Raw genomic sequence first — 55,033 nt, 5'->3', positions numbered from 1 at the left:
CTCCTCCAGCTTGGGCAGACAGATGGCCATCGTCGCGGCCAGATACTTCCCGGACGGACGCCCGGCAAGGTTCCACACCTGAACCAACAGCTTCAGCGTGTCATACCCGTACGAACGGGACCGCGGTCTGCGCTTGACCGCTTTCGCCGGGCCCTTCCGCTTCAGCGCCGTCCGCAACGCCCGTCTCGTGTTGGCCCTGGACCAGCCCGTCGTCGCGACCAGCTGATCCAGCATCATCCCCTTGGCCTTCTTCGACGCGCGACCATACTCGGCCGCATGCTTCTTCGTGATCTCCCGACGCGCACCCATCGACAACTGACCCATCCGCCAAGCACACCGCAGCACCCGGGCGGCCACCGGCATTTCGCGAGCATTTATCAGATGAGGCACGCACCCCATTTCGCGAGCACTATACGTGAGTCTCGTCGTCCTCTGGTGGCACGGGCCACCTGGGCTGTAAACTCTTAGTGGCTGTGCAGTGGGCAGGCAGGTGCGCGACGCCTATTCGTCGTTGACCACAGAGAGACCTCCAACATTATGAGCGAAGACATCACGCCGGCCCGGACAGCTGGCCCCAAGGATCCCCATGACAAGTCCAGAACCGGATTTGTTGATCCCGGCGGGTCTGAGGCCACCCGGGAACTCCGCGGAACGGCGCGCCGCCGCCGCGAAGCAGAAGAGAAGCTCCAGCTCCACCTTCAGGAAGCGAAGGAGCATGCGGCGGAGCAGAAGCATTCGGAGGGAAGCGGCGATTCGCCGGGCCGGAAAGTACCTTCGGAGCCCGAAATAGAACCCAGCAGGCAACAGGCTTCCTAGGCGAACGGCATACCCGGAAGCGGCACCTGGGGAGGCAGCGGCCGGTTTGGCCGTTCCGCGCGGATGGCATCCTCAACCAGGGCCACCGGCCGGCGCCAGGCATCGGATCCCGGCTCCATGGTGTCAACCACACCGATCAGCATGGCCAGAAGCCGGATCATGTCAGTCATCGAAATGTCGCTACGGAGCGTGCCCTGTCCCTGCCCGCGCCCCAGCAGCACGCCCACGGATTCGATCAGGCTTCCCGTGATCCCGGTGAGAAGTTCACGGCGGCCTGCCACCGCGCCCAGCAGGTTGGCGTTTTCGCTGGCTGCGGCCATCACGGAGTCGATCACCCGGAGCAGGCCTGAGGCGGCATCGGGACCGGCAAGGGCTTCATCGATAACCGGATCCACGGTGATCCGCAGCTGGCGGTTCAACGCCGCCAGGACCAGTTCTTCCTTGTCCGCAAAATTCCGGAAAAGTGTGGCGGGGCCTACACCGGCGGTCGCGGCGATGGTCTGCAGCGGCACATCGGGGCCAAGCTCCCGGAAGCATTGGCGGGCCGCGGTAATAATTTTGTCGACGTTGCGCGCAGCATCAGCACGAAGGGGCTTGCGGTCTACTGCGAGGTTCATCATTCAAGGTTAGCAACGCTGTGGCTGAGCACCCGCGTTACTGGTTGGTAGCAGGTTATATGACGTATTCGCGAGACCGAGACCTGCGTTCCGGCCGTGGCAGACTGGCTTTATGTTGCTTGCATTCTCAGTCGCCCCCTCCGGAATTCCCGCCAGCCAGCCCGCAGATGCGGACGGCGCAACCCGCCCACAATCGCCGGACGCCTCCGTCCACGACGCCGTTGCCGCCGCCGTCAAGATCGTCCGTGAGTCCGGCCTGCCCAACCAGACCGACTCCATGTTCACCACCATCGAGGGCGAATGGGACGAGGTGTTCGCTGTAGTCAAGCGCGCCACGGAGGCCGTCGGCCAGTTCGGCAGCCGCGTCTCCCTTGTCATCAAAGCGGACATCCGCCCCGGCTACTCCGGTGAACTCACGGCCAAGGTGGAACGCCTCGAAAACGCCATCGCCGTAAACCCCTAGCTGGCTGGACCCGGAACTGCGAGACTGGGGCCATGTTTGAGCACCCTACGTTTCAACACAAGGCCCAACCCGCCTGGGTGGCGGTGGAAGAATTCCTGTCAGCCGCCGTCGTGCATCCTGACGACGCGCTCAAGCGCGCGGTGCAGTCCGCCGTCGACGCCGGCATGCCGCCCATCGAGGTGGCACCCAATGCGGGCAAGCTGCTGAAGCTGCTGGTCCAGATTTCCGGCGCTCGGCAGGTGCTGGAGATCGGAACCCTGGCCGGCTTCAGCACCATCTGGATGGCCCAGGCGCTTCCCGACGACGGCCGTCTCGTCACGTGCGAATATCTCACCAAGCATGCCCAGGTGGCCCGGGCCAATGTTGATGCGGCGGGGGTTGGACAAAAGGTTGAGATCCGGGTGGGTGCCGCCCTCGAGTCCCTTGCCGCCCTGGAGTCTGAAGCGCGTGGAAAGTTCGACTTCGTGTTTATTGATGCCGACAAGGAAAACAACCCGCACTACCTGGAGTGGGCCATACGCCTCGGCAGGCCCGGAACCACCATTGTGATGGACAACGTGGTGTGGGAGGGGGCGCTGCTGGATCCGTCCATGGATGAGGTCAACGCGCCGGGAATTCTGAGTGCGCTGCACCTGATGGGGCAGGACCCGCGGCTGGATGCAACGGTCATCCAGACGGTCGGTTCCAAGGGCTGGGACGGTTTTGCCCTGGCTGTTGTGCGCTGACTTCGTTGCGTGCAAACCCGTCCTTGTACGGTGCTTGCGGGGTCTACGGACGGGGTGAGCGGTCCCGGGTGAGGGGATCGTCGGGCATCGGATCGTCGGCCAGCTCACCGGCCATTGGATCATCCGCCATGTGGGTGCTGGACCGTGGATTCTCGATCAGCTGCTTGCTGTCCAATGGGTTGGGTGGTTGGGACGGGGCATCCGCGGCGCCCGATCCGGGGGCGTGCCCGGCGGTGTTCCGCGCCTTATCCGCTGCAGCTTCGGTGTGGCTACCGTCCCGCGGCCGTTGGTTCTGTGTCATCTTCGCTCTCTTTCCAAGAAGGCGGGCTGCAGATCGCATCCAATATTGCTGGCACTTGAAATGTAAGCATGATTACTATTAGAACGTAAGTGCCTGACCGATGTTCCTTTCAACCGGTAATCTGCCTGTGGTGGCATCGTTGCCCCATCCCGCAGCCACCGGATCATGCCGAATATGAGAAGAGGTGGATCCCGCCGTGGATACAGCTTCATGGGTTTGGATCATTGTTGGAATCGTTGTCATTGTGCTGATTGTCGTGGTTGCCATGGTGGCCCGCAGTCGGCGAGCAGGAGTGCAGCAGAGGCATGATGAAGAGCACCGCCAGGAGGCGGCCGCGATTCGGCGCAAAGCCGGGGACGTTGAACTGGATGCCCGTGAAAACGAAGCCAGGGCATCACGTGCCCAGGCGGACGCCGAGCAGGCACAGGTTGACGCCGGGCGGCTCAAGCAGGAAGCCGAGCAAAGGCAGGTCGACGCGGAGCGTCTCCGCAGCGAGTCAGCCGAGCGGATCGAGAAAGCCGATACCGTGGATCCCGACGTCGATGAAAACGGCCGCCGTCGGGTCGACGTTCCTGACGGGCGCGCTAGTGCAGACTCAGCAGACGGTCACCGCGTTGAGGACCCGGGCTCGCCCGATCAGCGCGGCACAGATCAGGCGGGCGTGGACGGACGCCCTGCGGATGGACGCCGCCCTGACCGGAACGATGAAAATGCCAGGTCCGACGATCGCCGGCCGGAGATCTAAGGGGCTTAGATAGACCCGTCCGGCCCTCCCGCCGCGGCGTCCGCTGCCCGGCGGGACACCGGCCGGGAGCCCGTGCCCGGGAGGGCCGCCGGGGCCGTAGGGTTGAAGCATGACTGAAGCGGTGGACAACTAGTGGCGCGGCGCGGAAAGTCAGGCGGCAGAAATGCTGAAGGCTCGACGGCGGGAGTTGTGGAGGTGCCCAAGGGCACCCGCCCGGATGGCCCTGTTGAGGGCATCTATTACATCGACACCGGCGACTGCGAGCTGATCGCGGACCAGGACAATTCCAATGGTTGGCTCCTTCGGATCAATGGTGTGATGAGCTCGCACATTGACCTGGTCGATCCGCTGCTCCTGGAATTTGAGTACATGCGCTGGATGTCGGCGCTGATCGAATCGCGCTGGCCCCCGGGGTCGAAACCGAAACTCCGCGGCCTGCACCTCGGCGGGGGAGCCTGCTCACTGGCGCGCTACTTCCACGCCGCCTACCCGGAGGCGCGGCAGGTGGTGGTGGAGCTGGACGGCAAGCTGGCGGAGTACGTCCGCGGCTGGTTCGATCTCCCCAAAGCGCCGCTGATGCGCCTTCGGGTGGGCGAGGCCCGCGAAGTCACCGAGTCCCTCACCCCGCAGACCCGCGACTTCATTGTCCGCGATGTTTTTGCGGGTGCCCTGACTCCGCGGCCGCTCACCACCAGGGAATTCAACGAGCGCGCCAAGCAAGTGCTGGCGCCGGGTGGAATCTACGTGGTGAACTCCGGCGACGCCCCGGACCTGAAGAATGCGCGCGAGGACGCCGCCACCATCGCGGCCACTTTTGCGCACACCATCATCATCGCGGACCCGGCCATGCTCAAGGGCCGGCGCTACGGCAACATGGTGATGGCAGGGAGCGAACTGCCGTTCGACGACGATCCCCAGCTCGCGCGCCGACTTCTGGGCGGCGGCGTCCCGGCGCATATCTGGAACGACGCCCAGGTGCGGTCCTTCGCCGCAGGGTCACCGTTGAGACGCGATCGCTCTGCTGCGGGCTGACGAGGCGGTTTCTAACCGTTGCCCTATCACCTCTGGTTCCTATCCGGACGCTTTGGCGACCAAGAGTGATAGAGCAACGGCGGGTTCGGCGTCACCCGCGCCCCAGCAACGCCTCCGTGTGCCCCACGGTCTGTTGGCGGAGTGCCTGAACCACGGCAGCAACGGCGGGCCGGCGCATGGAGTCCGGCCGCAGCACCATCCAGTACGGAAGCAGCTCGGCGAAGTCGCGGGGCAGGAGACGCACCAGATCCTGGTGCAAGTCGCCCATAAAGCACGGCAGGAACCCGATCCCCGCACCGGCCCTGGTGGCCTCCACATGGACAAAAACGTTGGTGGAACTCAGGCCGTCGCGCATGGCGGGCACCAGGCGGCGCGGGGCATCAAGATCGTCCACCTGGAGCATCGAGTCCACAAAGTACACCAGCGGGTGTTCGGTGAGTTCCTGCACTGTCCCCGGTGTCCCGTTCTCGGCCAGGTAAGCGCGCGAGGCGTACATCCCCAGCATGTATTCTCCCAGCCGGAACGCCTCGGCCCTGTGAATCTGGGGCTCGCCCACCACCACCTCGATATCCAGACCGGACCGCTGCTGCAGCGCACGCCGGGTCACCGTGACGATCTCCACGCTCAGCCCGGGATGCTCCCGGCGCAGCCGTGCCACCGCCGGGGCCGCAATATAGGCGCTGAAGCCGTCGGTTGCGGTCATGCGTACGACGCCGGTAATCGGGTCAGGCGCGCGGCCGCCAGGTACCAGCCCACGCACCGCAGCCTCCACCTGCTCGGCCACCAGCACCGCTGCGGCGCCGAGCTCGGTGAGCTCCCAGCCGCCGGCCGCCCGTGAGAGGACGCGGCCGCCCAGAGCCTTCTCCAAGGCCGCTATCCTGCGGGAAACGGTGGTGTGGTTCAGGCCCAAGGCCTGTGCCGCCGTCGTAAATCTGGCTGAGCGGGAAACCGCGAGCAGTACCAGAAGATCGTCCGGGTTGGTGTTCATATCTGCAATTTTGCACATAAGCGGTGCCATTTTGGCTATTGAATCGCCAACTTTGTGCAGCAATACTCAGTAGGAGCCATAAAGTGCTGTGGATCACAGCGCGTGTCAACGTGGACACTAAGGAGAAACAAATGAGCGTAGAGCAACGCTCGGCAAACTCTGCCGGAGCCGCCCCCAAGGGATCTGGCCTCAAGAAGATCGTGGCCGCCTCAATGGTGGGCACCGTGGTGGAATGGTATGAATTCTTCCTCTACGCCACCGCCGCAACCCTGGTGTTTGGCAAGTATTTCTTTCCCGCCACCGGCAATGAGCTGGACGGCATCATCCAGGCCTTCTTGACCTACGCCGTGGGGTTCGTGGCCCGTCCGCTTGGCGGAATCGTGTTCGGCCAGATCGGCGACAAACTGGGCCGCAAGCCCACCCTCCAGCTGACCATTGTCATTGTCGGTGTGGCCACGTTCCTGATGGGCTGCCTCCCCGGTTTTGCCACAGTAGGCTACTGGGCGCCGGCCATGCTGGTTGCCCTCCGCTTCATCCAGGGCTTCGCGCTCGGCGGCGAATGGGGCGGCGCGGTTCTGCTCGTTGCAGAGCACAGCCCCAACAAGTCCCGCGGATTCTGGTCCAGCTGGCCACAGGCAGCCGTTCCGGTGGGCAACCTGATCGCCACCCTGGTGCTGTTCGTCATGTCCACCACTCTGAGCAGCGCGGACTTCCTGAGCTGGGGCTGGCGCGTGGCGTTCTGGCTCTCCGCAGTGATCGTGTTTGTTGGCTACTACATCCGCACCCACGTCACCGAGGCTCCGATTTTCCTCGAAGCCAAGGCGCTGCTGGAGAAGGAACAGGCCGTCAGCTTCGGCGTCCGCGAAGTCATCCGCAAGTACCCCAAGGGCATCCTGCAGGCCATGGGCCTCCGGTTAGCGGAAAACATCATGTACTACCTCGTGGTGAGCTTCGCGATTGTCTACCTCAAGAGCGTGCACAAGTACGACACCTCCTCGCTGCTCCTGGCCTTGCTGATCGCCCACGTGATCCACTTCCTGGTCATCCCGCAGGTGGGCAGGCTCGTTGACAGCTGGGGCCGCAAGCCCGTGTATCTCGTGGGTGCCATCACCGGTGCAAGCTGGCCGTTCTTCGCCTTCCCCATGTTCGATACCCGCAACCCCGTGATGATCGTCCTCGCCGTGACAATCGGACTCTGCCTGCACGCCTTTATGTACGCGGGCCAGCCCGCCATCATGTCCGAGCTCTTCCCCACCCGGATGCGCTACTCAGGGGTTTCGCTGGGTTCGCAGGTCACGTCCATCTTCGCCGGTTCGCTGGCGCCGCTCCTGGCCACCCAGTGGCTCAAGGACACCGGATCGTGGCTGCCCACGGCCGTCTACCTGCTGGTGGCCTGCGCCATCACCACGGTGGCGGTGCTGAGCCTGAAGGAAACCATGGGCATCGCGCTGGAAGACGTGGACAAGGCCGACGCCGAACGCGAAGGACTCGTCCCCGCGGGCTCGCGCTGAGCTGCTGAAGCAGGCACCGCGGCCGTCAGCAGCAGAGCTGCCGGCAGCCGCGGCCGGAGTATGGAACTAGCGGGGCGCAGGGTATGGGAATCGGGATTGCTATGGAAAACAGTTTGATCGGACGTAAGGCCGTGGTGACAGGCGGCGCCAGCGGGATCGGCGCGGCCTGTGTCCGGGGACTCGCGGCCCGCGGCGCAAAGGTGGTGGTTGCCGACGTCGATGAGGCCGGCGCCTCCGCCCTAGCCGACGAAGTGGGCGGCACGGCCTGGGCCGTGGACCTGCTGGACGTCGACGCCCTGGGCGCCCTGAGCCTGGACTGCGACATCCTGGTGAACAACGCCGGGATCCAGCGCATCAGCCCCATCGAGGACTTCGATCCGGCGGACTTCCGCCGGATCATCGCCCTAATGCTGGAGGCCCCGTTCCTGCTGATCCGTGCGGCCCTTCCCCATATGTACGCCAATGGGTTCGGCAGGATCATCAACGTCTCATCCGTACACGGGATCCGCGCCTCACCTTTCAAAAGCGCGTACGTATCCGCCAAGCACGGACTGGAAGGGCTGAGCAAGGTGACGGCGCTGGAAGGCGGGGAGCACGGAGTCACCTCCAACTGCATCAACCCCGGCTACGTCCGGACACCGCTCGTGGAGAAGCAGATCGCCGATCAGGCACTGGTTCACGGCATCCCCGAGTCCGAGGTGCTGGCCAAGGTGATGCTCACGGAGTCTGCCGTGAAGCGGCTTGTGGAGCCTGAGGAAGTTGCGTCGCTCGTGGACTGGCTGGCCTCCGATCAAGCCGGAATGGTCACAGGCGCCAGCTACACGATGGACGGCGGCTGGTCCGCCCGGTAGTTCGTCCGTCGCGCTATCACCTTTGGTTCCTATTTACCTGTTTTGGCAGCCAAAAGTGATAGCGCAACTGCCGCCATCTGCCCGCCGCCCCTACTTTGCCGGCGTTGGCAGTGGGACGCTTTCCGGGGCGTAGAGGTCGCTGATCAGTGACTTGGCGATCGTCGCCGCTGGGTCGCGGCCGTCTGCCGAGGGCGCGAGGTTCGTCCAGACCACCAGCGTTATTTTGTTCAGTGGGTCCCTGCCCATGAACGAGTTGTAGCCGGGCAGCTCACCGGTGTGACCGTACAGATTGCCGAATTTGGCCAGCGCCATGCCATACAGCGCCGCGTCCGGGTTGTCCGGATCGACAGGCTTTAGGCTGTCCATCCGAAGCTTTTGCAGCTCGGCATTGAGCAGTTTGCCATCAGTGAGGGCCTCGGCCAAGGTGGCCAGGTCACCGGCGGTGGAGATGCCTTGGCCGGCCGCCCACGTCCAGGACGGGTTCGCGTTGGTGTAATCATTGGGTTTCAGGGATCCGTCCTGGGCCTTGGCGATCAGGTCTGCCGGGAGCTTCGTCGTCGCAAGCGTGAGCAGGTTGTCCATATACATGTAGCCCCGTGAATACGGCGCCGGAAGATCGGACGAGTCCGATCTCGGGAACGATGACTGACTCAGTCCGAGCGGCCCGAGTATCCGGTCCTCGATAATCCGACCCAGCGGCTTGCCGTCCAGCTTCTCCGCAATTAGCCCGAGAAGCACGGTGTTCGTGTTCGAGTAGTGGAACCCCTCGCCCGGGGGAAAATACACAGGCAGGGGCAGTGCGATTCCGAGAAGTTCCTCCTGCGTCCACACCCGTTTCGGCGTGGTGTCCAAGGCGCGGCTGAGTTCGTACGACTCCGAGTAGTTGTAAATTCCGCTCCGCATGGTGAGCAGCTGCTCGATGGTGATTTTGTCGCCGTTGGGGACGTCCCGACGGTACTTCGACACGGGGTCGTCCAGTTTGATCTTGCCTTCCTGCGCGAGCTGCAGGATGACTGTCCCCGTCCACGTTTTCGTGATGGAACCGATCCTGATGTGGTCGTCCAGCGATACCGGGGTGGTTCCGCCTGCGCTCGTCACGCCGTAGGTGAAGGTGACGTCGCCCTGCGGGGTCCGCAGCAGCATCACGGCGCCCGGGACGAGCAGATCCTTGGCCGTGCTCTGGAAGGTTTCCTGCAATTTGGCTTTGTCGGGGTGTACCAGGACGGATGCGGCAGCCGTGCCGGTGGCCGACGACGTGGGAGCGGGCGGGTCTACTGCCGTGCACGCTGTTGCGGCGAACAGGGTCGCCGCAACAATCCCGAGGGCGGCGAGGGACTGGCCCGTGGAGTGCCTCAAGCCCTTGGGGTTCGCTGCCATCGTATACTCCCGCCGGACACCGAATAGTAGGGCCCAATTTATCCCACAGGGCGTCCCGGCAGAAGGGCTGCCGGCTACGTTTTGTTGCCCGTGAGGGTCAGCGTGCCCGTCTCGACCACCGGCAGCGGTGAGGTTTCGTCCACCAGTTCCGCCCGGCGTCGTCCGTTCCCTTTGACCCAAAGACTGTAGGCGAGCAGCAGCAGGCCTAGCCAGACGGCGCCCACATAAAGCGCGATGCGGGTGTCCTCGAAGACGCCCAGGATCACAATGACCATCGCCATGAAACCGATGGTCAGCACCGAGGCGGCGGGCCACCACGGGGACGGGAATTCCGACGCCGGCAGGTCCTTGCGGGCAATCTCCCGTTTCATCGCCACGTGGGACGCCAGGATCATCACCCAGACCCACACCGTGGCGAAGGTGGCGATCGAGGCGATCAATACGAACACGTCTTCCGGAATCAGTGCGTTCAGCACCACACCCACCAGCAGGATGCCGCCCATCATCACCACGGTCATCCACGGGACGCCGTGCCGGGAGACCTTGCCGAAGCTGGCCGGCGCATGCCCCTGTTTGGCCAGACCGAACAGGATCCGGCCTGCGCCGAAGATGTCGCTGTTGATGGCTGAGAGCGCGGCCGTGATCACCACGGCGTTGAGGATATGCGGGGCGGCCGGGATGCCCAGGCCGCTGAAGATCTGCACGAACGGGCTGCCGTTGCTGCCGATCTCGTTCCATGGGAAGAGGCTCATGAGTACGCCGAGGGTCAGTACGTAGAACAGCAGCACGCGCACAGGCACTGTATTGACTGCTTGCGGGATCACTTTTTTGGGATCCGCGGCCTCGCCGGCGGTGATGCCGATGGTTTCGATCCCGCCAAAGGCAAACATCACGACGGCGAACGCGGCCAGGAGCCCCTCGAACCCGTTGGGGAACATCCCGCCGTGCTCCACGAGGTTGCCGAGGCCCGGTGCCACGGTGGAGCCGCCGGCCTGGAAGCCGAACACGATGATGGCTGCGCCGCCCACGATCATGGCGATGATGGCCACCACTTTGATCAGCGAGAACCAGAACTCCAGCTCGCCGAAGACCTTCACGCTGAGCAGGTTCAGGGCGGCCAGGAAGAAGATGATGGCGAGCACCCAGATCCAGCGATCGACGTCGGGGAACCAGAAGCCCATGTAGATGCTGAATGCGGTGACGTCCGCGATGGCCACAATCGCCATCTCGAAGACGTAGGTCCAGCCCGTCACAAAACCAGCGAACGGGCCAAGGTAACGGCTCGCGTACTGGCCGAACGAGCCGGACACGGGGTGCCGGACGGCCATTTCGCCCAGCGCCCGCATCACCATGAACACAGCCGCGCCGCCGATCATGTAGGCGAACAGCACCGAAGGGCCGGCCTTCTGGATTGCCGAAGCGGAACCGTAGAACAGGCCGGTTCCGATCGCCGAGCCCAGTGCCATAAACCGGATGTGACGGACGTTGAGCCCGCGGCTGAGGACGCTTCCGACGGCGGCGCTGACCGCGCTGGTGGATGCGGGGCCCGTCTGTGCCTTCGGGGCCGGTGGTGCTTGCTGCATACGAATACCTTCTCGTCACTGGGAGGGGGATCGCCAACCAGCACATCACTTTTGGGCCGCCTATGATGGGACTCACGGGGGATTGGTGTCTTTCATTTCAGACTGCCCAGGGCGTGCAGAAGTCGAAATCTCTTGACATCATGTCAGTTATACTTTACTTTTGGGATGTCAGCTTTGTTTTACATGGGGGTGGAAAAATGTCATCCGAAGAGAAGAGCGCGTGGATCATGGGGGTGCTCGCCGTTGGTTCGTACGCCGCCTATCTGATCATCGTTCTTGGGCAGGCCGGCAACATGCCGCTGGCCGAGGTTCCGTATGCGGCGCCGCTGCTGTGGACCGTCGGTGCCTCGATTGCGGCATCCATTGTGCTCCACATCGTGACCGGGATCGCCTCGCCCAAGGACGCCGGCAAGAAGGATCAGCGCGACAAGGAGATCTACCGGTTCGGCGAATATATCGGCCAGTCATTCGTGGTGATCGGGGGCGTGTCGGCCCTGGTGATGGCGATGGTTGAACTCGACTATTTCTGGATCGCCAACGTGATTTACCTGGCCTTCGTCTTGTCCGCGATTCTCGGATCTGTGGCAAAGATCGTCGCCTACCGTCGAGGTTTCCAGCCATGGTGAAGCCGACCAAAGTCACGAATGCGATCCGACGGCTCCGATTCGCGCGGGGCGAGATGACGCAGGCGGACCTCGCTGAGCGAATCGGCGTCACCCGGCAGACAATCATCGCCATCGAGCAGGGGCGCTACTCGCCTTCCCTTGAGATGGCATTCCAAATCGCCCGCGTGCTCAGCGTGCCCCTCGACGACGTATTCCAGTACCCGGACAGCTAGACAGCCAAGGAGAACCATCATGAAAGCGATCGTCCAGGACGTTTACGGCTCTGAAGATGTGTTGGAGCTCCGTGACATCGAGAAGCCAGCGGTAGGCGACAACGACGTGCTCATCAGCGTCTGCGCGGCGGGCGTCGATCAGGGTGTCTGGCATCTGATGGCGGGTCTGCCCTACCTCACGCGCCTTGTCGGCTTCGGGCTGAAGAAGCCCAAAAGCCGCATCCGTGGCAGGGACGTGGCCGGGCGTGTGGAGTCGGTCGGCGGGAACGTGACGCAGTTTCGGGCGGGCGACGAGGTGTTTGGAACCTGCGAAGGTTCCTTCGCCGAGTACGTCTGCGCCCGGGAGGACAAGCTGGTGCCGAAGCCGGCGAACCTCACCTTCGAGCAGGCCGCGGCGGTGCCCATCTCCGCCGTCACCGCACTTCAGGGACTTCGCGACTGCGGGGCTGTTCAACCCGGGCAGAAGGTTCTGGTCATCGGCGCGGCGGGAGGAGTGGGCGCTTTCGCCGTGCAGCTGGCGAAGGCTTTCGGTGCAGAGGTGACCGGCGTGTGCAGCACTAGCAAGGTGGAGCTTGTCAGTTCGATCGGCGCGGACTCCGTCATTGACTACACACGGGATGACTTCGCGGAGAAGGGGGTGCGCTATGACCTCATCTTGGACACAGCGGGGAACCGTTCACTGACACGGCTCCGGCACGCGCTGACGCCTAAGGGGACGCTGGTCATCGTCGGCGGCGAGGTGGGCGGGCGGTGGTTCGGCGGGATTGAGCGACTGCTGCGCGCCGCGATGCTGTCGCTTTTCGTGGGCCAGAAACTGTGCGGGCTGATTTCGGTGGAGCGCAGGGAGGACCTTGCATACCTGACGCAGCTCATCGAAGCCGGCACGGTCAGGCCGGTTATCGATAAGACCTACTCCCTGGGTGACGCCGCCGCGGCCATCCAGTACGTGCACGAAGGCCGGGCGCACGGCAAGGTCGTAGTCAGCGTGTGAGGCCATGGGCCGGTTGCGGCCGGTCCTGCTGCGATGCCGCCTCGCGCGCAGCCGCCTCAATTCGGGCACGGTGCATGGCCCATTCCTCAGGGCTCCGAGGGGACAGATTGGGGTCACCGGGGCCCTGCCCGGCCCTTCCGTCAATGAGTTCGCGGAGAATGTCTGCATGCCCCAGGTGCTGGGCCGTTTCGACGCACAAGTGAACCAGGATCTGGTGGAGGGTCACGTGACGGCGTTCCTCCGGCCACCACGGCACTTCCCCGGGGGCGTCGAGCGGAAGTGCCTCGACGGTTGCATCGCTGTGGGCGCCCGAGAAGCGGTGCAGTTCAACGATGTCCTGGCGGGTTTCTTCAGGTGCCGCCCACATGTCCGCATCCGGCTCCGCGTCATCCGCCATCCAAGGCAGGTCCCGGCCGCTTGGCCGGCCGAAAACTTCGCCGAAGTACCCCAACTCCACGCTCGCCACGTGCTTGACGAGGCCCAGGAGGTTGGTTCCGGTGGGCGTCAGCGGCCTGCGGGCGTCGTACTCGCCCAGCCCCTCGAGTTTACCCAGAAGGCTTTCCCGCCGGGTGCGGAGGTACCGGAGCAGAATCGCTTTGTCATCCATAGCGCGCACTATACCGGAGCACTGTGCTGGCTGTCCGGTAGCGGAGGTGGACCACTCCGTTGCCGAAACGGCGCTCGTCCAGCAGCTCAAGGTCCCAATGGACATCGTCGGGTAGAAAGCGATTGCCGCCGCCCACAACCACAGGCGAGACGAACAGGTGGCACTCGTCGACCAGCCCGGCCTTAAATGCCTGGGCGGCCAAATGAGGGCCGCCCACAGTGATGTCGCGTCCCGCCGTCTCTTTAAGCTGCCGGACCGCTTCGGCATCGAAGTCCCGCTCGATCCGCGTTCTGGCGCTGGATACCTTCTCCAAACTCCGGGAGTAGACGATCTTTTCAGCTGCGCGCCAGAGCTCCGCGAAGTCCCGGACAAAGGGAGGCAGTTCCGTGACGTCGAGTCTTTCCCAGGCCCGCATCACTTCGTACATCCGGCGCCCGTAGAGGTAGGTGCCCACCGGCCGCTCCAGCTCGTTGACGAAGGTGTGCACCTCCTCGTCCGGTTCGCTCCAGTCGAACTTGCCGTCCCGGTCCGCCACGTAGCCGTCGAGCGACGTGATGCCTGCGTAAATCAGCTTCGCCATGGCCAGCCTGCCTTCTCTCTCTGAGTCTGTTCTTCCCGGTCAGGCCGACCATAGATTCGACAGATCGCCCATTGCAAGAGCAAAACCCCGGACACCAACTATCCATTGTCTGGTATTCCGGACAGTCGTGTGCTCTGATGGCTTTTCGGGCCAGGCAGTCCGGGCGCATGATTAAGTACGGTATCCCGGACACCGGCAACGTGGCGGGATCAAACCGACGGAGGACAGATGGCAGGCAACATCGCAGCCCCGGCCGTGGCCACAGCGCCAGCGACCACAACAGCTGGCACGGCAGTGCCGAAGGAGACGGCGGCGTCAAAGGTGACGTCAAAGGTTCCGGCGGCCGAAAACACCTTGCGTATCCTGAAACTGCTGGCCTCCAAGCGCGGGCCCATGGCGGCGTCGAACATTGCCACCGCACTGGGGCTGCCGCGTTCCAGCGTTTACCACCTGCTGGGAGTGATGGAAGCGAACGGCTTTGTGATGCACCTGCACGAGGAGCAGCGCTACGGGCTGGGGATCAGCGCATTCGAGCTCAGTTCCGCGTACTCGCGCCAGGAGCCGCTGTCCCGGCTGGGCCGGCCCATGCTCGCGTCGCTGGTGGACGTGCTGGGGGAGAGCGCGCATCTGGCGGTGCTCCACGGCCGCGATGTGCTCTACATTGTGGAAGAGCGCGCCAAGCACCGGCCGTCCCTCGTGACCGACGTCGGCGTCCGGCTGCCCAGCCACCTCACCGCCAGCGGCCGCGCCATTCTCGCCGCGCTGCCGAAGTCGCAGGTCCGCGCGCTGTACCCGAACGCGGCCGCCTTCAGCGCCCGGCACGAGGTGGAGGGCGCCATCATGAAGTACTCCTCGCTGTCCTCGCACCTGGACCAGGTCCGGCAGCGCGGCTACGCCACGGAACACGGTGAGGTGACGCCCGGCTTCGGCTCGATCGCCGCCGCCGTTACGGATCACGTGGGATGGCCGACGGCGGCAGTCGCCGTGACCTTCCTGGAGGACAAACTGCCGGCGGACCAATGGCCGGCGCTCGCCGCCCGCGTCCAGAAGGTCGCGGACGAACTCTCGGTCCGCATCCACGGCCGCCCTGCGCTCTAACCACCCGCGCGCTACCCCCTCGTTGCTCTATCACTTATGGTTCCCATCGGCAGGTTTTAGGGACCACAAGTGATAGAGCAACGGCGGGGGAGGGGGGCACTGCTTGGTCTGGAATACCGGACAGTACCCGTTCCAAACCCCTGTCGGCCCCGCGCTGGACAGGCTTTAGTTGATAAAGACGCACTTCTCCCGAAACCCACCCTGAGACACAAAGGAGCCACCATGGCACCCGCCGATTTCACCACCGGTGCCCGCCCGGTCAAAGCAGCCCGCGGTACCGAGTTGACTGCCAAGAGCTGGCAGACGGAAGCCCCGCTGCGCATGCTCATGAACAACCTGGACCCCGAGGTCGCCGAGCGCCCGGACGACCTGGTGGTCTACGGCGGCACCGGCCGCGCCGTCCGCAGCTGGGCGGCGTTCGATGCGATCACCCGCACGCTGGAAACCATGGAGAAGGACGAGACCCTCCTGGTCCAGTCCGGCAAGCCGGTCGGCGTGTTCCGCACCAACGAGTGGGCGCCGCGCGTGCTGCTGGCCAACTCCAACCTCGTCGGGGACTGGGCCAACTGGCCCGAGTTCCGCCGGCTCGAGGCCGAGGGCCTCATGATGTACGGCCAGATGACGGCCGGGTCCTGGATCTACATCGGCACCCAGGGCATCCTGCAGGGCACCTTCGAAACGTTCGCGGCGATCGCCCGAAAGCTCACCGGGGACGAGGACGGCACGCTAGCCGGGACCCTGACCCTCACCGGCGGCTGCGGCGGGATGGGCGGGGCCCAGCCGCTCGCCGTCACGCTCAACGACGGTGCGTGCCTGATTGTCGACGTCGACGAAAGTCACCTGCGCCGCCGCGCCGGCAAGCGCTACCTCGACGAGGTGGAGACGGACCTCGACACCGCCATCGCCAAGGTCCTCAAAGCCAAGGAAGAGCGCCGCGGCTGGTCGGTGGGCTACGTCGGCAACGCCGCAGAGGTGTTCCCGGAGATCCTGCGCCGCCACAACGCCGGCGAGTTCACCGTGGACATCGTCACGGACCAGACCAGCGCCCACGATCCGCTGAGCTACCTCCCCGAAGGCATCTCCGTGGCGGAATGGCACCGCGAGGCCACGGCTGACCCGGAAGGCTTCACCAAGAAGGCCCAGGCCTCCATGGCCCGGCACGTGCAGGCGATGGTGGAATTCCAGGACGCCGGCGCCGAGGTCTTCGATTACGGGAACTCCATCCGCGACGAGGCCCGCAAAGGCGGCTACAACCGCGCCTTCGAATTCCCCGGCTTCGTCCCGGCCTACATCCGCCCGCTGTTCTGCGAGGGCCTCGGCCCGTTCCGCTGGGTGGCGCTCTCCGGCGACCCGGAGGACATCGCCGTCACGGACAGGGCCATCAAGGAACTCTTCCCCGAGAACAAGCACCTGCACCGCTGGATCGACGCGGCGCAGGAACGGGTTGAGTTCGAGGGCCTGCCGGCCCGCATCTGCTGGCTGGGCTACGGCGACCGCGCCAAGGCCGGGCTGCTCTTCAATGAGCTGGTCAGGGACGGCAAGGTCAAGGCCCCGATCGTGATCGGCCGCGACCACCTGGACTCCGGTTCCGTGGCCTCCCCGTACCGGGAGACCGAGGCGATGGCCGACGGCTCCGACGCGATCGCCGACTGGCCGCTGCTCAACGCCCTGCTCAACACTGCCTCCGGCGCCACCTGGGTCTCCATCCACCACGGCGGCGGCGTCGGGATCGGCCGCTCCATCCACGCCGGCCAGGTCTCCGTGGCCGACGGCACCGACCTCGCAGCCCAGAAGCTTGAACGGCTCCTGACCAACGATCCCGGCATGGGCGTCATCCGCCACGCCGACGCCGGCTACGACCGCGCCGTCGAGGTCGCCAAGGAACGCGGCGTCCGCATCCCCATGACGGAAACGGCCCCCGCCGAATCCGCCGAAGCAAAGAACTAGGAACTCCCCATGACAACCACAGCAACACAGGCCGCGCTGACCGTCACCCTCGGTTCCAGCGGCGTCACCCCCGAGGACGTTGTCGCCGTCGCGCGCCACGACGCCAAGGTGACCATTTCCCAGCAAGCACTGGACACCGTCGCCAAGGTCCGCGCCCACATCGACGATCTCGCGCACAGCGAGGTTCCCGCCTACGGCATCTCCACGGGCTTCGGCGCCCTCGCCAACCGGCACATCCCCAACGAGCTCCGCACCCAGCTGCAGAAATCGCTGATCCGCAGCCACGCCGCCGGCATGGGCCCGGCAGTGGAACGCGAGGTGGTCCGCTGCATCATGTTCCTGCGCGCCAAGACCCTCGCGTCCGGCCGCACGGGCGTCCGTCCGGTTGTGCTGCAGACCATGGTGGATGTGCTCAACGCCGGCATCACGCCCGTGGTCCGCGAGTTCGGCTCGCTGGGCTGCTCCGGCGACCTCGCACCGCTGTCGCACTGCGCCCTGGTACTGATGGGTGAAGGCGAAGCCGCCGGCCCTGACGGCGTGCTCTACGGAACCAAGGACGGCCGCCCCGTCGCGGAGCTCCTTGCCGAGCACGGGATCGAGCCCGTCACCCTCGCCGAGAAGGAAGGCCTCGCGCTGGTCAACGGCACCGAGGGCATGCTGGGCATGCTGCTGATGGCCATCGCCGACATCCGGCAATTACTTACGACGGCGGATATCACCGCCGCGCTGAGCGTTGAGGCGCTGCTCGGCACGGATCAGGTGTTCCTGCCGGAGCTGCACGCGGCACTCCGTCCGCACCCGGGCCAGGCCGCCAGCGCGGACAACATGCTGCGCGTTCTGTCAGATTCGCCGATTGTGGCCTCGCACCGCATCAACGACACCAAGGTCCAGGATGCGTACTCGCTGCGCTGCGCGCCCCAGGTTGCCGGCGCAGTCCGGGACACCGTGGACCACGCCGCCCTGGTGGCTTCCCGCGAGCTGGCCGCTGCCATCGACAACCCGGTGGTGCTCCCGGACGGCCGCGTTTCCTCCAACGGAAACTTCCATGGCGCCCCGGTGGCTTACGTGCTGGACTTCCTGGCCATCGTTGTGGCGGACCTGAGCTCCATCGCCGAGCGCCGCACGGACCGCATGCTGGACCCTGCGCGTTCGCATGGGCTGCCGGCATTCCTTGCAGCTGATCCGGGCGTGGATTCCGGCTTGATGATCGCCCAGTACACGCAGGCCGGTCTGGTCTCGGACAACAAGCGGCTGGCTGTTCCCGCGTCAGTGGACTCCATCCCGAGCTCCGCCATGCAGGAGGACCACGTGTCCATGGGGTGGCATGCTGCGCGCAAGCTGCGCCGCTCAGTGGAGAACCTGCGCCGCGTCCTGGCCGTGGAGCTGGTGACGTCGGCGCGGGCCATCGATATGCGCACCCAGATGTCCGGCGGGGACCTCACGCCGGGCCCCGCAGGTGCTGCCGTGATCGCGGCGCTCCGCAGCGTGGTGGACGGTCCCGGTGCGGACAGGTTCCTGTCGCCGGAACTGGAAGCGGCTGACCGTCTGGTTGCCTCAGGTGAGATCCGCGCGGCCGCCGAATCCGCCGTCGGGATTCTTGCCTGAGGGTGAACAAAGTGCAGTAGGAATGAACATTTCACGGCGCCCCCGAAATATGTGGCAACACGTCCGTCGGGGGCGCGGAAGTGTAGTAGAAATGAAGGTGTATTGAAAGTCACATCAACGAAGCTGTGACACAACGAACGTCCACAAAGGGGTAGAAGTTCAATGAAAGCACGCGGGGCAGTTCTGTCCAGGCGCATGGCGCACGCCGGCACGGTTTCCGACTGGGGATCGCTGAAAGCCGGCGAGCGGGTCGAAATTCTCAAGCACGCGCATGTGGTGGCTGCGGGCGAGGTGGAGGAAGTTTCACGGAGCGGCAACGTTTTGTGGCTCGTGCCCACTGGCCCGTCTGAAGCCCAGCTCTTCATGAAGTCCGACGGCGTGCAGGTCCGCCGGGCCTAGGCGCAGGCTGGTCGGGCCTGGACCGCTGGTCGAGCCTGTCGAGACCTGAAAACCGGGGCTTGTTCGCGATTCCCAACCATCAAGGTGCGGAATGGCGAACGAGCCCCGGTTTTTTGGTTTGCGGAGTTAGCTTTGCCGCCGGAGATTCAGGCTGCGATGTCTTCGTAGATCTTGCCGAAGGGGACTGACTGGTCCAGGGCTACCGAGTACTGGCCGGGCTCGTGGCGTGTCACCAGGATGCCGCAGCTTGCTTCCAAAGCAGCAGTCTCGATGAGGGCGGCAACTGCGTTGTCCAGGCCGTCGTGAATCTCAAGCGCGCTGGAAAACTGCAGGTGGATGGCCCGGGAATCTGCGGGCTCGAAAGAGGACGACGAGGCGGTGAAGCGCTCGAGTGTAGCGGTGCTCATATGCTGTACTTCCTGTGGTTCGTGCCTGATGGGCGGAGACTATTCTAAACTCTGGAGCCATAAATGTCAGATGACTGGTGTCTAGAGCATCAGGAAGCCCGCCCGGCACTACCCCAGCAGCGTGTTCACCAGCCGCGCGGCCACCCTGGCGGTGCGGCCGTCGATGTCGAACTCCGGGTTCAGCTCGGCCACGTCCAGGTGCAGCAGTTTCCCGCTTGCAGCCACCTGCCGGCACACCGCGCTGATCACCGGAAACGGCACGCCATATGCGGCCGGGGCACTTACTCCGGGAGCCACTGACGCCGGCAGCACGTCCAGATCGATGGTCAGGTACAGCACCTCAATGTCAGCCAGGAACTCGGCAACAAACGCCTGCGCGGAATCAGCCGTGCAGTCCTCGTCCAGCAGGTACTTCACGCCCAACCGGTCAGCGGTGTTGAACAGGGCCTTTGTGTTGTTCGGTTCTGAAATCCCGACGACGGCGTACTTCAGTTCACGCCCGGCGGCGGCTTCCGCGCGGGCCATCTGGAGGAACGGCGTGCCGGAGCTCGGAACGGGTTCGTCGCGCAGATCAAAGTGGGCATCGAGGTTGAGTACACCCAGCCGCCGGCCGGCCCGGACAGTCGCGGATCCGGCCACCCCCAGGTAGCTGGCGAACGCGGTCTCGTGCCCGCCGCCCAGAACAACGGTGAGGTTCCCGGCGTCGAGCATTGCCGAAACCGCCAGCCCCGCGCGGGCCTGGCCGGCCTCAAGTGCGCCGTCCGCCACCGCCACATCGCCGGCGTCGGACACGTGCCGGTCCAGGTGGAAGGCGAGCGGTCCCAGCGCAGCCCGGATGGCAGCCGGTGCAGCAGCAGCGCCCACGCGGCCCTTGTTCCGGCGCACGCCCTCGTCGCTCGCAAAGCCCAGAATCATCGCCGGGCGGGAAACCGCGGAAGCCGCGGAGGCCGCAGAAGCCCGGGAAGCCCCGGAGGCAGAAGGCGCGGCCTGCGCGGGCGGGTACGGGGCGACCGCCTGCCACCAGCGGCGGTGCTCAGCGCCACCGCCGTCGAAACGGCCTGTCCAGGGCTGCGGCGGGACATCGACGGTGAGCGCAGTAATAGCCATGCTCCAAGCTCACCGCAGCGGCAGCGCGAAAGCCAGCAGCGTCGCCGTCGGACTGTCTGGCATCCCGGAAACAGCCGAAGGCTCACCTCGGCGGAAGCGGCAGTCCCTACTTCATCCCGAGCGCGGCTTCGATCGGGCCCACCGCGAAGAACACCAGGAATGCCGCGGCGACGGCCCACATGAGCGGGTGGACGTCCCGTACCCTGCCCTGGAAGGTGCGGATCAGGACGTAGGCGATGAACCCGGAGCCCAGGCCGTTGGCGATCGAGTATGTGAACGGCATCAGGGCGAACGTGAGGAAGGCCGGGATGGCGATGCCCCAGTCCTGCCAGTCGATCTTGCCCACCTGGGACACCATCATGAAGCCCACCACCACCAGCGCGGGGGCCACGGCCTCGAACGGGACGAGGTTGATGAGCGGGGTGAAGAACATGGCCACCAGGAACAGCAGCCCGGTGACAATCGACGCCAGACCGGTCCGGGCACCTTCGCCGATGCCCGCGCCGGATTCCACGTAGATCTGGTTGGAGGACACGGACGCGCCGCCGCCGATGATCGCGCCCAGAGCGTCCACCTGGAGCACGCGGTCCACGTCCGGGATGTTGCCGTCCTTGTCAATGGTGCCGGCCTCGTTGGCCAGGCCCACCATGGTGCCCATGGCGTCGAAGAAGATGCTGAGCAGGATCACGAACGCCAGCAGCGTGGCGGCCACCACGCCCAGGTGTTCAAACGCGCCTAAGGGATTCGCCTTGCCGATCAGCGAGAGATCCGGTGCGGCCCACTCCGAAAACGTGGGGGCCACCAGCGACCAGCCCTGCGGGTTGGAGACCTTGCCGTCAAAGCTGGGGCCGATGTGGAGCGTGAACTCAAGGATCACGGCCAGCACGGTCGAGGCCACAATGCCGATCAGGATGGCACCCCTGACCTTTCGGACCACGAGGGCGATGGTAAGGATGAGGCCAAAAACGAATACCAGAGTGGGCCAGCCCAGGAGCTTGCCGTCGAAGCCCAGACCCACAGGGACCGTGGTGCCGGCAACGTCAGGGATGCGCCGGACAAAGCCGGCGTTGACCAGGCCGATCAGCGCGATGAACAGGCCGATACCCACCACAATGGCGGTCTTCAGTCCGTCGGGCACGGCTCGGAACACGGCAGTTCGGAAGCCGGTGAGCACAAGGATCAGCATGGTCACACCGGACAGCATGACCAAGCCCATCATGTCCGGCCAGGTCAGGCCCGGGTTGGTGGACACCGTGACAGCCACAAAGGCGTTGACGCCCAGTCCTGTAGCCAGAGCGAACGGATGCCTGGCCCAGGCGCCCATCAGGATGGTGAGGATGCCCGCAACGAACGCGGTGACGGCGGCCACAGCCGCAAAGCCGAGCGTGGCGCCGCTGGAGTCCGCGCCGGAGAGGATCAGCGGGTTCAGCACCACGATGTAGCTCATGGCAAAGAACGTGGCGAAGCCGCCGCGGATCTCCCGGGACACGTTGGACCCCCGTTCCGAAATCCTGAAATATCGGTCCAGCGCAGATCCTTGCTTAAGCATTAGTCCTCCGGGGTTCATGGGTTAGTTGAATCCTATTAGGCGCCGCCGCGGCCAGCCCGCACAATCGCCTAGTCTTTAAGGAAGCCAACACAAGGGAGCAGTCCACTCATGCGTTCCATCCGCCAGCTGCTGAGCGCCGTTCTTGGCACGCTCGTTCTTGCCGCCATGCTTCTTGCCGCCGGGCCGGCTTCCGCGCACGATGCCGCCGAATCGAGCAGCCCAGCAGAGGGCGTCACTGTTGCTACCCCGCCGGATAAGGTGTCCGTCACGTTCAGCAAGAATCCGCTGGGGCTCGGTGCGCAGGTCCGAGTCAGCGATTCTGCCGGAACGGACTGGGCCGACGGCAATGTGGAGATCGTGGACAACGTGGCTTCGCAGAAGCTCAGGGACGGCGCGCCGGCGGGGGAGTACACGGTGACCTGGCGGGTGGTGAGCTCCGATTCGCATCCCATCGAGGGAAACTTCAAGTTCACGGCCACGGCCGGGGCCGCCGGTTCGACGCCGGCAGCTTCCGTTCCCGGCGCAGGCACCGCCCAGCCGGGCACCACTGCTGCGCCGGACAAGGCGCCGGACGCTTCGCAGCCGTTCCCCTGGAGCCTGGTGATTTTTGCCGCCGTCGCCCTCGGGCTGCTGGTGGTACTCGCCGTCACTGCGAAGCGGCGCCTCGCGCCGGGCCGCGACGCCGGGGATGAAGAATCCCTCGGCGGTAACCCGGAAACGGACGACGACGCCGGGACAGCCGCCCGCCGTCCGCAAGACTGACGCTGGGCTGCTGGGCTGCGTTGACTCAGGCCGGGCTGCTGGGGGACTGGTCTGCTCAGGCTGCGTTTGCTCAGGCCGGGGCCGGCAGGGCGGCGAAGCTTCCGGTCAGGATGGACTGAATCTTTTCCGGGTGAACCTTGGCTGAGATGGCCTTGCCAACGGTCTTGGCCTGGCGAAGGACTTCCTTGGGGGTGGGCGTGATGAGTTCGCCCACTCCCACCAGATAGATGCCGATTGCACGCATCGCGACAACCAGATTCTGGCCCACGGTGATGCCGAGTTCGCTGAGCATGCGGCGCAACTGGCTGTGCGCGCAGCGCGTCAGCACGATGTGGTCCGCCAGCAGCACTCCGGTGGGGGTGTGTACCGCCCACCTGCGCATGGGGGAGTCGGCCATGCCGGCGGCCACCATGTCCAGCTGTACGGCGCGTGTGGTGTTCCGGACGTCCAGGTGGTGGCTGGCCGCGTAGTTGCGCAGGTGCCGGAGGATCTCGTTCCGCTCCTGAAGAGTGGCGGAGTCGGCTGCATCGCAGCGCTGCAGCGAAGCAGTGTTTGCCGGTTGTCCGGCGCCCAGGATGTCCAGCCCATCCACGATGATGGAGTCCACGCCCCGCCGGCTGAGCTCCGCCGCAACGGCGAGGCCGGAGAGGCCGGTTCCGATGATCACTGTGGTGGTCTGCTCGGTTCCGCCGCAAAAAGGCATGCTCGACACTACAGTGCTCCTCCTCGAATGATTCGAAGTGCAGGCATCTTCACTCTGCACGCGTTCCGGTACCCAGTGGGTGCGGACGCAGTATCTGATCCAGGTAGGTGTTCTGAAACACCAATGTCGGATCAACAACGTCTCGAAGACTACAGAACTTTTCGAGCTCTGGATAGACCTCGCTGAACATTGAGTAATCCATGAAATGCCACTTTCCCCAATGGGGTCGTCCTATGTGGGATCTGAATATTTCCTGGGCCTCACGGAAGTACTCCAGAAAGGGTGCGGCGACGTGGCTGTGAATCGCGATGTACCCGGTCTCGCGCCCGAAGGCGGTGGAGAGCGGAATGTTGTCGGCGGCCGCGCACCGTACCTCCACGGGGAAGGAAATATTCAGCCGCCGGCGTTCGATCATGGCGTCAAGCTCGAGCAGGACCGAGGGCACAGCCTCCAGCGGAACCGCGAACTCCATTTCCCGGAACCGGACGGTACGGACGGTGGCGAAGACCCTGTGTGAGAGATCCGTAAACTCGCGCTGCCCCGTCATGCCGCTGACAATCCGGTTGGCCGCGGGGATAAGCGCAGGTCCATGCGCCAGGACGCGGTTCAGTCCGTCGAAGACAACGTTGGACATCAATTGGTCGTCCACGAACCTCCGGGCGGGGGACAGCGGGCGCGCACCCTTGCCGCTCCGGTGGTCAGGCGAAGCCAGTCCACGGCGTGTGTTTGTCTTGGTGAGGGCAGCAGCGGTGTGGGGGAACCAATAGAACTCAAAATGGTCCTCTTCACGGACCCTGTCCGCAAAGCCGTCCAGTACATCGGCCAGGCCTTCGCGCCGTTCCACTGCGTGCAGCCGGAAAGCCGGAACGCATTGCAACGTCAGGGTGACAATAATTCCGAGGGCACCCAGGCCCAACTGCGCGGCGCGGAACAGTTCGGCGTTCTCCGTGGCTGAGCAGTTGAGGATGTCTCCGAGCCCGTTAACCAGAGTAAGGCCGGTGAGCTGCGTACTGATCCCGCCGAACCCCAGCCCGGTGCCGTGCGTGCCCGTGGAGACCGCACCGGCGAGAGTCTGGCGGTCGATGTCCCCGAGATTTTCCATGGCCAGACCAAACGGCGCCAGCAGATCCGGTATGGCGTCCAGCGGAGTTCCGGCCAGAAAGGTTGCCCGCCCCAAGTTGCTGTCCACACTGAGCAGCCCCCTGAGGTTGGCCATGTCCAGCTGGATGCCGTCAGTCAGGGCTATCCCGGTGAAGCTGTGTCCCGAACCAACGGCTTTGATGGTGGTGCCCAGCTCCGAAGCCCGGTGCACGTGCTCGGCCACCTCTTCGATGCTGGCCGGAGCGCGGACCGCTGTGGGAGTGCAGGCCTGATCGCCGGCCCAGTTCCGCCAGACTCCGGCCCGGCGCCGGGGACGCAGGACGTTATAGAACCCGGCACCATGGTCAGGCCTCACAGAAACGCCTTCCCTTCGCCCCGGTAGGTGGGCAGCTCGCCGCGCACCTCACCCGAGTCCAGCAACAGCAGGCTGTCCACGTGTTCGCAGAGTTCACCGGACTTAGCATGGCGGAACCACACCTTTTCCCCGATGCTCAGAGTGGCCGCAACGGAACCCTGAAGCGGGGTCTGCACCTCGCCCGCTGCCTCGGCACTGAGGTACCGGAGCCCCGGCGGGTGCACCGGCGTCGGGAGTCTGTCCCGGCCGGGAGGGCCGGACGCAATCCAGCCCCCGCCAAGCACCACAACTGTGTCCGGAGCCGGGCGCCGGACCACGGGAAGCGCGAAGGCCGCGGCGGGCGCCGGGCGGAACCGCGAGTAGCGGTCAAAGGTGGCCGGACCGAACAGCCCCGAACCGGCGGCCAGTTCTGTCAGTGAGTCGTCCCGACTGCTGAGCTCCAGGCTTCCCGTGCCGCCGCCGTTGACGAATTCCAGGTCTGCAAGCCGACTGACCGCGGCCACGGCAGCCTGCCTGCGCACCGTCAGCTCCTGCATGGAACGGCTCTGCATGGCTTTGACCGCGGCAGCCCGCGCCGGGTTGAGGGGCTGATCGCCCAGCCCGGCAACGTGCGCCTCGTATCCCATCAGCCCCACCAGCAGGAAGCCCCGCCGCCGGGCGATCTCCGCTGCCAGGTCCGCCGCCTCTTCCGGTGTACGAACAGGGGAACGGCGCACACCGATGTGCGGCCCGCCGCCCGGCCGCCAGCCGACATCGAGGTCAATGCACAGCCGGATCCGACCCGCGGCGTTCACATCCCGCAGAACCGATTCCATCCACACCAGCTGCTCGGCCGAATCCACCATCACCGTGACGCGCCCAAGGAGCGCTGGATCGGCGGCAAGCAGCCGCAGGGCTGCATCATCCGCCGTCGGGTAGGCCACCACAACGTCGTCGAACTCGTCTGCCAGCCACAGCCCTTCGGCCAGGGTGTACGCGAGGATGCCGGAAAAGCCCTCCGTGGCCAGGACAGCGCGGAGGACGTCCCGGCAGCGGATGGATTTGCTGGCCACCCGGATGGGCTTACCACCGGCCCGCCGCAGCAGCGAACCTGCGTTGGCGGAGAGGGACTGCCGGTCCAGGACGGCAAGCGGCGCCGGCAGCGCCCGGACGGCGGCACCGGCCAGCCGCCAGTCCCCGGACGGGCGACCGTCCGGAAGTGCGGGGCGGCCGGAATCGTCATTGTGGCGGCCCGACTCAACCGCCTGCGGATCCAGTTCCAGCACGGCCACCTCCCTGTTCAAATCGGTGCAAGCTGCCGCTCACTCTGCCACAGCGACGGGGCATGTCAAGGCCGTCTGCGGGCTATGTGGGGAACCGGCCGACTGCCCTTCCACATGCTTGCTAAGTGTCCGCCGACCGAGAATAGTGAGAAGAGGAGGCGGGCCTTCAGGCAAAGGCAGCGGCAGGTGCAGTATGGGCCAGCCGTTGCACAGCGAAGGCCCTCGCTTCTGGCAGAATAGCCGCAACATCAGGCAGTATCGCGAGGAGGCGGACCAATGGGCGCACATGAGATGCAACCGGACCCGGCAAGGGACAACGACGGCGATTCCGCCGCCCCGGCGGGGATCGTAGTGGGCGTCGACGGTTCTGACCACGGCCAATGCGCACTCGTGTGGGCCGCCCGTGAGGCGGAGCGCAGGCGCCGCCCGCTCCACATCGTGACAGCGTATTCGGTGCCGATCTTTGCAGCCTCAGGACTCGATGGCGGCTACGCCACCGTGGATGATTCGGTCATCCGCGAGGGTGCCGAGGCAATCCTCAAGCAGGCCATGGACAAGGTCTCCGCCTACGACATCGACGTCGATGCCTCCGTGGAGAACGGCGATGCATCCGGTGTGCTCCTCGAGATGTCCGAATCGGCAGAACTGCTGGTTTTCGGGACGCGGGGCCGCGGCGGCTTTGTGGGCAGGCTTCTGGGCTCTGTCAGCAGCGCTCTGCCCGCACACGCGAAGTGCCCCACGGTGACTGTGCCGCTGATCTGTGCAGACCGGCTGGGCGAGACCACCGAGGACAAACACATCAAGGCGGAGCAGGCCAAGTCCGGAAAGCAGCCGGTTGAGAACGTGGTGGTGGTGGGCGTTGACGGCTCCGAGCAGGCACGGATTGCCGTATTGGAGGCCGCGGCTCAGGCTGAGCGGCTGGGCGCTTCCTTGCGGGTGATCTGCGCAGTGCCCCAGTACAGCGGGTCGCTGGCCTGGGTCCCCGCGCCGATGGACCGTGAGGCCCTGTTCGCGGACATCCGGGTCCAGCTGGACGCCGGGGCAGCCTGGCTAAAGAGCCATTATCCCAAACTCGCCATCGAGACCCAGCTGGTGGACGGATCACCGGTGGAAATTCTGGTCGAAGCAAGCCGGCATGTGGAGCTTGTCGTGGTGGGCACCCGCGGCCGCGGCGGCTTCGCCGGGATGCTGCTGGGCTCTACCTCAGACGGCATTCTGCATCATGCCAAGGCCCCCGTGCTGGTGGTTCCGGACAGGGACGATCCCCGGCTTGCGGACCGCGCCAGTTTTGGGCCCATGCTCGGCGCTGCTTAGGCCGGCCGCCATCACGCCCGGCCGAAGCAGATGAGCCCGGTGCCTGCTCCCCGGACCGCTGGGAGCGAGCTGATTCTGGATTTCAGGCATGTCAGGGCCGGCATGCTTCCGCTGGTGGGAGGAAAAGCTGCCAACCTGGGTGAGCTGACTGCTGCCGGGCTGCCTGTTCCGCAGGGCTTTTGCCTGACCACGGATGCCTACCGGCAGGCACTGGCGTCCCCGAAGCTCGCGGACGTGCACAGCGCTCTCGAATCCACGGCGCCGGACAACCTGCCAGCCCTGGCCGCGCTTGCCGGCCACGCCCGCGGATTGGTCCAGGACACTGGCGTCCCCGCAGCCATCTCCGCTGCAGTACGAAACGCCTATGCCGCGCTGGGAGCGGACGTGCCAGTAGCGGTCAGGTCTTCCGCCACGGCCGAGGACCTCCCCTTTGCCAGTTTCGCCGGCCAGCAGGATACGTATCTGAACGTGGTGGGTGCGGACGCTGTCCTGACAGCCGTTCGCCACTGCTGGGCGTCGCTCTGGACCGACCGGGCGGTGAGCTACCGGGCGAGCCATGGGATCAGCCCCTCCACCGTTGCGCTCGCCGTTGTGGTTCAGCGCATGGTGGATGCGGCGACGGCCGGCGTGTTGTTCACCGCCAACCCGGTGACGGGCAGGCGCCGTGAAGCCGTCATTGATGCCAGCCCCGGACTCGGGGAATCGGTGGTCTCCGGTGCCGTCAACCCGGACCATTTCGTAGTGGACACTGCGTCCGGGAAGATCCTGGAGCGCAGGATCGGGGACAAAAAACTGATCATCCGCGCCCTGCCGGCCGGCGGAATCGAACGCATTGAACAGGCGGACGCAGATGGTCGGGCGTGTCTGCAGGACAGCCAGGTCAAAGATCTCGCCGCGCTGGGCGGGCGGGTGGAGGGACACTACGGATCGCCGCAGGACACCGAATGGGCCATCGATTCCGACGGCAAGCTCTGGCTCACCCAGTCCCGGCCGATTACCACTCTCTACCCGCTGCCGGAGAATCCGCCGGCCGCAGAGGGCACCCGCGTCTACCTCTGCTTCAGCCTGGCACAGGGGCTCACGCGCCCCATCACGCCGATGGGGCTTGCCGCGTTCAGGCTCATTGCGTCCTCCGTTGCCCGTGCCGCCCGTTTTGACGTGCCGCAGTCCCGCAACGGACCATCGCCGTATGTGGAGGCCGGGCAGCGGATTTTCTTCGACCTCACTGCCGTGGCCCGCAGCAGCACCGGCCGCAGGATTGTGCCCAAGGTGTTCGACGTCATGGAGGCGCGGTCCGCGGCCGTGCTCCGCCGCCTGTTCGAGGACCCAGGCTTTTCGATCAACCGCAGGACTCCCCTGGGGCTCCTGCGGCATGTGGGCGCGGTCGCAGCGCACGCCCGGGTTCCGGAAACCCTGCTCCGCGCCCTGGTCCGGCCGGACGCGGCACTCCGGCGTGTGGACCGCTTCGCCAAGGAATTCAAAGCTGCCCTGGAGCTGCCTGCAGGCGCCACTCCACTGGAACGGCTTGACCACACGGAACGGATCCTGGGAAAACAGCTGTTTCCTATCGTCCCGGCCATTCTCCCGCTCCCCGCGCTGGGGTTCGCCATGCTGGCTTTGGCAGGAAAACTGCTGGGCGGCCGTGGGCGGCGAGGCGATCTCCAGGCAGTCCTCCGCGGCCTGCCCAACAACGTGACCACTGAAATGGACCTGGACCTGTGGCGGTTGGCCACGGAAATAAGAGCCGACGACGATTCCCAACGAACGCTTGCCGGGCAACCGCTGGCGGCGCTCGCCCAGAGCTTCCGCTCCGGGGGACTTCCCGCCGTCGTGCAGTCCGGACTGGCAGGTTTCCTGCAGCGTTACGGCCACCGGGCCGTTGCCGAAATTGATCTGGGGATGCCCCGCTGGTCGGACGACCCCACCCACATCCTTGGGGTGCTGGCCAACTACCTCCGCCAGGATGATCCCGGCCAGGCACCAGACAAGCAGTTCAACAGCGCGGCGGGCGAAGCGGAAGCCCACATGGCCAAGCTGGTGGCGGAAGCCCGGGGCAGGAGCCGGCTCCGCGGTGCGGTGGTGCAGGCTGCGCTCAAGCGGGCACGCCTCTTCGCCGGGCTCCGGGAACTTCCCAAATACCAGATTGTGGTGGCACTTGCCGAGGCCCGCAGCCAGCTCGGCGAAGTCGGAGCGGTGCTGGCCGCCGCCGGACGGGTCACGCAAGCGGATGACGTGTACTTCCTTGATCTAGTCGAAACGAGGATTGGCCTGGCTGGCAAGGACCTGACGGCGCTGGTGGCGCGGCGCAGGGAGGCCTATGCCCTGGAACTCGGGCGTCGCCACGTGCCCCGGATGCTGCTTTCAGACGGGACGGAACCTGAAACCGTGTATTCCCTCGGGGGGACTGCCACCGAAGGGGCGCTTACTGGAAGCCCGGCGTCGGCTGGAAGGGTGACTGCCGCAGCACGGGTGATCCTGGACCCGGTGGGAGCTTACCTGGAACCCGGGGAGATTCTGGTGGCCCCGTCCACGGATCCGGGCTGGACCCCGCTTTTCCTCACGGCCGGCGGTCTGGTGATGGAAATGGGAGGCGCCAACTCGCACGGCGCCGTAGTGGCCCGGGAGTACGGGATTCCGGCGGTGGTGGGTGTTCCCGATGCCACGTCGCTCCTTGTCACGGGACAGCAAATCACTGTCGACGGCGGCGCCGGAACCGTTGTGCCGGACCGGCGCCAACGGACCTCAGCTGAGGGGGTGTACGCAGCGGATCCGGGGCGTACCCTGAAGCTATGAGCTGCTGCATCGAAGCGGGGCTTTCATGACCCGGAAATGGCTGCGGTGGATGCCCGCCGTGGCCGCACCTGCCGTGATCGCCGCCGCCGTGTTGGCAGGGTCCGTACCGGCGCGGGCCGGTGATCCTTTGCCCGCCAAAACCCCGGAACAAGTGCTCGAATTGGTTGCTCAGCACAGCACGCAATCATTGTCCGGGACGCTGGAGCAGAGTTCCGGGCTTGGCTTGCCCGAGCTTCCGGCCAAAGGACCCAACGCAGGCGCCGGCGGCACCTCAGTCATTGAGCTGCTGTCCGGTCCGCACACCGCGCGGGTGTTCCTGGATGGAGCCGCCAACGCGCGGATCCAGGTGTTGGACCAGCTGGGGGAGCGGGACGCCGTCCGGAAGGGCAGCGAGCTGTGGTTTTACACATCGAAAAACAACACAGCCACCCACATAACCATTCCGGCGGTTGAGGCGGACCGGCAGAAACCGCCCGCCGGGATGCACGGCGTCATGCCAACTCCGGCGGAGCTGGCCGGGAAGATGCTGGCCGCAATCGACCCCAGCACAGTTGTATCGCTGGGTCCTCAAATCCAGGTTGCCGGCAGGTCGGCCTACAATCTGGTCCTGACGCCACGGGCGCCGGGCACACTGGTGGGTTCGGTGTCCATGGCTGTCGACGGCCAGACGGGCCTGCCGCTCAGCGTGGAAATCGACGCACGGGGACAAAGGGAACCTGCGTTCAGAATTGCGTTCTCCAGCCTCACTCTTGCTGCACCCGATGCCTCATTGTTCACCTTCAATCCGCCGCCCGGCGCCACTGTCAAGGAGCTCGAGAAGCCCGCAGTGCCGCACCCGGCCCCCAAAGCGCCCGGCGAAACCCGCACCCCCGGCAAGGACCCAACCTCTCCCCATGGCGCCGGCTCTGCCACCAGGCCCACCGTGACCGGCTCCGGATGGGAAACGGTGGTGGCATTCCCGCCAGGCGGCGATTCAACATCGATTGACTCAATGCTGAGCGACCCGCTCCTCAAGCAGGCGACAGTGGCGGTGTCCGGCGGGCGGCTGCTCTCCACCTCACTCGTCAATGTCCTGCTCACCGACAACGGCAGCATTTTCGCCGGTATGGTCCCGCCTGAGCGGCTGCAAGCCGCCGCCACAGCTGCCAAGTGACAGCCCTTGGCCGGGTCGCCGAACCGGGCATCGGTACAGCAGAACTGAGTATAGAAACAAAGGGTCTGAGCAAACGATTCGGCCGTCAGCTGGCCGTCGACGGCATTGATCTTGCCGTCCCGACGGGTTCCGTCTTCGGATTTCTGGGACCGAACGGCTCGGGCAAAACAACTACCATTCGCATGATGCTTGGCCTCGCCGCGGCCACGGCAGGAAACGTCAACGTGCTGGGGCTCGAGATGCCGCGCCAGCTGCACGAGGTCCTGCCTCGCGTGGGTGCCCTGGTGGAGGGACCGGCCTTCTATCCGTTCCTCTCCGGGGCCGCCAACCTGCACCGGCTTGATGCCGCGGACCGTCATGCCGCGCCGGGAACGCGCCGTGCCCGGGTCGGGGAAGCGCTGGAACGCGTTGGCCTGGCCCACGCAGCCGGCAAAAAAGTACGAGCGTACTCGCTGGGCATGAAGCAGCGGCTGGGCATTGCCAATGCGCTGCTGTCTCCGCGGGACCTTCTGGTGCTGGACGAACCAACCAATGGGCTGGACCCGCAAGGAACGCGGGAGGTACGGAATCTGGTCCGCTCCCTCGCGGCTGACGGCGCCACAGTCTTTGTCTCCAGCCATCTGCTTGCCGAAGTGGAGCAGATCTGTACGCACGCCGCCATTATGAGCGCCGGCCGGCTCGTGGCGCAGGGGCCTTTGGCGGAGCTGCGGCAGGCTGGCCAGGCGCGGATCCGCCTGTTAACCCCCGACGGCGGAGCAGCGTCGGGCGTTCTGGTGCGGTTGGGCATGATTCCGGTAACCGGCCGGCCTGACGGCGCCGACGGTGTTCTGACGGCCGCGCTGCCGGAAGAAACTGTTGAGCCGGATGAGGTGGTGGCCGCGCTGGTGGCGGCTGGTGTCCGGGTGCGGGGTTTTTCCGTGGAGCGGGGATCCCTCGAGGACCGCTTCGTCGCGTTGACCGGGGAGGGATTCGACATTGCTCAATAACAGATTGCCCTACAGCAAATCACCCGACAACAAACCAACCACCGGCGAATCGCCCGAGAGCGAATTGCCTGGCATTGAACCCGCCTCAGACCGGGCGGGGGAGCACACCCCTTCCAGCGGTTCCTTGCTGCTTTCCGAGCTGAAGGTGCTGTTTCGCCGCCGGCGGACATGGGCCATGCTGCTGGCACTGGCCGCTATACCGGTGCTGATCGCCGTCGCGGTCCGTATTTCCTCGGCCCCGCCGTCAGGAAGGGGGCCGGCCTTCCTTGACCGGATCACCCAGAATGGCCTGTTCGTTGGCGTGACGGCCTTGCTCGTTTCAGTGCCGCTGTTTCTTCCCCTGACCATCGGGGTAGTGGCGGGCGATACCATCGCCGGCGAGGCGGGCCTTGGCACGCTGCGGTATCTCTTGGTTGCCCCTGCCGGGAGGGTGCGGCTGCTGTTGGTCAAATACGCCGGCGCGGCCGCCTTTAGTATCGCCGCGCCGCTGACAGTGGCGCTCGCGGGCACCGCGATCGGCTCGGCACTCTTCCCGGTTGGTCCGGTGACGCTGCTTTCCGGGGACCAGATCGGCGCTTCGGAAGCGGCGCTCCGTCTCCTGCTGATTGCCGCATACCTGACGGTCTCGCTCCTGGGGCTATCCGCCGCAGGGCTGTTCCTGTCCACATTGACTGATGTTCCGGTGGGGGCGATGGCCGCCACCATTGTTCTGTCCGTAGTTTCCCAGGTGCTGGACCAGCTTCCCCAGCTGGAGTGGCTGCATCCGTGGCTGCTCAGCCACTATTGGTTCGGTTTCGCTGACCTGCTGCGCCAGCCGGTGCTGTGGGACTCGTTTGTCAGCAACGCCCTGCTACAGGCCGGATACGTCGCCGTATTCGGTGCGCTGGCCTACAGCAGGTTCGTCACCAAGGACGTGCTGTCCTAGAGCTGTCGGAGCTGCCGGGCCGTCCTCAGTAGCGGGCAGCGACCCTCAGTAGCGCGCAGCCACGGGGTGCAGCTGCATTCCCGCCATCCAGCCCAGGTCCGTGACGGTGAGTCCGGCGCTCGGGTTGAGCGCCTGAACAACCTTGCCGTTACCCAGGTAAATGGCAACGTGGTAGAAATTCGGGGCTGATCCCCACACCAGCAGGTCGCCGGGCTGGGACTGCGAGAGGGGCAGGTGAATGGGGGCAGCGGCGAACTGCTGGGCTGCAGTGCGTGGCAGGTATTTCCCTGCCGCCGCAAAAGCGTTCTGAACCAGTCCTGAGCAATCGAAGCCGCGTGGGCCGGTGCCACCATACTGATAGAAGTAGGGCGACCCCACCTTGCCCAGCGCCACCGAGATGGCTGTCTGGTTGGAACCGCCAGGGGACGGCGCAGGAATTACGGGGGCAGGAGGTGCGGGAAAAACCGGTGCGGGAACAACCGGCGCGGGCACCACCGGTGCGGGCACCACCGGTGCCGGAACAACCGGTGCGGGCACCACCGGTGCCGGAACAACGGGTGCGGGAACAACGGGAGCGGGACGAGCCGGCGGGTTGGGCACAACCGGTGCCGGGTTAACAGGGGACGGGTTGGCCGGAAGGTTCGGAGCTGAGGGTGCCTGCGGTGACCGGGGATTGGCCGCCTGATCTGCGGCAGCCTTGTCGGCGGCCGCGGTCACAGCAGCCAGCCGGGCCTGTTCCCGCAGGCGGTCCAGTGCATCCACACGCGCCGATTCAAGCGCGACCGTGGTGTGCCGCAGCGATGCGAGCTGATCCACCAGCACGGTCCGCTGCGCCTTGGCTTCAGACACCGCTTTCAGTTGCGCGGCATTGGCCTGTTCGGCTTGGACCTTTCGTGACTCCGCAGTATTTGCGGCATCGTCTGCTGCACGGTTGGCATCCGCCGCAGCTTCCGTCAGCGATTTTGCCGCAGCGGCGGTCGTCTCTGCGGACTCGAAGGCGCGGCTGCGGTTGGCGGTGACCGCCTCCAGCGTCGCGGCCTGCTGGAGTACGTCCCCGCCGCCGCTCACAAAGGTGCTCAAGGCGGGGTTCAGTCCGCCGTTGCGGTAGAGGTCCCCGGCCAGCTGGCCGATCTGCTTTCGGGTTTTGTCCTGCGCCCTCTCGGCCGCGGCGGCTTCGGCCGTTGCTACCGCGGCGGCATCTTTCCGGATCTTCAGCTCAACCAGGGCATCGCCGTAGGCATTGTTCGCCTGCAGTGACACGGCGAAGCCCGCCTGCTGGGCGCGGGACGCGTCCTCGAGGATGCGTTCGATTCTGGTGACCTGATCCGCCGTCGCGCTTTCACTGGACTTTGCGGCGGCGATGTCTTCAGGCGACGGAATTTCCGGCATTGCCGGAACCTGGAGTGTTGCGGCGCGAACGGAGGCGAGCGCGGACGGCGCGGCCTGCGCGGGCAGGGCCAGCGTTCCAAAGAGTACGACGGCGGTGCACAGCACGGCGGCCTTGCGGCCCGTTCCGGTCAAACTCATTCGCCAACCTCGCAGCAGTGTCAGGCTGGGAAGAGCGAGGATGCGTACGCGGCACGGAAATGCCCCCTCTGCGGATCACCCAGCAGCTATGAGGCTACGTGCCAGAATGCCACTTTGGCAACACTGGTCACATCAATAACATAAACAACAAAAACGTCATTCCGTCACATTTTCAGCGGCGTGTCCCGAATTCAGGCCTAGGCGTGCTGGTGCGACTCGTGCTCCGAGTGGCTGGCGGGTTCCAGCTGGAAGGTGCAGTGTTCGGTGTCGAAGTGCGAGCCGAGGCACGTGGTGAGCTTGTCGAGCACCTGGTCCGCGCCGCGGGCGTTCAGTACGGCGTCCTCCACCACCACGTGCGCGGAAAACACCGGGACGCCTGACGTGATGGTCCAAATATGGATGTCGTGGACCGCCACCACACCCTCTACGGAGAGGATGTGCTCGCGGATCATCTGGACCTCCACGCCCTTGGGCGTGGCCTCGAGCAGTACATCCACTACGTCCCGGAGCAGGTGCCAGGCACGGGGGAGGATCATCAGCGCAATGAGAATGGAAGCGATGGTGTCCGCGGTGTGAAATCCGGTGATCATGATGACCACGGCGGCCACGATGACCGCGAAGGAGCCCAGCAAGTCGCCCAGAACTTCTAGGTAGGCGCCGCGCACGTTGAGGCTCTCCTTCTGTGCGCCGCGGAGGATCAACAAGGAGATCAGGTTGGCCACCGCGCCCAGAATGGCCGCGTAGAGCATGATGTCCGTCCGGATCTCTGGCGCCGAGCCGATGCGCCGGATGGCTTCGATGAAGATGACCACCGAGATAACAATGAGGATCAGTGCGTTTGCCAAGGCAGCCAGGACTTCCGCGCGCTGGTACCCGTAGGTCCGCTGATCGCTTGCGGGCCGGGTGGCGATCCAGGCGGCCAGCAGCGCGATGAAGACGCCCGCAGCGTCCGAAAGCATGTGCCCGGCGTCGGCCAGCAGAGCGAGTGAACCCGAAACTGCGGCGCCCACCACCTGGAGCAGCACCACAGCCAAGGTGATTGCGAGGACGGTGATGAGGCGCTTGCGGTGCTTGCCCGTTGCCGTGATGCCATGCGAATGGTTGTGGTCGTGTCCCATGCCTACAAGGCTAGCCCCAACCGAGTTCGTGCAGGCGCTGGTCATTGATCCCGAAGTGGTGGGCGATCTCGTGGATCACCGTGACGGCAACCTCTCGGATCACTTCATCGCGGGAGGAGCAGATGTCCAGAATGGGCTGGCGGTAAATGGTGATCCGGTCTGGCAGTGAGCCGGCGTCCCACGAGGCGTCGCGTTCGGTCAGCGGCACTCCCTCGTAAAGTCCCAGCAGCACCGTATCCGGATCCTCGCCGGACTGTGGCGTGTAGTCGTCGTCGATGAACACGGCCACGTTGTCCATGGCCCGCGCCAGCTTCCGCGGAATGCGGCCCAGCGCATCGCTGACGGCGGCCTCGAAATCGGCCTCCGACATCTCGAACGGGGCAGCTTCCCCCGCACGGTCCGGGACGATGGGCAGACCGGGCGGCAGGTTTGCGGGCATGCAACGACTCTACCGGGACCTGCGCCGTGTCAGCGCTACGCCTAACAGGCAGATCACGCCACCGATCAGCCCCCAGCTGGTGGGCACTTCGCTCAGCACCAGCCACGAGATCAGGATGGTGGTGCCCGGGACCAGATACGTGGTAGCCGCCAGCTTGCCCGCATCGATCAGCGAGAGTGCGTAGGCCCACGTGGTGAAGGCGACGGCAGTGGGAAAAATGCCAAGGTAAACGAGCCCCAGGGTTGCGGGAAGCGGAGCTGCCTGCAATTCAGAAACCAGCCGGCCGCTGAATGGCAGGCAGCAGAGCGCGCCCACCATGACTCCGAACCAGGTGGCCTGCGCCGCCGGGAACTTCCGCAGCACCGGCTTCTGGATGATGACGCTGACCGCGGCGAGCACAGCGGCAAGGAGGCAAAGCAGTACACCTGCTACATCCGCCGTCGAGCGTTGCCCGGAACCGATGGCGATCATCGCTACGCCGCCGAACGCCACCAGGCTGCCGATGATCAGCCAGCGCGGAAAGCCTTCCTTCAGGATCACACCGGCCATCAACGCGATGAGGATGGGCGAGACGTTGATCAGCATGGCGCTGGTGCCGGCGTCGAGCAGATGCTCGGCGGCATTGAGGGCCACGTTGTAGCCGCCGAACCACATTACGCCGTACGCCACGATGGGCCACCACTCGCGGCGCTGCGGCAGCTTCCGGAGTTTGGGCAGCACCACCAGGCCAAGTACGACGGCGGCAATCGCCAGCCGTCCCAGCGTCAGGGATCCGGGCGAGAAGCTGGGCCCCACGGCCCGGATGCCAACGAAGGCGGAGGCCCAGAGCACCACGGTGATGATCACCGCGGCGATGCCGAGTTTGTTCATGGGGTTCTGGCGCAGGGCGCTCGGGGGCAATGATGGGCTGGGGAGCTGTTCGGCGAGGGCTGGAGCAGCGTGCGGAGACCCCTCTTGGGGGCCGGCGGGCTGCGGGGAGTTTGTGTCGGCGGTGGATGACATGCTGCCAATCTAGTCCTGATCCGGCCATGCGGGCTGGCGGAAATCGGTCACGTCTACGTGAGAAGCTGCCAATCTTCGGGGGAGCGCCGGAGCGACCAGCCAGGGCTCACGGCGGACGCACCCAGCCGGCATGGTCGCAAAGCCGATTTTGGATAATTCAGGGGTAGGCCCTATAGTTTTAGAGTCCAGTTCGGAGAAATAGCAAAGGATAAAGACGGAAGGCCCAGGCCCGAAGCCTTTTCTTTTATCCCCGAACTGCGTTCTGGCCCCCATCGTCTAGCGGCCTAGGACACCGCCCTTTCACGGCGGCGGCACGGGTTCGAATCCCGTTGGGGGTACGCAAGGAACTGGTCGGACCGGATGTCAAAGTCTGGTAGGCTAAAAGCCTTGAAAATTTGCGGTAGCGATACTGCAGACATGCAAGAAATAGCAAGGCCCTGTAGCGCAGTTGGTTAGCGCGCCGCCCTGTCACGGCGGAGGTCGCGGGTTCAAGTCCCGTCAGGGTCGCTCTGATTGCCGGAAGACATTCCGGCTGTCATGGTGACATGTCACCAAGGCTCTGTAGCTCAGTTGGTAGAGCGTTCGACTGAAAATCGAAAGGTCACCGGATCGACGCCGGTCGGAGCCACCACTGGGAAGCATCAGTTCTTCGGAACTGGTGCTTTTCTCCTTTAAACGGCCACGTCGATTGCACCAAAGTGCCATTTAGAGGATGCAGTCCGGTCCATTCGGGCGCATCCGGTTTGGAATACCACCAGTCATCCGGGCTAGACTCGCACGCCGGGGACAGAACGCCACTGCCGGATAAGCCTGATTCGGCCCTCCGGCGCAATCTCAACCAGAAATGTGAATTGTGAAAAAACTTGCACGCCCACTGACCGCCACCGCTCTCTTCGCCGTTTTGGCACTCACCGCCTGCTCCACCCCCACGGCCGGCAGCGCGCCGTCGTCGACTGCTCCTGCCAGCAGCTCCGCCGCCGCAACTCCCAGCCCCAGCGCGGCGTCCGGCCCGTTCGGCGACTTCACCGACGCCAAAGAGGCGTGCGCCACCATCTCCCAGCAGGCCACCGGTGCTTCGCTGCTGCCGCTCTCCGCGGCCCAGGGCAAAACCGAGGAGCTTGAGCAGTTCAAGGCCGAGCTCAGCAAGACGGCAGAGCGCGTCCCGGACAGTCTCAAAGCCGATTTTGAAAAGCTCAATCAGATGGCCATTGCCGGTCTGAGCGACCAGACGGTGTTCTCCAGCGGCAAGTTCCAGGATGCCATGGCCCCCGTGACCAGCTGGCTCGCGGCCAACTGCCAGTAGGGCATTCCGCCTGTGTCCTGCACGTTGTCAGACGCAGGGGATAGGGTTGGGTTCAATAGAAGGGGAGTGCCTGATGGAATACCAGAACCCACAACCCGCGGCGGGCGTCCACACCGAATTAACTGACGGCCCTGTTGCAGGCAACGGACGCACCGTAATATCCGAGACCGCCGTTGCGAAGGTTGCCGGCATCGCAGCCCGTGCTGTGCCCGGCGTCTATTCTCTCGGCAGCGGATCATCGCGTGCTCTCGGCGCCATCAGGGATGCCGTCGGAAACTCGGATCACGCTGCCGGCGTCCACGCCGAGGTCGGCGAAACCCAGGTGGCAGTGGATATCAATCTGGTGGCCTCCTACGGCACACCCCTGCATGCCCTCGCAAACCAGGTCCGCGCGGCCGTGTATCGCGCGGTGGAGGAGCTCGTTGGCCTGCAGGTCATCGAGGTGAATGTCGAAATCAATGACGTCTATGTGGCTGCTCCGTCGAAATCCACCACCGCCCTGGCGGCTACGCCTGAAAGGGAGGCAGTCCTATGAACCTGACCGTTGTGGGAATCGGGATGGGCGCCTTTGTGGCGTTTATGTCCTTCCAGTTCGGCCTGTGGGGTTTCCTGGTCTCGCTGCTGTTTATGGGAATCGGTGCCCTGCTGGGCCGCGCCGCGGAAGGAAAACTGGACCTGCGCGGCGTCCTTGATGCCATCACCGGCCGGCGCTCGTCGTCATGAGCACCACAGCGGCCCACACCACTGGCGGCCCCAGCACAGCCTTGAACGGGCACAACAGGATCAGCACCCAGGCACTGACCAGCCTCGCAAAGGCCGCGGCCGCGGAGGCGTTGGGCGTCGCTGCCCAGGATGTGCGGGCTGACTGGTCCGACGACGACGGCCTGCTGGCTTTGTCTCTTGTCACGCCTATCAAGATCCCCGCCCTGACGGCCGTCTTGCGTGATCCCGGCCGTGTGGCCGGCTTTGGCGGCTCCATCTTGGACCGGGCGGTGACCGCCAAGTCCGAGATCCTGGCCAAGGTCACAGAGCTCAGCGGTGCCCGGTTAAGCCGGGTTGATATTCGCATCAGCGGTGCTCGCATTACGGAAGGAGACCGGGTCCGGTGAGCCAAACCACCGAAAACCTGCGCCCGCCGGACGGCGACGACGGCCTTCATGGATCGGCGCGCCCGCCAGGTCCGGACATGGTCAGGATCCTGCACCGCGAGACTCATTCTTCGCGCGCAGGCGCCGCCACCCTCGCGGCAATCCTCGTTATCGTCCTCTGCGCTTATGCACTGCTCGAGTCCGCGGTGCGTGCCATCGGCCAGCCCGCGTGGCTGATCGAGCCACAGGTCGCAGCCGAACGGATTCTGGCCCTGCCGGACGGTATCCCGCCGTTGCTTCTCGGCGTTGTCGGCGCAGTTGTTGCCATGGCCGGATTGTTCTTTTTGCTCAACGCCATCCTGCCCGGCAGGCGGGCCCGGCACCTGCTGGACGGCCAGCGGGCCGCCGTGGTGGTTGACGACGAAGTCATTGCCTCCGCTCTGGCCCGGCGTGCGCGCGTGGCCGCGAACGTAACCGCGGAACAGGTGATGGTGGTGGTCTCGCAGCGCTTCGTGGTGGTCAACGTCCGCCCAACCTCGGGGGTACCGGTGAGTGAAAACGCAGTGCTGGCGGCAGTGCAGGACGAACTCAGCCAGATGGCTCCTTCTCCCATGCCGGAGGTCAGCGTCAATCTGGCAACGTCCGGAGTGATCGGCGCATGAACAGCACACCCCGCCTCCTCAACCGCCTCCTCATCGGCATCCTGGGCATCAAACTTCTTGCAATCGGCATTTTGCTCATGCTGCTGGCCACCGTTCCGGCTGTGGGCTCATGGTGGCGTTCCTGGTCCGGTGGGATCTGGACCAGGGCCAACGAGCTGATCGAACGCACTCGTTTTCCGGGCCGACCGGAAAGCTGGCTTTGGATTGTGCTGGCCCTGGTGCTGGTGGTGCTGATTGGCCTGATGGTGGCGTGGGCGGCCCAACAGGGCAAAGGCCGCGCCAACATGCTGGTGGCCGAGGATGAGCTTGGTGATGTCACCGGGCAGGTCAGGATCGGCGGAGGTGTGGCCGAGCAGGCACTGAAAAATGCACTCGCCGGGCGGCCGGATCTGGCAGGCGTCACCGTGGCAACATACGACGTCCGGGGACAGCCAACCCTGAAAATCCGTCTCCAGCCCCGCCAAGGAGTAGCTCCGCACATTCTTGCCGCAGAGGTTTCCGCATTGGCGGACGCACTGGACCAGGTGGTGGGCAAACGGACTCCCGTGCTCGTCCACATCGGCGCCGGCGCCCGGACCAGGTTCAGCCGGGCCGAACGCGTCCGCTAAGCCGTTTCTCCAGGGTTTGCAGGGCGTATACCCTGCGTTCAGCCTTCCCGCCATGTCAACGTGACCTCAATTACCATGGGCACGCGATTTGTGTTGCACTAGGGCGTAGCGGGCCAAAGTCTGAAGTCAGAGGGCAAGAAATTTTGCCTGCCGCAGGCGACTATCGTCCGAAACCGGGTCACCTGGATCCGGTTCGATTGCCGGTTTACCAAGGAGAACATCATGAGCGAAGAAGTAACGGGTAGCGACGCTGCCAAAGAAGGAACCGAAGGCGCCGTTGGCAACGCCAAGGAATTCGCGGGCGAAGCAGCCGAAAACGCCAAGGAATTCGCCGGCGAGGCAGCCGAAAACGTGAAGGAATTCGCCGGCGAGGCAGCCGAAAACGTGAAGGAATTCTTCGCGGGGGATGTGGCTGAGAACGCCAAGGTGCTCGCAGGCGGCGTCGCAGAAAACGTGAAGGGCTTTGGTGCCAAGATCGCCGGGCTTTTCAAGGGCGGCAACTAGCCACAGCAGCCGGATCTAGCTAAGAGCCGAAGAGCTCAGCCGAAGAGCTCAGCCGAATAGCTGGCAAAGGGCGCCGCATTCCGTGGGGAACGCGGTGCCCTTTGCTATGCCCGCGGATAACGCCTGGAGATTTAGCCGGCCAGCAGATAAACGGTGCAGTTGGGTGCGACCACCCCGGCGCCGGTGTCAGCACCGGCGGTTTCGATGCCGCTGGACAGGGCCACCCGGTAGCCGGGAGGCACAGCGGCGGGCTCTGTTCCCATGTTGGAGAGCACCACGACATCGCCGTTCTTGAACGCCAGGACTCCCCGCCTGGGATCATGGGGGTCTGCCCAACAGAAAGTACCGGAACCCAGGCCGTGGCTGCGGCGCAGCGCAAGCGCCGTACGGTAGAGCTCCAGCGTGGAGCCGTCGACGCCGTTCTGTTGGTCGGCGGCCAGCGTACCGAATGATTCCGGCTGGGGGAGCCACGGTGCGGCGGGCGGACGGCGAGCTGAACCGCGGCGGCCGGCACCGCCGTCGGGTTGGCCGTCCGAGGACGTGCCGCCGTCGTACACATCGGCGAAACCGTAACCCGGTTCGCCGGACTTCCACGGCAGCGGAACCCGGCAGCCGTCGCGGCCGGGCTCCACGCCGTTGGTGCGGAAGAAAGTGGGATCCTGCCTTGCCTCAGCAGGCAGGGTGGTGTGCTCCGGCAGCCCCAGTTCCTCGCCCTGGTAGACATACGCCGAACCGGGCAGGGCAAACGAAACCATGGTTGCGGCCCGGGCCCGGGTAAGTCCCAAGGCGGCATCCGGCTGTTCATCGTCGGCGGCGATGCCCTTGGGGAACGTGGTGGGATCCGTCAGCCCGAAGCGGCTGGCATGACGAACGGTGTCGTGGTTGCTCAGCACCCACGTGGACGGTGCGCCCACGGAACCTGCGGCGGCCAGCGAAGCCTCGATCGCCTCAGCGGTCCGTCGGGCATCCCAGCCGGCCAGCAGGAAATCGAAGTTGAACGCCTGCTGCATCTCGTCCTTGCGGATGTACCGGGCCAGCCGCTCAGCGGGCTCCACCCAGGCTTCGGCAACCAGCATGCGGTCGCCGTCGTACGCAGCGAGCACACGGTTCCAGTCACGGTAAATGTCGTGGACGCCGTCCTGGTCAAAAAACGGCGACGGCGGGTACTGCGGTGACACCGGTTTGTGGCTCGCGTCAATTTCGGCGGCGGAACCCCCGGCGGCGGTGTCTGCACTGGCGGGGGCGGCGTGGGCCCTGTGCGGTTCCAAAGCTTCGGAGTGTGCGCCGGGTGCGTCTCCCGGCGCCTCAGTGGAGCCTCCTACCATCGCCGCGATGCCCTCCCAGTCCGGAAGTCCGGCTTCCTTGACCATTCCGTGCGCAACATCAACGCGGAAGCCGTCCACGCCACGGTCCAGCCAGAAACGGAGCACGGAGCGCATTTCCTTTTTGACCTCGTCGTTTTCCCAGTTGAGATCGGGCTGTTTGGTGTCGAAAAGATGCAGGTACCAGTCGCCGGGTTTGCCGTCAGCACCGGTGGTGCGGGTCCAGGCCGGGCCGCCGAAAATCGATTTCCAGTTGTTGGGTGCCAGATTTCCGTCACCGGCCCCGGGGACGGAATCCTTCCCGGGCCTGAACATGTACCGGTCCCGCTCCAGCGAACCTGGCGCGGCGGCCAGTGCCTGCTGGAACCACGCATGTTCATCGGAGGTGTGGTTGGGAACCAGATCCACAATCACTTTCACCTCCAGGGCGTGAGCTTTCCGTAACATTTCGTCGAAGTCTGCCAGGGTGCCGAACAGGGGGTCCACTTCGCGGTAGTCAGCCACATCGTAACCGGCATCTGCCTGGGGCGATTTGTAGAAGGGGGACAACCAGATGGCGTCGACTCCCAGCTCCCGCAGATACGGCAGCCGCGCTGTCACACCGCGGAGATCCCCGATCCCGTCCCCGTTGGCGTCGGCAAAGGAACGCGGATAGATCTGGTAGACGACGGCGCTGGCCCACCAGGATGTGATGGCTGAGCCGGGCGTGGGGATAGGGCTGTGGGACACAGGTGTCCTTTCGATAAACATTTTGTGTAAACGCTTGCATTTCTCACCGCAACGTTACTAGTGTGATGGTCACCACATCAACTGCGCCATCAATCTTTTCTGTAACTCAGCGAGGAGTCTCAAGCATGAAAACCCCTAAATTCCTACTCCCGGTAGCCACCGCCGGCGTCCTGGCCCTCACACTCTCCGCCTGCGGCGGCGGGGGAGGCGGCACCACCGGGGGAGGCGGCACCGACGCGGATGCCAACCTTGACGGCCGCGGTCCCATAACCTACGTCCAGGGCAAGGACAACAGCAAAGTCGTCCGTCCACTGATCGAAAAGTGGAACGCCGCCCACCCGAACGAAAAAGTGACGTTCAAGGAGCAGACGGACGCTGCAGATCAGCAGCACGATGACCTGGTCCAGAACTTCCAGGCCAAGAACGTCAACTACGACGTTATGAGCGTTGACGTCGTCTGGACGGCGGAATTCGCCGCCAAGGGATGGCTGCAGCCACTCAAGGACAAGATGGCGCTGGATACTTCGGCAATGCTCAAGCCAACGGTTGATGCAGCCTCCTACAAGGGAACGCTGTATGCGGCACCGCAGTCTTCTGACGGTGGCATCCTGTACTACCGCAAGGACCTGGTGCAGACGGCTCCAAAGACCTGGGACGAGATGATGGGCATGTGCTCCATCGCCAAGACCAATAACATCGGCTGCTACGCGGGCCAGTTCTCGCAGTACGAGGGCCTGACGGTCAACGCCTCGGAGGCCATCAACTCCGCGGGCGGTTCCGTGCTGGACAAGGATGGCAAGCCCAGCCTGAACACGGCAGAGGCCAAGGCCGGCCTCGGCAATCTGGCGAAGGCTTACGCGGACGGCAACATCCCGAAGGAAGGCATCACCTACAAGGAAGAAGAGAGCCGGCAGGCCTTCCAGGACGGAAAACTCTTGTTCCTGCGCAACTGGCCCTACGTTTACAACCTGGCCACCACCGAAGGTTCATCCAAGGTCAAGGACAAGCTCGGCATGACGGCCCTTCCCGGCGCGTCAGGCCCGGGTGCTTCCTCGCTCGGCGGACACAGCGCTGCAGTCAGCGTGTACTCCAAGAACAAGGCAACGGCACTGGACTTCCTGAAGTTCATCACTTCTGACGAGACCCAGAAGTTCTATGCCACGCAGGGTTCGCTTGCCCCGGTACTGGGTGCCCTTTACACCGATGCTGCTCTCGTGGCCAAGCTGCCGTACCTGCCGGTTCTGAAGACCTCCATCGAGAATGCTGTTCCCCGCCCGGTCACGCCGTTCTACCCTGCGGTCACCAAGGCAATCCAGGAGAACGCCTACGCCGCCATCAAGGGCGAGAAGACCGTGGACACGGCGCTCTCTGACATGCAGAAGTCCATCGAATCTGCCGGCGCGGCGGGGTAGCTTCGCCATGTCTACTGAATTGGGCCCGACGCCGGTAAAAGCTCCGGCGTCGGGCAGTGCAGATCTTCACCACGCACCGAAGGGGGTGGGGGAGGACAACCGGATCAAGAGCCAGGGCAGGTGGGCGTCGTGGTTGCTGGCCCCCACCATCATCGCTCTGGCAGTGGTGATCGTTTATCCGGTCATCAGTGCCATCGTGATGTCCTTCCAAAAGGACGCCGGTCTGGATCCGGCCACTGGCCTCTTCGTCGCTGGCGGGCCGGCCGGTGTTCAGAACTATGTGAACTGGATCGCCCAGCAATGCGCCGCTTCCGGCGGCGGGACGGTGGCTTGCCCGGCGGGCACCCTGGGAGCCCAGTTCTGGTCCGCCACCGCGACCACTTTCTTCTTCACGATCGTCACCGTGACACTGGAAACCGTCCTGGGCTTCTGGATGGCAATGATCATGGCCCGGACCTTCAAGGGCCGGAGCCTGGTGCGGGCCGCCGTACTGGTTCCGTGGGCCATCCCTACCGCCGTGACGGCCAAACTCTGGCTGTTCATCTTCGCCTTCGAGGGAATAGCCAACAAGCTGTTCAACACCTCCATCCTGTGGACCGGCGGCGAATGGCCGGCCAAGTGGGCAGTCATCATCGCAGATACCTGGAAAACAACGCCGTTTATGGCTCTGCTGATCCTGGCTGGCCTGCAGATGATTCCTGCCGAGGTCTACGAGGCCGCCAGGGTTGACGGCGCCACGGCGTGGCAGCGGTTCCGGCTGATCACCCTCCCGCTGGTGAAGCCGGCCCTGATGGTGGCCATCCTGTTCCGTACTCTGGATGCCCTGCGGATGTTCGATCTCCCCTACATCCTCACAGGCGGAGCCAACAACACCACGACTTTGTCCATCCTGGTCATCAGCCAGATCAGGCAAGGATTCAACGCGGCGGCGGCGCTCTCCACCATCACGTTCATCATCATCTTTCTTGTCGCTTTCATCTTCGTCCGGTTCCTCGGCGCGAATGTTGTGGAGCAAAGCGGCGCCACCGGTAAGGGGAAGAAATGACCACCGCGACCACCGCGCTCCGGGCGGAGCAGGACCGGGGCCGGAAAACCGCACAGAACCGCGAGAAGTGGGCGCAGGGGCGAACATACATCAGCGCCGCCGTGATCCTCATCTGGTGCCTTGCCCCCGCCTACTGGATGGTGGTGACAGCGTTCCGGGATGTCGGCTTCACCTACGACACCTCGGTCCTTCCTTCCCATGTCACGCTGGACAATTTCAACACGGCGTTCGATACCTCGTTTGGTAACCACTTCGGCCAGGCACTTCTCAACAGTGTGTTCATCGGGCTGGTGACCACAGTCGTGTCTTTGCTGATCGGTGTGTTTGCGGCCTATTCACTGGCACGGTTGAACTTCCGGTTCAAATACCTGGTGCTGGGCTTCATTCTGGGCGCTTCCATGTTCCCGGGCGTTGCCCTCATCACGCCGTTGTTCCAGCTGTTCACGAACATTGGCTGGATCGGCACGTATCAGGCCCTGATCATCCCGAACATCTCGTTTGTGCTGCCTCTGACCGTGTACACCTTGACGTCCTTCTTCCGCGAAATGCCGTGGGAGCTTGAGGAGTCGGCGCGCGTGGATGGCTGCACCCAGGGCCAGGCGTTCCGGAAGGTCATCATGCCCCTCGCGGCGCCGGCAATCTTCACGACGGCAATTCTGGCTTTCATCTCATCCTGGAACGAATTCCTGATCGCCAGCCAGTTGTCCAACGAGGTAACAAAACCTGTCACCGTGGCAATTGCGAGTTTCGCCGGGGCACAACCCAACCAGATCCCCTACACGGCCATCATGGCGGCAGGCACCATTGTCACCATTCCGCTGGTGATCCTGGTGCTGGTGTTCCAACGCAAGATCGTGGCCGGCCTGACCGCCGGTGCAGTCAAATGACCGGCGAAGTCGCCGGGTCGGTGGCACCGGAGAATCGCGGCGAGGTGCGTAAACAGCACCGGCGCGTACGTTCCGGCGAGGACTTCGACATCATCCTCGGATTCCTTGGTTTCTGGGCCGTGGTGCTCCTAACGGTCACCGTCTGGATGGAGTTGACCGGCCAGCCGGCGCTCGGCTGGGCACTGGGCCTGCTGGGTATTCTGCTGGTGGTGTTCGGGATGTACAGGCTCCGCCGGCGCCTGCCGTCCCGGACGGTCACACGGCGTAGCTAAAGGCTGCGCAGACTAAACCGGCTTGCCGCCGCTGGGGAAAATCAAGGTGGCGGACAACTGCAGAGAGCCTATGAGGGGACACCGTGGCACGCACAACTGACAGGGCTCAACGGGGCGGGCACTCCGGCGTCAGCATCGAGGACGTGGCAGCAGCGGCCGGAGTGTCCACAGCCACGGTGTCCAGGGCAGTACGCGGCCTGCCCAGGGTTTCGCCGGCCACCCGGGAGAAGATTCTCGAGGTGGCCGGCGCTCTGGGCTACGTGGCGTCATCCTCTGCTTCGGGTCTGGCGACCGGGCGCACCAAGACCATCGGCGTGCTGGCCCCGTTTGTGAGCCGGTGGTTCTTTTCCAAGGCCATTGAAGGCGCGGACAGGGAACTGCATGCCCGGCACTACAATCTGTCCCTCTTCAACCTTGGCGGCCACGGCAGCAATCGTGAGCGCCTCTTCAGTAAGACCATGGTCTACAAACAGATCGATGCGCTTCTGGTTCTTTGTATGGCGCTGAACCACGAGGAACTCGAACATCTGCAGAAAATCGACATCCCTCTGGTAGTGGTGGGCGGCCACGTCGAGGAATGTGCCTACATAGGAATCGACGATTATGCTGCCGCATCCACTGCCGTGCGCCACCTGATCGGACTGGGGCACGCCGATATCGCCCTGCTGCATGGCGACGACGAAACCGACCTCAATTTCGATGTTCCCCGCGTCCGCATCCTGGCGTTCCAGGATGTGATGACCGCTGCCGGGTTGGAAGTCCGCCCTCAGTGGGATGAATGGGGCGATTTCACCCTCCCGAGCGGGCAGGAAGCCTTCCGCAGGCTCTGGGGCCGGCCGGGAGCGAAACCCACTGCGATCTTCTGCGCGTCCGATGAAATGGCCATGGGCGTCATTTTCGAGGCCGGCCGGCTGGGTGTCCGCATTCCCGAAGACCTCTCCGTGATCGGCATCGACGACCATGATTTCTCGGAAGCCATGGGGCTCACCACCGTTGGCCAACGGCCCGACGAGCAGGCCGAACTCGGCACCAAGATGCTGTTGGACGAACTCGACGGCATAACCGGCGCGGTGCGCTCCGCCGTCGCACCCCACAGCCTGATTGTGAGACGCACGACCGCGGCGCCCCGCCAGCCCAAGTAGGTAGCAGCAGGCGTCGTTTAGAGGCCGGCCTCCAACCGACATGTGCTGCTACTTAGCTGGGTTCAGAAGAACGACGGCGGAGCCCCGGGTCAGGAGGCGCGAGCCAGCTGCCGGATAGGAATCCAGCGCGAGGCGAGCCGGCGGTACGCGGCTGCCGCACCTGTCATGTCGCCTTCCGCCAGGCACTCAATGCCGAGCCGGACGTCCATGGGCGACTCGTCGGGATACACCTTGTCGGCCACGGCGCCGTAGTCGAGCTCCACCATGGACCCCGCATGGAACAGTTCCAGCCATTCGGTGATCTGAGTGAGGTCGTCGAGCATGTCCAGGTCCGGGGCAGCCAACGTCAGGTTTGCCACGGCGTAGCGGACCCGCTCCGTTGCTTCGCTCTTCGACGCCCACATCCGCACCGTGAGAATCCGCCCGCCGGCTTCCACCACGTCCTTGGGATCTGATTCCTGGAACAGGGAAAACCAGCTGAACGGTATGCCCCACGTGGACGCGCGGGTGTGGACCCGGGTGAAGCCGTCGCGGGCGGTGACCAGATCGATCCGTTCCTGGTGTTTGTCCCGCTGCTCTTCGGGGATGAGGAGCTGGGCCAGCGGCCCGTGGATGCCCTCCATCAGCGCGTTGGCAGCAAGCCCGGCGCGCAGCACCAGCTGGCTGGGGCAGTACAGCAGGGGAGTTGGCTCGCCCGAGCCCGAGCCCGGCGCCGCGCTGGAAACGGAGCCGCCGCCGTCGGTATTTTCTGCGGCGCCGGTCCCAGCCGACCCGGCCCCAGCTGACCTGGTCCCCGCTGACCCGGCCCGGGGCGGGCTGTCGGTTGAAGAACCGTCGGAAGTTCCGGCGTCCGGCGCTCCCGGCGCGCGGGTGACACGCACCAGATCGGTGCGCCCCGTTGGAAAAGGATCGCCGCCGGGACGGGTGATGCGGCCCAGCGAGGCGAGTAGTTCAGCGTTCTCGACGGCGGCCCGGGAAACGGCCCGCGCGCCGGCCGACCTCAGCCCTTCCTGCTGATCCTCGGGAAAGGCTTCCAGCGGCTCGTAGATCCGCAAGGTGGAGGAGAACGGGAGACCGGCCTGCCCCCTGTACAGGCTGCCGGTCATCGCGAGCCGCCCCGCAGCCTGAAGCTCCGAACCAGGAAGCTCCGGAGCAGGACGCCCCGCATCATGGCGCGCACGGGAGTCATGAGCATCGTTCCATCAGTCGGTCAGCTCAACGATCACCGGAGCGTGGTCCGAAGCGCCCTTGCCTTTGCGTTCCTCACGGTCGATCGAGGCACCGGTCACGCGCGCGGCCAGCGCGGCGGAGGCCATCACGAAATCGATCCGCATGCCCTCCTTCTTGGGGAAGCGCAGCTGGGTGTAGTCCCAGTACGTGTAGACGCCCGGGCCGGGCGTGTGCGGGCGGACAACGTCCGTGAAGCCGGCGGATTCGAAGGCGCGGAAGGCGTTGCGCTCGGGCTCGCTGACATGGGTGAGGCCTTCGGCGACGAAGTAATCGATGTCCCAGACGTCGTCGTTCGTGGGGGCAATATTCCAGTCACCCATGAGTGCGATCTGAGCCTCCGGGTTCTCCGTGACCCAGCCCTGGGCATGGGTTTTCAGCGTGTCCAGCCAGCTGAGCTTGTACGGCATGTGCTCATCATCCAGTGCACGGCCGTTGGGGACGTAGAGGCTCCAGACCCGGACGCCGCCGCACGTGGCGGCGATGGCACGGGCTTCCTGCACGGGGTCCTTGCCGAGTTTGCCGAAGGCGGGCTGGTCCACAAAGGCGCGTTCGACGTCGTCGAGACCTACACGGGAGGCGATGGCCACACCGTTCCACTGGCTCAGGCCGAAATGCGCCACTTCGTAGCCCATGCGTTCGAACAGTTCCCAGGGGAAGTTCTCGTCCTTGCATTTGGTTTCCTGGATGGCCAGGACGTCACAGTCGCTGCGCTGAAGCCATGCCTCAACGCGGTCGGCACGGGCACGGAGCGAGTTCACATTCCAGGTAGCAATCTTCACACTCCTAACTTACCTTGGGAGCCCGGCGCCCGGTGGCGGTGGTGCAGCCCCGTTGCCCGGTTGCTGCACCACTAGGTTGCTCTCTCACTTTTGGTCCTCATTCGCCTCGTTTAGCGACCAGGAGTGATAGAGCAACCGGAAGGGGTGGTCTGGAAAATAGTAGGAAGTCCGAGTATATTCGGCTTGAGAGATGACCTGGATCACATGCAAAGGAGCATTCCATCATGGTTCGCGAGCTTTCCCACTACATTGACGGCCAGCGCGTAGACGGCACTTCGGGCCGGTTCAGCGACGTGTTTGACCCCTGCACGGGCGGCGTCCAGGCGAGGGTGCCGCTCGCCACCACAGAGGAAGTGGCCAACGTGATCGCGAGTGCGGAGAAGGGCCAGCTGGAATGGGGCGCCATGAATCCGCAGCGCCGTGGCCGGATCCTGCTGAAGTTCGTGGACCTGGTCAACCAGAACATGGACGAGCTCGCCACACTGCTTTCCTCAGAGCATGGCAAGACATTCCCCGATGCCAAGGGGGACATCCAGCGTGGCATCGAGGTGGTGGAGTTCGCCGCCGGAGCGCCGCACCTGCTCAAGGGCGAGTTCTCGGATGACGCCGGCGCCGGAATCGACGTCCACTCCATGCGCCAGCCGCTGGGTGTGGTCGCGGGCATCACGCCGTTCAACTTCCCGGCCATGATCCCGCTCTGGAAGTCCGGACCGGCGCTTGCCGCGGGCAATGCGTTTATCCTCAAGCCCTCGGAACGCGACCCCTCGGTGCCGCTGCGCCTGGCCGAGCTCTTCACTGAGGCCGGGCTGCCGAACGGTGTGTTCAACGTGGTCAACGGGGACAAGGAAGCCGTGGATGCGCTGCTCGAGGACAAGCGGGTCAAAGCGATCGGCTTTGTGGGCTCCACGCCCATCGCGCAGTACATCTATGCCACGGCGGCTGCCAACGGAAAGCGCGCGCAGTGTTTCGGCGGGGCCAAGAACCACATGGTGATCATGCCGGATGCGGATCTGGACATGGCCGCGGATGCGTTGATGGGCGCCGGGTTCGGATCCGCAGGGGAGCGCTGCATGGCCATTTCCGTGGCGGTCCCGGTTGGCGAGGAAACCGCCAACAAACTGGTGGCCAAGCTGCAGCAACGGATCAAGGTCCTCAAGGTGGGTCACAGCCTGGCCAAGGATTCGGACTTCGGCCCCGTGGTTGCGGCGTCCGCCAAAGAGCGGATCGAGGGCTACATCCAGTCCGGCGTGGACGACGGTGCCACCCTGCTGACCGACGGCCGCGGCCTCACCGTGGAGGGCTACGAGGGCGGTTTCTGGGTAGGGCCAACGCTCTTCGACAACGTCACCAAGGACATGAAGATCTACCAGGAGGAGATCTTCGGCCCGGTGCTGAGCGTTCTCCGCGCTGCAGACTACGACGAAGCCCTCCGGCTCTGCAGCGAGCACGAGTTCGGCAACGGCGTGGCCATCTATACCCGAGACGGCGACTCCGCAAGGGACTTCGCCAGCCGCGTTGAGGTGGGCATGGTGGGCATCAACGTCCCCATCCCGGTCCCCATCGCGTACTACACGTTCGGCGGCTGGAAGGCCTCGGGGTTCGGCGACCTCAACCAGCACGGGGCGGACGCATTCCGCTTCTATACGAAGACCAAGACCGTGACCACGCGCTGGCCTTCCGGCATCCGCCAGGGCGCCAGCTTTGTGATGCCGGAAGGAAGCTGATGACTGCGCTCCCTCATGAGGTCCCGCCGAACGGTGCCCCGGATGAGGAAGTGCTGTTCGAACGGCGCGGCCACCTGGGCGTCATTACGCTGAACCGGCCCAAGGCCGCCAACGCGCTCACGGCGGGCATGGCAAAGGCCATGCTGGCACAGCTCACCGCCTGGGCGGACGACGACGGCGTGGCCACCGTTCTGGTGCAGGGCTCCGGTGAGCGCGGCTTGTGCGCCGGTGGGGACATTGTGGCCATCTACCAGGACATACTTGCCGGGGGCGAAGAAACCGCCGATTTCTGGCAGATGGAGTACCGGCTGAACTCGCTGATCTCCAGCTACCCCAAGCCGTACGTGGCGTTCATGGACGGGCTGGTCCTGGGCGGCGGGGTGGGAATCTCCGCACACGGCTCGGTCCGTGTGGTCACGGAGAGGACCCGGATGGGAATGCCGGAAACCACCATTGGTTTTGTGCCCGACGTCGGCGGGACCCTGTTGCTGTCACGCTCGCCGGGGGAGGCGGGCACCCATGCCGCCTTGACGGGCGCGCACCTGAGCGGTGCCGATGCGCTCTTCCTGCGCCTCGCGGATCACTACGCACCGTCCGGCGAACTCGCCGCACTGGCAGTTGCGCTGGAAAGCGAAGCCCCGGAGGCCGCCGTCGGACGCTTCACTGAAAAGGCGCCGGCCTCCGGGCTGGAGGCCCAGCGGGAATGGATCGATGCCTGCTACTCCGGCGACGACGCGGAGGAGATCATCCGGGATCTGCGTGCGTTCGGCGGGGATGCGGCGGAGGCCGCGGACACCATCGAGTCGAAGTCACCAACCGCCGTGAAAGTTGCACTTGAATCGTTGCGCCGGGTGAAGGGGCTGACGCTCGACGAAGCCCTGGCGCAGGAGTACCGCGTGGGTCTGCGCTGCCTGGCCGGACCGGATTTCCGCGAGGGCATCCGCGCGCAGGTGGTGGACAAGGACCGGAGTCCGCAGTGGAAACCGGCCACGCTGTCCGAGGTGCATCCGGCCGACGTCGAGAGGTTCTTTGCGCCGTTGGGTGACCATGAGCTCAACCTTCATTCAAAGGAGACGGACAATGTCTGAAAATCCGGTGCCCGAATATTCTGTCCCGGGCAACATCGGCACTGTCGCGTTCCTCGGACTCGGCCACATGGGCGGTCCGATGGCGATCAACCTGGTCAAGGCCGGGTACAGCGTGGTCGGCTTCGACGTGGTGCCGGCGGCGCTGGAAACGGCGCGGGCGCACGGCATCCCCACCGTGGAGACCGCCCCGGAGGCCGTTGCCGGTGCGGACGTCGTGCTGACCATGCTGCCGAGCGGAAAGCACCTCCTGGACGCGTACGGCGGCGTGGACGGGCAGCCCGGGCTGCTGGCAGTTGCCGGGCCGGACACGCTGTTCCTGGACTGCTCCACCATCAACGTGGACGAAGCACGCGAGGCTTCCGCGCTCGCCGTCGAAGCCGGCCACCGTGCCGTGGACGCCCCTGTTTCGGGTGGAGTGGTGGGCGCCGAGGCGGGGACCCTGACGTTCATGGTGGGCGCACTGCCGAAGGATTTCGAATCCGTGCAGCCGCTGCTGCAGGTCATGGGCAAGCGCATCGTCCACTGCGGCGATCACGGCGCCGGGCAAGCCGCGAAGATCTGCAACAACATGATCCTGGGTGTGTCCATGATCGCGGTGAGTGAGGCTTTTGTGCTGGGCGAGAAGCTGGGGCTGACGCATCAGGCGCTGTTCGACGTCGCGTCGGCGGCGTCAGGCCAGTGCTGGGCGCTGACCACCAACTGCCCGGTACCCGGGCCGGTTCCAGGCAGTCCGGCCAACCGGGACTACCAGCCGGGCTTCGCCGGCGCGTTGATGGCGAAGGACCTCAAACTGGCACTGAATGCCCTGGAAAGCACCGGGGTGGCTGCCCGGCTGGGGCCGCTGGCCTCGGAGATTTACGATACGTTTGCCGCTGAGGGCGGTGCCGGCCGGGACTTCTCCGGCATCATCACGGACATCCGGGACAAATCCGGCAATTAGCTCTTTCGGCATAGAACTTTTGGCACAGAACTGTCGGCACAAAACTCTCGGCACAGACGCAGAATTACGTAAGGGGTCACGCATGGCGCAGGAGTACGCGAACATTCTGGTGGAACGGCGCGGGCGGGTTGGCCTCGTGACACTGAACAGGCCAGAGGCATTGAACGCGCTGAACAAGGCCACGCTCGACGAACTGGTGGCTGCCGTTTCCGGCATGGACACGGACCCCGGGGTGGGCGCCGTGGTGATCACCGGCTCCGGCAAGGCCTTTGCTGCCGGTGCGGACATCAAGGAAATGGCGTCCAAGGGCTACATGGACATGTACGCCGCGGATTGGTTCCGCGGCTGGGAGGACCTCACCCGCCTGCGGATCCCCATCATTGCCGCAGTATCGGGCTTTGCCCTGGGCGGTGGCTGCGAACTGGCCATGATGTGCGATTTCATCATCGCCGGAGACAACGCCAGGTTCGGCCAGCCGGAGATTAATCTGGGGGTCCTGCCCGGTATGGGCGGCTCGCAGCGTCTCACCCGCGCCGTGGGCAAGGCCAAGGCGATGGACATGATACTGACCGGACGCTTCATGGGTGCCGAAGAGGCTGAACGCTCCGGGCTGGTGTCCCGTGTGGTGCCCGCCGCGGACGTGGTCGAAGAAGCGATGAAGGCCGCAGAGGTCATTGCCTCCAAATCCAAGCCGGTGGCCATGGTGGCCAAGGAAGCCGTC

The 55,033-nt window shown here is 65.0% G+C and carries 57 protein-coding genes and 3 tRNA genes (2 of these 60 running past the window's edge); 39 read left to right on the top strand and 21 right to left on the bottom strand.

Features of this window, described 5'->3' with window-relative positions; translation table 11 throughout:
• Positions 1 to 324: the start of a transposase family protein gene (locus V3C33_06005; protein XAS68829.1), read on the bottom strand. It extends 798 nt beyond the left edge of the window; the window shows 324 of its 1,122 coding nt (coding positions 1–324); the start codon lies at positions 322 to 324; its stop codon lies off the left edge, out of view.
• A 213-nt stretch (positions 325 to 537) separates the two neighbouring features.
• Between V3C33_06005 and V3C33_06000 the strand changes: the two genes are divergently transcribed.
• Positions 538 to 816, top strand: a complete 279-nt coding sequence (locus V3C33_06000; protein XAS68828.1) for a hypothetical protein — start codon at positions 538 to 540, stop codon at positions 814 to 816.
• On the opposite strand, the gene V3C33_05995 is transcribed toward V3C33_06000, so the two are convergent.
• Positions 813 to 1,433, bottom strand: coding sequence for a TetR/AcrR family transcriptional regulator (locus V3C33_05995; GenBank protein ID XAS68827.1), 621 nt, complete (start codon positions 1,431 to 1,433; stop codon positions 813 to 815). The two genes, V3C33_06000 and V3C33_05995, sit on opposite strands and share 4 nt — an antisense overlap.
• A gap of 112 nt (positions 1,434 to 1,545) precedes the next feature.
• On the opposite strand from V3C33_05995, the gene V3C33_05990 reads away from it, so the two are divergent.
• Entirely contained in the window at positions 1,546 to 1,896 is a 351-nt protein-coding gene (locus V3C33_05990) for a thiamine-binding protein (protein XAS68826.1), read from the top strand.
• Positions 1,897 to 1,928: 32 nt separating this feature from the next.
• Positions 1,929 to 2,621, top strand: coding sequence for an O-methyltransferase (locus tag V3C33_05985; protein ID XAS68825.1), 693 nt, complete (start codon positions 1,929 to 1,931; stop codon positions 2,619 to 2,621).
• 43 nt (positions 2,622 to 2,664) lie between these two features.
• Here V3C33_05985 and V3C33_05980 read toward each other — a convergent pair whose 3' ends face one another.
• On the bottom strand, positions 2,665 to 2,922 hold the full coding sequence (locus V3C33_05980) for a hypothetical protein (protein ID XAS68824.1): 258 nt from the start codon (positions 2,920 to 2,922) through the stop codon (positions 2,665 to 2,667).
• Between the two features lie 196 nt (positions 2,923 to 3,118).
• Here V3C33_05980 and V3C33_05975 point away from each other — a divergent pair, with 196 nt between their 5' ends.
• Together V3C33_05975 and V3C33_05970 are read left to right on the top strand one after the other, a co-directional pair.
• Positions 3,119 to 3,667 carry a hypothetical protein gene (locus V3C33_05975; protein ID XAS68823.1) on the top strand — a complete coding sequence of 183 codons (549 nt, stop codon included), beginning with the start codon at positions 3,119 to 3,121 and terminating at the stop codon, positions 3,665 to 3,667.
• 132 nt (positions 3,668 to 3,799) lie between these two features.
• The gene (locus V3C33_05970) at positions 3,800 to 4,699 is read left to right on the top strand and encodes a fused MFS/spermidine synthase (protein ID XAS68822.1); all 900 of its coding nucleotides are present in this window, start codon (positions 3,800 to 3,802) and stop codon (positions 4,697 to 4,699) included.
• 91 nt (positions 4,700 to 4,790) lie between these two features.
• On the opposite strand, the gene V3C33_05965 is transcribed toward V3C33_05970, so the two are convergent.
• A complete protein-coding gene (locus V3C33_05965; protein ID XAS68821.1) occupies positions 4,791 to 5,687 on the bottom strand; it encodes a LysR family transcriptional regulator in 897 nt (298 codons plus the stop codon).
• 131 nt (positions 5,688 to 5,818) lie between these two features.
• On the opposite strand from V3C33_05965, the gene V3C33_05960 reads away from it, so the two are divergent.
• Positions 5,819 to 7,198: an MFS transporter gene (locus tag V3C33_05960; GenBank protein ID XAS68820.1), complete on the top strand. Its 1,380-nt coding sequence runs from the start codon at positions 5,819 to 5,821 to the stop codon at positions 7,196 to 7,198.
• A 101-nt stretch (positions 7,199 to 7,299) separates the two neighbouring features.
• Positions 7,300 to 8,049, top strand: a complete 750-nt coding sequence (locus tag V3C33_05955) for a 3-hydroxybutyrate dehydrogenase (GenBank protein ID XAS68819.1) — start codon at positions 7,300 to 7,302, stop codon at positions 8,047 to 8,049.
• Between the two features lie 90 nt (positions 8,050 to 8,139).
• On the opposite strand, the gene V3C33_05950 is transcribed toward V3C33_05955, so the two are convergent.
• Both V3C33_05950 and V3C33_05945 read right to left on the bottom strand, forming a co-directional pair.
• Positions 8,140 to 9,426, bottom strand: a complete 1,287-nt coding sequence (locus V3C33_05950; protein ID XAS68818.1) for a serine hydrolase domain-containing protein — start codon at positions 9,424 to 9,426, stop codon at positions 8,140 to 8,142.
• Between the two features lie 74 nt (positions 9,427 to 9,500).
• The gene (locus tag V3C33_05945) at positions 9,501 to 11,009 is read right to left on the bottom strand and encodes an amino acid permease (protein XAS68817.1); all 1,509 of its coding nucleotides are present in this window, start codon (positions 11,007 to 11,009) and stop codon (positions 9,501 to 9,503) included.
• A gap of 197 nt (positions 11,010 to 11,206) precedes the next feature.
• Here V3C33_05945 and V3C33_05940 point away from each other — a divergent pair, with 197 nt between their 5' ends.
• From V3C33_05940 to V3C33_05930, 3 genes are read left to right on the top strand one after another with little or no spacing between them, the layout of a single operon-like run.
• The gene (locus V3C33_05940) at positions 11,207 to 11,635 is read left to right on the top strand and encodes a hypothetical protein (GenBank protein ID XAS68816.1); all 429 of its coding nucleotides are present in this window, start codon (positions 11,207 to 11,209) and stop codon (positions 11,633 to 11,635) included.
• Positions 11,629 to 11,847 carry a helix-turn-helix transcriptional regulator gene (locus V3C33_05935; protein ID XAS68815.1) on the top strand — a complete coding sequence of 73 codons (219 nt, stop codon included), beginning with the start codon at positions 11,629 to 11,631 and terminating at the stop codon, positions 11,845 to 11,847. Before V3C33_05940 ends, V3C33_05935 begins: the two co-directional genes overlap by 7 nt.
• A 19-nt stretch (positions 11,848 to 11,866) precedes the next feature.
• The gene (locus V3C33_05930) at positions 11,867 to 12,838 is read left to right on the top strand and encodes an NAD(P)-dependent alcohol dehydrogenase (GenBank protein ID XAS68814.1); all 972 of its coding nucleotides are present in this window, start codon (positions 11,867 to 11,869) and stop codon (positions 12,836 to 12,838) included.
• Here V3C33_05930 and V3C33_05925 read toward each other — a convergent pair.
• The gene (locus tag V3C33_05925; GenBank protein ID XAS68813.1) at positions 12,828 to 13,445 is read right to left on the bottom strand and encodes a DinB family protein; all 618 of its coding nucleotides are present in this window, start codon (positions 13,443 to 13,445) and stop codon (positions 12,828 to 12,830) included. The genes V3C33_05930 and V3C33_05925 overlap by 11 nt on opposite strands.
• A complete protein-coding gene (locus V3C33_05920) occupies positions 13,438 to 14,025 on the bottom strand; it encodes a dihydrofolate reductase family protein (protein XAS68812.1) in 588 nt (195 codons plus the stop codon). Before V3C33_05920 ends, V3C33_05925 begins: the two co-directional genes overlap by 8 nt.
• Positions 14,026 to 14,253: 228 nt before the next feature.
• On the opposite strand from V3C33_05920, the gene V3C33_05915 reads away from it, so the two are divergent.
• The 4 genes from V3C33_05915 (at position 14,254) to V3C33_05900 (ending at position 19,074) form a co-directional block, all read left to right on the top strand.
• Positions 14,254 to 15,123: an IclR family transcriptional regulator gene (locus V3C33_05915; GenBank protein XAS68811.1), complete on the top strand. Its 870-nt coding sequence runs from the start codon at positions 14,254 to 14,256 to the stop codon at positions 15,121 to 15,123.
• Positions 15,124 to 15,345: 222 nt separating this feature from the next.
• The gene (locus tag V3C33_05910) at positions 15,346 to 17,070 is read left to right on the top strand and encodes a urocanate hydratase (protein XAS68810.1); all 1,725 of its coding nucleotides are present in this window, start codon (positions 15,346 to 15,348) and stop codon (positions 17,068 to 17,070) included.
• 9 nt (positions 17,071 to 17,079) lie between these two features.
• Positions 17,080 to 18,675: a histidine ammonia-lyase gene (gene hutH / locus V3C33_05905; GenBank protein XAS68809.1), complete on the top strand. Its 1,596-nt coding sequence runs from the start codon at positions 17,080 to 17,082 to the stop codon at positions 18,673 to 18,675.
• Positions 18,676 to 18,837: 162 nt separating this feature from the next.
• Positions 18,838 to 19,074 (top strand): hypothetical protein, encoded by a 237-nt coding sequence (locus tag V3C33_05900; protein ID XAS68808.1) that lies wholly within the window; start codon positions 18,838 to 18,840, stop codon positions 19,072 to 19,074.
• A 146-nt stretch (positions 19,075 to 19,220) separates the two neighbouring features.
• Here V3C33_05900 and V3C33_05895 read toward each other — a convergent pair whose 3' ends face one another.
• The 3 genes from V3C33_05895 to V3C33_05885 form a co-directional block, all read right to left on the bottom strand.
• Entirely contained in the window at positions 19,221 to 19,481 is a 261-nt protein-coding gene (locus V3C33_05895; protein ID XAS68807.1) for a hypothetical protein, read from the bottom strand.
• 108 nt (positions 19,482 to 19,589) lie between these two features.
• Positions 19,590 to 20,588 carry a formimidoylglutamase gene (hutG, locus tag V3C33_05890; protein ID XAS68806.1) on the bottom strand — a complete coding sequence of 333 codons (999 nt, stop codon included), beginning with the start codon at positions 20,586 to 20,588 and terminating at the stop codon, positions 19,590 to 19,592.
• A gap of 106 nt (positions 20,589 to 20,694) precedes the next feature.
• Positions 20,695 to 22,137, bottom strand: a complete 1,443-nt coding sequence (locus tag V3C33_05885) for an NCS2 family permease (protein XAS68805.1) — start codon at positions 22,135 to 22,137, stop codon at positions 20,695 to 20,697.
• 108 nt (positions 22,138 to 22,245) lie between these two features.
• On the opposite strand from V3C33_05885, the gene V3C33_05880 reads away from it, so the two are divergent.
• Positions 22,246 to 22,899 carry a copper resistance CopC family protein gene (locus V3C33_05880; protein XAS68804.1) on the top strand — a complete coding sequence of 218 codons (654 nt, stop codon included), beginning with the start codon at positions 22,246 to 22,248 and terminating at the stop codon, positions 22,897 to 22,899.
• Positions 22,900 to 22,969: 70 nt separating this feature from the next.
• On the opposite strand, the gene V3C33_05875 is transcribed toward V3C33_05880, so the two are convergent.
• Genes V3C33_05875 through V3C33_05865 form a run of 3 tightly spaced genes read right to left on the bottom strand, consistent with a single transcriptional unit; the run spans position 22,970 to position 26,323 of the window.
• Entirely contained in the window at positions 22,970 to 23,602 is a 633-nt protein-coding gene (locus tag V3C33_05875; GenBank protein XAS69664.1) for an NAD(P)-binding protein, read from the bottom strand.
• Between the two features lie 49 nt (positions 23,603 to 23,651).
• Positions 23,652 to 25,058, bottom strand: coding sequence for a D-arabinono-1,4-lactone oxidase (locus V3C33_05870; protein ID XAS68803.1), 1,407 nt, complete (start codon positions 25,056 to 25,058; stop codon positions 23,652 to 23,654).
• The gene (locus V3C33_05865; protein ID XAS68802.1) at positions 25,055 to 26,323 is read right to left on the bottom strand and encodes an alanine racemase; all 1,269 of its coding nucleotides are present in this window, start codon (positions 26,321 to 26,323) and stop codon (positions 25,055 to 25,057) included. Before V3C33_05865 ends, V3C33_05870 begins: the two co-directional genes overlap by 4 nt.
• Before the next feature lie 273 nt (positions 26,324 to 26,596).
• Between V3C33_05865 and V3C33_05860 the strand changes: the two genes are divergently transcribed.
• From V3C33_05860 to V3C33_05840, 5 genes are all read left to right on the top strand, one after another.
• Positions 26,597 to 27,634, top strand: a complete 1,038-nt coding sequence (locus V3C33_05860) for a universal stress protein (GenBank protein ID XAS68801.1) — start codon at positions 26,597 to 26,599, stop codon at positions 27,632 to 27,634.
• A gap of 102 nt (positions 27,635 to 27,736) precedes the next feature.
• A complete protein-coding gene (locus V3C33_05855; GenBank protein XAS69663.1) occupies positions 27,737 to 30,427 on the top strand; it encodes a PEP/pyruvate-binding domain-containing protein in 2,691 nt (896 codons plus the stop codon).
• Between the two features lie 25 nt (positions 30,428 to 30,452).
• Positions 30,453 to 31,580: a hypothetical protein gene (locus V3C33_05850; protein ID XAS68800.1), complete on the top strand. Its 1,128-nt coding sequence runs from the start codon at positions 30,453 to 30,455 to the stop codon at positions 31,578 to 31,580.
• The gene (locus V3C33_05845) at positions 31,577 to 32,566 is read left to right on the top strand and encodes an ATP-binding cassette domain-containing protein (GenBank protein XAS68799.1); all 990 of its coding nucleotides are present in this window, start codon (positions 31,577 to 31,579) and stop codon (positions 32,564 to 32,566) included. Before V3C33_05850 ends, V3C33_05845 begins: the two co-directional genes overlap by 4 nt.
• Positions 32,567 to 32,630: 64 nt before the next feature.
• Entirely contained in the window at positions 32,631 to 33,491 is an 861-nt protein-coding gene (locus V3C33_05840) for an ABC transporter permease subunit (protein ID XAS69662.1), read from the top strand.
• Positions 33,492 to 33,536: 45 nt separating this feature from the next.
• Here V3C33_05840 and V3C33_05835 read toward each other — a convergent pair whose 3' ends face one another.
• The 4 genes from V3C33_05835 to V3C33_05820 all read right to left on the bottom strand — a co-directional run bounded on the left by V3C33_05835 (position 33,537) and on the right by V3C33_05820 (position 37,577).
• Positions 33,537 to 35,018: a C40 family peptidase gene (locus tag V3C33_05835; GenBank protein ID XAS68798.1), complete on the bottom strand. Its 1,482-nt coding sequence runs from the start codon at positions 35,016 to 35,018 to the stop codon at positions 33,537 to 33,539.
• Positions 35,019 to 35,215: 197 nt separating this feature from the next.
• Complete coding sequence (locus V3C33_05830) at positions 35,216 to 36,136, bottom strand: cation diffusion facilitator family transporter (GenBank protein XAS68797.1); 921 nt, start codon at positions 36,134 to 36,136, stop codon at positions 35,216 to 35,218.
• A gap of 10 nt (positions 36,137 to 36,146) precedes the next feature.
• A complete protein-coding gene (locus tag V3C33_05825; GenBank protein XAS68796.1) occupies positions 36,147 to 36,575 on the bottom strand; it encodes a metallopeptidase family protein in 429 nt (142 codons plus the stop codon).
• Positions 36,576 to 36,584: 9 nt separating this feature from the next.
• Positions 36,585 to 37,577 (bottom strand): DMT family transporter, encoded by a 993-nt coding sequence (locus V3C33_05820; protein XAS68795.1) that lies wholly within the window; start codon positions 37,575 to 37,577, stop codon positions 36,585 to 36,587.
• 265 nt (positions 37,578 to 37,842) lie between these two features.
• Between V3C33_05820 and V3C33_05815 the strand changes: the two genes are divergently transcribed.
• The 10 genes from V3C33_05815 (at position 37,843) to V3C33_05770 (ending at position 41,742) form a co-directional block, all read left to right on the top strand.
• A tRNA-Glu gene (locus V3C33_05815) sits at positions 37,843 to 37,915 on the top strand.
• 95 nt (positions 37,916 to 38,010) lie between these two features.
• Positions 38,011 to 38,084, top strand: a tRNA-Asp gene (locus V3C33_05810).
• A gap of 48 nt (positions 38,085 to 38,132) precedes the next feature.
• A tRNA-Phe gene (locus tag V3C33_05805) sits at positions 38,133 to 38,208 on the top strand.
• A gap of 222 nt (positions 38,209 to 38,430) precedes the next feature.
• The gene (locus tag V3C33_05800; GenBank protein ID XAS68794.1) at positions 38,431 to 38,880 is read left to right on the top strand and encodes a hypothetical protein; all 450 of its coding nucleotides are present in this window, start codon (positions 38,431 to 38,433) and stop codon (positions 38,878 to 38,880) included.
• A gap of 73 nt (positions 38,881 to 38,953) precedes the next feature.
• Positions 38,954 to 39,415 carry an Asp23/Gls24 family envelope stress response protein gene (locus tag V3C33_05795; GenBank protein XAS68793.1) on the top strand — a complete coding sequence of 154 codons (462 nt, stop codon included), beginning with the start codon at positions 38,954 to 38,956 and terminating at the stop codon, positions 39,413 to 39,415.
• Positions 39,412 to 39,603 (top strand): hypothetical protein, encoded by a 192-nt coding sequence (locus tag V3C33_05790; GenBank protein XAS68792.1) that lies wholly within the window; start codon positions 39,412 to 39,414, stop codon positions 39,601 to 39,603. Before V3C33_05795 ends, V3C33_05790 begins: the two co-directional genes overlap by 4 nt.
• Positions 39,600 to 39,989, top strand: a complete 390-nt coding sequence (locus V3C33_05785; protein ID XAS68791.1) for a hypothetical protein — start codon at positions 39,600 to 39,602, stop codon at positions 39,987 to 39,989. Before V3C33_05790 ends, V3C33_05785 begins: the two co-directional genes overlap by 4 nt.
• Before the next feature lie 77 nt (positions 39,990 to 40,066).
• Entirely contained in the window at positions 40,067 to 40,630 is a 564-nt protein-coding gene (locus tag V3C33_05780; GenBank protein ID XAS69661.1) for a hypothetical protein, read from the top strand.
• Positions 40,627 to 41,238, top strand: a complete 612-nt coding sequence (locus V3C33_05775; protein XAS68790.1) for a hypothetical protein — start codon at positions 40,627 to 40,629, stop codon at positions 41,236 to 41,238. Before V3C33_05780 ends, V3C33_05775 begins: the two co-directional genes overlap by 4 nt.
• 222 nt (positions 41,239 to 41,460) lie before the next feature.
• Positions 41,461 to 41,742, top strand: coding sequence for a hypothetical protein (locus tag V3C33_05770; GenBank protein XAS68789.1), 282 nt, complete (start codon positions 41,461 to 41,463; stop codon positions 41,740 to 41,742).
• Between the two features lie 131 nt (positions 41,743 to 41,873).
• Here V3C33_05770 and V3C33_05765 read toward each other — a convergent pair whose 3' ends face one another.
• Positions 41,874 to 43,793 (bottom strand): alpha-amylase family glycosyl hydrolase, encoded by a 1,920-nt coding sequence (locus V3C33_05765; GenBank protein ID XAS68788.1) that lies wholly within the window; start codon positions 43,791 to 43,793, stop codon positions 41,874 to 41,876.
• A 125-nt stretch (positions 43,794 to 43,918) separates the two neighbouring features.
• Between V3C33_05765 and V3C33_05760 the strand changes: the two genes are divergently transcribed.
• The 5 genes from V3C33_05760 (at position 43,919) to V3C33_05740 (ending at position 48,551) form a co-directional block, all read left to right on the top strand.
• Complete coding sequence (locus tag V3C33_05760; protein ID XAS68787.1) at positions 43,919 to 45,205, top strand: ABC transporter substrate-binding protein; 1,287 nt, start codon at positions 43,919 to 43,921, stop codon at positions 45,203 to 45,205.
• A 7-nt stretch (positions 45,206 to 45,212) separates the two neighbouring features.
• Positions 45,213 to 46,250 carry a sugar ABC transporter permease gene (locus V3C33_05755; GenBank protein ID XAS68786.1) on the top strand — a complete coding sequence of 346 codons (1,038 nt, stop codon included), beginning with the start codon at positions 45,213 to 45,215 and terminating at the stop codon, positions 46,248 to 46,250.
• Positions 46,247 to 47,137, top strand: a complete 891-nt coding sequence (locus V3C33_05750) for a carbohydrate ABC transporter permease (protein ID XAS68785.1) — start codon at positions 46,247 to 46,249, stop codon at positions 47,135 to 47,137. The genes V3C33_05755 and V3C33_05750 overlap by 4 nt, the downstream gene beginning before the upstream one ends.
• Entirely contained in the window at positions 47,134 to 47,409 is a 276-nt protein-coding gene (locus V3C33_05745; GenBank protein XAS68784.1) for a hypothetical protein, read from the top strand. The genes V3C33_05750 and V3C33_05745 overlap by 4 nt, the downstream gene beginning before the upstream one ends.
• Positions 47,410 to 47,492: 83 nt before the next feature.
• The gene (locus V3C33_05740) at positions 47,493 to 48,551 is read left to right on the top strand and encodes a LacI family DNA-binding transcriptional regulator (GenBank protein XAS68783.1); all 1,059 of its coding nucleotides are present in this window, start codon (positions 47,493 to 47,495) and stop codon (positions 48,549 to 48,551) included.
• 89 nt (positions 48,552 to 48,640) lie between these two features.
• On the opposite strand, the gene V3C33_05735 is transcribed toward V3C33_05740, so the two are convergent.
• Positions 48,641 to 49,657 carry a hypothetical protein gene (locus V3C33_05735; GenBank protein XAS68782.1) on the bottom strand — a complete coding sequence of 339 codons (1,017 nt, stop codon included), beginning with the start codon at positions 49,655 to 49,657 and terminating at the stop codon, positions 48,641 to 48,643.
• A gap of 96 nt (positions 49,658 to 49,753) precedes the next feature.
• A complete protein-coding gene (locus V3C33_05730) occupies positions 49,754 to 50,560 on the bottom strand; it encodes an exodeoxyribonuclease III (protein XAS68781.1) in 807 nt (268 codons plus the stop codon).
• A 224-nt stretch (positions 50,561 to 50,784) separates the two neighbouring features.
• Between V3C33_05730 and V3C33_05725 the strand changes: the two genes are divergently transcribed.
• The 4 genes from V3C33_05725 to V3C33_05710 all read left to right on the top strand — a co-directional run.
• Complete coding sequence (locus tag V3C33_05725; GenBank protein XAS68780.1) at positions 50,785 to 52,284, top strand: CoA-acylating methylmalonate-semialdehyde dehydrogenase; 1,500 nt, start codon at positions 50,785 to 50,787, stop codon at positions 52,282 to 52,284.
• Positions 52,284 to 53,372: an enoyl-CoA hydratase/isomerase family protein gene (locus V3C33_05720; GenBank protein XAS68779.1), complete on the top strand. Its 1,089-nt coding sequence runs from the start codon at positions 52,284 to 52,286 to the stop codon at positions 53,370 to 53,372. The genes V3C33_05725 and V3C33_05720 overlap by 1 nt, the downstream gene beginning before the upstream one ends.
• Entirely contained in the window at positions 53,365 to 54,312 is a 948-nt protein-coding gene (gene mmsB, locus V3C33_05715) for a 3-hydroxyisobutyrate dehydrogenase (protein ID XAS68778.1), read from the top strand. The genes V3C33_05720 and mmsB overlap by 8 nt, the downstream gene beginning before the upstream one ends.
• Before the next feature lie 82 nt (positions 54,313 to 54,394).
• Positions 54,395 to 55,033, top strand: partial view of an enoyl-CoA hydratase gene (locus V3C33_05710; protein XAS68777.1) — the 5' portion only. Its footprint extends 141 nt past the window's final position; 639 of the gene's 780 nt are visible here — the first part of the coding sequence; it begins with the start codon at positions 54,395 to 54,397; its stop codon lies beyond the right edge, outside the window.

The sequence above is a fragment of the Micrococcaceae bacterium Sec5.7 genome, assembly GCA_039636785.1.
GTDB lineage: Bacteria > Actinomycetota > Actinomycetes > Actinomycetales > Micrococcaceae > Arthrobacter.
Note: the sequence above shows the minus strand (reverse complement) of the source record. Positions and strands in the feature narration are given on the sequence as shown.

Bases quoted from the DNA above. Each gene is read 5' to 3' on its own strand.
- V3C33_06000 (XAS68828.1), top strand. From the start codon at position 538: ATGAGCGAAGACATCACGCCGGCCCGGACAGCTGGCCCCAAGGATCCC.
- V3C33_05995 (XAS68827.1), bottom strand. From the start codon at position 1,433: ATGAACCTCGCAGTAGACCGCAAGCCCCTTCGTGCTGATGCTGCGCGC.
- V3C33_05990 (XAS68826.1), top strand. From the start codon at position 1,546: ATGTTGCTTGCATTCTCAGTCGCCCCCTCCGGAATTCCCGCCAGCCAG.
- V3C33_05985 (XAS68825.1), top strand. From the start codon at position 1,929: ATGTTTGAGCACCCTACGTTTCAACACAAGGCCCAACCCGCCTGGGTG.
- V3C33_05980 (XAS68824.1), bottom strand. From the start codon at position 2,922: ATGACACAGAACCAACGGCCGCGGGACGGTAGCCACACCGAAGCTGCA.
- V3C33_05965 (XAS68821.1), bottom strand. From the start codon at position 5,687: ATGAACACCAACCCGGACGATCTTCTGGTACTGCTCGCGGTTTCCCGC.
- V3C33_05960 (XAS68820.1), top strand. From the start codon at position 5,819: ATGAGCGTAGAGCAACGCTCGGCAAACTCTGCCGGAGCCGCCCCCAAG.
- V3C33_05955 (XAS68819.1), top strand. From the start codon at position 7,300: ATGGAAAACAGTTTGATCGGACGTAAGGCCGTGGTGACAGGCGGCGCC.
- V3C33_05950 (XAS68818.1), bottom strand. From the start codon at position 9,426: ATGGCAGCGAACCCCAAGGGCTTGAGGCACTCCACGGGCCAGTCCCTC.
- V3C33_05945 (XAS68817.1), bottom strand. From the start codon at position 11,009: ATGCAGCAAGCACCACCGGCCCCGAAGGCACAGACGGGCCCCGCATCC.
- V3C33_05940 (XAS68816.1), top strand. From the start codon at position 11,207: ATGTCATCCGAAGAGAAGAGCGCGTGGATCATGGGGGTGCTCGCCGTT.
- V3C33_05935 (XAS68815.1), top strand. From the start codon at position 11,629: ATGGTGAAGCCGACCAAAGTCACGAATGCGATCCGACGGCTCCGATTC.
- V3C33_05930 (XAS68814.1), top strand. From the start codon at position 11,867: ATGAAAGCGATCGTCCAGGACGTTTACGGCTCTGAAGATGTGTTGGAG.
- V3C33_05925 (XAS68813.1), bottom strand. From the start codon at position 13,445: ATGGATGACAAAGCGATTCTGCTCCGGTACCTCCGCACCCGGCGGGAA.
- V3C33_05920 (XAS68812.1), bottom strand. From the start codon at position 14,025: ATGGCGAAGCTGATTTACGCAGGCATCACGTCGCTCGACGGCTACGTG.
- V3C33_05915 (XAS68811.1), top strand. From the start codon at position 14,254: ATGGCAGGCAACATCGCAGCCCCGGCCGTGGCCACAGCGCCAGCGACC.
- V3C33_05910 (XAS68810.1), top strand. From the start codon at position 15,346: ATGGCACCCGCCGATTTCACCACCGGTGCCCGCCCGGTCAAAGCAGCC.
- hutH (XAS68809.1), top strand. From the start codon at position 17,080: ATGACAACCACAGCAACACAGGCCGCGCTGACCGTCACCCTCGGTTCC.
- V3C33_05900 (XAS68808.1), top strand. From the start codon at position 18,838: ATGAAAGCACGCGGGGCAGTTCTGTCCAGGCGCATGGCGCACGCCGGC.
- V3C33_05895 (XAS68807.1), bottom strand. From the start codon at position 19,481: ATGAGCACCGCTACACTCGAGCGCTTCACCGCCTCGTCGTCCTCTTTC.
- hutG (XAS68806.1), bottom strand. From the start codon at position 20,588: ATGGCTATTACTGCGCTCACCGTCGATGTCCCGCCGCAGCCCTGGACA.
- V3C33_05885 (XAS68805.1), bottom strand. From the start codon at position 22,137: ATGCTTAAGCAAGGATCTGCGCTGGACCGATATTTCAGGATTTCGGAA.
- V3C33_05880 (XAS68804.1), top strand. From the start codon at position 22,246: ATGCGTTCCATCCGCCAGCTGCTGAGCGCCGTTCTTGGCACGCTCGTT.
- V3C33_05875 (XAS69664.1), bottom strand. From the start codon at position 23,602: ATGCCTTTTTGCGGCGGAACCGAGCAGACCACCACAGTGATCATCGGA.
- V3C33_05860 (XAS68801.1), top strand. From the start codon at position 26,597: ATGGGCGCACATGAGATGCAACCGGACCCGGCAAGGGACAACGACGGC.
- V3C33_05855 (XAS69663.1), top strand. From the start codon at position 27,737: ATGCTTCCGCTGGTGGGAGGAAAAGCTGCCAACCTGGGTGAGCTGACT.
- V3C33_05850 (XAS68800.1), top strand. From the start codon at position 30,453: ATGACCCGGAAATGGCTGCGGTGGATGCCCGCCGTGGCCGCACCTGCC.
- V3C33_05835 (XAS68798.1), bottom strand. From the start codon at position 35,018: ATGAGTTTGACCGGAACGGGCCGCAAGGCCGCCGTGCTGTGCACCGCC.
- V3C33_05830 (XAS68797.1), bottom strand. From the start codon at position 36,136: ATGGGACACGACCACAACCATTCGCATGGCATCACGGCAACGGGCAAG.
- V3C33_05825 (XAS68796.1), bottom strand. From the start codon at position 36,575: ATGCCCGCAAACCTGCCGCCCGGTCTGCCCATCGTCCCGGACCGTGCG.
- V3C33_05820 (XAS68795.1), bottom strand. From the start codon at position 37,577: ATGTCATCCACCGCCGACACAAACTCCCCGCAGCCCGCCGGCCCCCAA.
- V3C33_05795 (XAS68793.1), top strand. From the start codon at position 38,954: ATGGAATACCAGAACCCACAACCCGCGGCGGGCGTCCACACCGAATTA.
- V3C33_05790 (XAS68792.1), top strand. From the start codon at position 39,412: ATGAACCTGACCGTTGTGGGAATCGGGATGGGCGCCTTTGTGGCGTTT.
- V3C33_05785 (XAS68791.1), top strand. From the start codon at position 39,600: ATGAGCACCACAGCGGCCCACACCACTGGCGGCCCCAGCACAGCCTTG.
- V3C33_05780 (XAS69661.1), top strand. From the start codon at position 40,067: ATGGTCAGGATCCTGCACCGCGAGACTCATTCTTCGCGCGCAGGCGCC.
- V3C33_05775 (XAS68790.1), top strand. From the start codon at position 40,627: ATGAACAGCACACCCCGCCTCCTCAACCGCCTCCTCATCGGCATCCTG.
- V3C33_05770 (XAS68789.1), top strand. From the start codon at position 41,461: ATGAGCGAAGAAGTAACGGGTAGCGACGCTGCCAAAGAAGGAACCGAA.
- V3C33_05760 (XAS68787.1), top strand. From the start codon at position 43,919: ATGAAAACCCCTAAATTCCTACTCCCGGTAGCCACCGCCGGCGTCCTG.
- V3C33_05755 (XAS68786.1), top strand. From the start codon at position 45,213: ATGTCTACTGAATTGGGCCCGACGCCGGTAAAAGCTCCGGCGTCGGGC.
- V3C33_05750 (XAS68785.1), top strand. From the start codon at position 46,247: ATGACCACCGCGACCACCGCGCTCCGGGCGGAGCAGGACCGGGGCCGG.
- V3C33_05745 (XAS68784.1), top strand. From the start codon at position 47,134: ATGACCGGCGAAGTCGCCGGGTCGGTGGCACCGGAGAATCGCGGCGAG.
- V3C33_05735 (XAS68782.1), bottom strand. From the start codon at position 49,657: ATGACCGGCAGCCTGTACAGGGGGCAGGCCGGTCTCCCGTTCTCCTCC.
- V3C33_05725 (XAS68780.1), top strand. From the start codon at position 50,785: ATGGTTCGCGAGCTTTCCCACTACATTGACGGCCAGCGCGTAGACGGC.
- V3C33_05720 (XAS68779.1), top strand. From the start codon at position 52,284: ATGACTGCGCTCCCTCATGAGGTCCCGCCGAACGGTGCCCCGGATGAG.
- mmsB (XAS68778.1), top strand. From the start codon at position 53,365: ATGTCTGAAAATCCGGTGCCCGAATATTCTGTCCCGGGCAACATCGGC.